At 69.7% G+C, this 56523-nt stretch carries 55 protein-coding genes and 1 pseudogene (1 of these 56 only partly in view); 15 read left to right on the top strand and 41 right to left on the bottom strand.

What is annotated here, in order from left to right; all coding sequences use genetic code 11:
• Positions 1 to 279, bottom strand: the start of a protein-coding gene (locus DMB80_RS21375) for a Bug family tripartite tricarboxylate transporter substrate binding protein (RefSeq protein WP_111511698.1). It extends 711 nt beyond the left edge of the window; only the first 279 of its 990 coding nucleotides appear in the window; it begins with the start codon at positions 277 to 279; its stop codon lies off the left edge, out of view.
• Positions 280 to 428: 149 nt separating this feature from the next.
• Between DMB80_RS21375 and DMB80_RS21370 the strand changes: the two genes are divergently transcribed.
• Positions 429 to 1985: a sensor histidine kinase gene (locus DMB80_RS21370; protein WP_240431320.1), complete on the top strand. Its 1557-nt coding sequence runs from the start codon at positions 429 to 431 to the stop codon at positions 1983 to 1985.
• Positions 1978 to 2646: a response regulator gene (locus tag DMB80_RS21365; protein ID WP_111511696.1), complete on the top strand. Its 669-nt coding sequence runs from the start codon at positions 1978 to 1980 to the stop codon at positions 2644 to 2646. The genes DMB80_RS21370 and DMB80_RS21365 overlap by 8 nt, the downstream gene beginning before the upstream one ends.
• Here DMB80_RS21365 and DMB80_RS21360 read toward each other — a convergent pair.
• Positions 2628 to 3299: a GntR family transcriptional regulator gene (locus DMB80_RS21360; protein WP_111511695.1), complete on the bottom strand. Its 672-nt coding sequence runs from the start codon at positions 3297 to 3299 to the stop codon at positions 2628 to 2630. The genes DMB80_RS21365 and DMB80_RS21360 overlap by 19 nt on opposite strands.
• A gap of 15 nt (positions 3300 to 3314) precedes the next feature.
• Positions 3315 to 4850: a GMC family oxidoreductase gene (locus DMB80_RS21355; RefSeq protein ID WP_240431316.1), complete on the bottom strand. Its 1536-nt coding sequence runs from the start codon at positions 4848 to 4850 to the stop codon at positions 3315 to 3317.
• Between the two features lie 153 nt (positions 4851 to 5003).
• Between DMB80_RS21355 and DMB80_RS21350 the strand changes: the two genes are divergently transcribed.
• Positions 5004 to 5735: a type 1 glutamine amidotransferase gene (locus DMB80_RS21350; RefSeq protein WP_111511694.1), complete on the top strand. Its 732-nt coding sequence runs from the start codon at positions 5004 to 5006 to the stop codon at positions 5733 to 5735.
• Here DMB80_RS21350 and DMB80_RS21345 read toward each other — a convergent pair.
• The 22 genes from DMB80_RS21345 to DMB80_RS21240 form a co-directional block, all read right to left on the bottom strand.
• Entirely contained in the window at positions 5705 to 7078 is a 1374-nt protein-coding gene (locus DMB80_RS21345) for a TIGR01777 family oxidoreductase (protein ID WP_111511693.1), read from the bottom strand. The two genes, DMB80_RS21350 and DMB80_RS21345, sit on opposite strands and share 31 nt — an antisense overlap.
• A gap of 111 nt (positions 7079 to 7189) precedes the next feature.
• Positions 7190 to 7510: an ICP22 family protein gene (locus DMB80_RS21340; RefSeq protein WP_111511692.1), complete on the bottom strand. Its 321-nt coding sequence runs from the start codon at positions 7508 to 7510 to the stop codon at positions 7190 to 7192.
• 11 nt (positions 7511 to 7521) lie between these two features.
• Positions 7522 to 8346, bottom strand: a complete 825-nt coding sequence (wag31, locus tag DMB80_RS21335) for a DivIVA-like cell division protein Wag31 (RefSeq protein ID WP_111511691.1) — start codon at positions 8344 to 8346, stop codon at positions 7522 to 7524.
• Positions 8347 to 8522: 176 nt separating this feature from the next.
• Positions 8523 to 8813 (bottom strand): YggT family protein, encoded by a 291-nt coding sequence (locus DMB80_RS21330; protein WP_046363238.1) that lies wholly within the window; start codon positions 8811 to 8813, stop codon positions 8523 to 8525.
• Between the two features lie 93 nt (positions 8814 to 8906).
• A complete protein-coding gene (locus DMB80_RS21325) occupies positions 8907 to 9575 on the bottom strand; it encodes a cell division protein SepF (RefSeq protein ID WP_046363237.1) in 669 nt (222 codons plus the stop codon).
• Entirely contained in the window at positions 9572 to 10396 is an 825-nt protein-coding gene (locus DMB80_RS21320; protein WP_111511690.1) for a YggS family pyridoxal phosphate-dependent enzyme, read from the bottom strand. Before DMB80_RS21320 ends, DMB80_RS21325 begins: the two co-directional genes overlap by 4 nt.
• Entirely contained in the window at positions 10393 to 11106 is a 714-nt protein-coding gene (gene pgeF / locus DMB80_RS21315) for a peptidoglycan editing factor PgeF (protein ID WP_111511689.1), read from the bottom strand. Before pgeF ends, DMB80_RS21320 begins: the two co-directional genes overlap by 4 nt.
• A gap of 19 nt (positions 11107 to 11125) precedes the next feature.
• Positions 11126 to 12292 carry a cell division protein FtsZ gene (gene ftsZ, locus DMB80_RS21310; RefSeq protein ID WP_048422641.1) on the bottom strand — a complete coding sequence of 389 codons (1167 nt, stop codon included), beginning with the start codon at positions 12290 to 12292 and terminating at the stop codon, positions 11126 to 11128.
• Positions 12293 to 12480: 188 nt separating this feature from the next.
• Positions 12481 to 13302, bottom strand: a complete 822-nt coding sequence (locus DMB80_RS21305; protein WP_111511688.1) for an alpha/beta fold hydrolase — start codon at positions 13300 to 13302, stop codon at positions 12481 to 12483.
• 73 nt (positions 13303 to 13375) lie between these two features.
• Complete coding sequence (locus tag DMB80_RS21300) at positions 13376 to 14305, bottom strand: cell division protein FtsQ/DivIB (protein ID WP_111511687.1); 930 nt, start codon at positions 14303 to 14305, stop codon at positions 13376 to 13378.
• Positions 14302 to 15714: a UDP-N-acetylmuramate--L-alanine ligase gene (gene murC, locus DMB80_RS21295; RefSeq protein ID WP_111511686.1), complete on the bottom strand. Its 1413-nt coding sequence runs from the start codon at positions 15712 to 15714 to the stop codon at positions 14302 to 14304. The genes DMB80_RS21300 and murC overlap by 4 nt, the downstream gene beginning before the upstream one ends.
• Positions 15711 to 16835 carry an undecaprenyldiphospho-muramoylpentapeptide beta-N-acetylglucosaminyltransferase gene (gene murG, locus DMB80_RS21290; protein WP_111511685.1) on the bottom strand — a complete coding sequence of 375 codons (1125 nt, stop codon included), beginning with the start codon at positions 16833 to 16835 and terminating at the stop codon, positions 15711 to 15713. The genes murC and murG overlap by 4 nt, the downstream gene beginning before the upstream one ends.
• Positions 16832 to 18367, bottom strand: a complete 1536-nt coding sequence (ftsW, locus tag DMB80_RS21285) for a putative lipid II flippase FtsW (RefSeq protein WP_111511684.1) — start codon at positions 18365 to 18367, stop codon at positions 16832 to 16834. Before ftsW ends, murG begins: the two co-directional genes overlap by 4 nt.
• A gap of 9 nt (positions 18368 to 18376) precedes the next feature.
• Positions 18377 to 19819: a UDP-N-acetylmuramoyl-L-alanine--D-glutamate ligase gene (gene murD, locus DMB80_RS21280; RefSeq protein ID WP_111511683.1), complete on the bottom strand. Its 1443-nt coding sequence runs from the start codon at positions 19817 to 19819 to the stop codon at positions 18377 to 18379.
• Position 19820: 1 nt separating this feature from the next.
• A complete protein-coding gene (mraY, locus tag DMB80_RS21275) occupies positions 19821 to 20900 on the bottom strand; it encodes a phospho-N-acetylmuramoyl-pentapeptide-transferase (RefSeq protein WP_111511682.1) in 1080 nt (359 codons plus the stop codon).
• Positions 20897 to 22375 (bottom strand): UDP-N-acetylmuramoyl-tripeptide--D-alanyl-D-alanine ligase, encoded by a 1479-nt coding sequence (locus tag DMB80_RS21270; RefSeq protein WP_111511681.1) that lies wholly within the window; start codon positions 22373 to 22375, stop codon positions 20897 to 20899. Before DMB80_RS21270 ends, mraY begins: the two co-directional genes overlap by 4 nt.
• The gene (locus DMB80_RS21265) at positions 22372 to 23916 is read right to left on the bottom strand and encodes a UDP-N-acetylmuramoyl-L-alanyl-D-glutamate--2,6-diaminopimelate ligase (RefSeq protein ID WP_111511704.1); all 1545 of its coding nucleotides are present in this window, start codon (positions 23914 to 23916) and stop codon (positions 22372 to 22374) included. The genes DMB80_RS21270 and DMB80_RS21265 overlap by 4 nt, the downstream gene beginning before the upstream one ends.
• A 52-nt stretch (positions 23917 to 23968) precedes the next feature.
• Positions 23969 to 25942: a peptidoglycan D,D-transpeptidase FtsI family protein gene (locus DMB80_RS21260; RefSeq protein ID WP_111511680.1), complete on the bottom strand. Its 1974-nt coding sequence runs from the start codon at positions 25940 to 25942 to the stop codon at positions 23969 to 23971.
• Positions 25939 to 26946: a cell division protein FtsL gene (gene ftsL / locus DMB80_RS21255; protein WP_111511679.1), complete on the bottom strand. Its 1008-nt coding sequence runs from the start codon at positions 26944 to 26946 to the stop codon at positions 25939 to 25941. The genes DMB80_RS21260 and ftsL overlap by 4 nt, the downstream gene beginning before the upstream one ends.
• 5 nt (positions 26947 to 26951) lie before the next feature.
• Positions 26952 to 28052, bottom strand: a complete 1101-nt coding sequence (rsmH, locus tag DMB80_RS21250; protein WP_205538820.1) for a 16S rRNA (cytosine(1402)-N(4))-methyltransferase RsmH — start codon at positions 28050 to 28052, stop codon at positions 26952 to 26954.
• Entirely contained in the window at positions 28027 to 28461 is a 435-nt protein-coding gene (locus DMB80_RS21245) for a division/cell wall cluster transcriptional repressor MraZ (protein WP_046366858.1), read from the bottom strand. Before DMB80_RS21245 ends, rsmH begins: the two co-directional genes overlap by 26 nt.
• A 304-nt stretch (positions 28462 to 28765) precedes the next feature.
• Positions 28766 to 29182 carry a DUF3040 domain-containing protein gene (locus tag DMB80_RS21240; RefSeq protein ID WP_111511677.1) on the bottom strand — a complete coding sequence of 139 codons (417 nt, stop codon included), beginning with the start codon at positions 29180 to 29182 and terminating at the stop codon, positions 28766 to 28768.
• A gap of 229 nt (positions 29183 to 29411) precedes the next feature.
• On the opposite strand from DMB80_RS21240, the gene DMB80_RS21235 reads away from it, so the two are divergent.
• The 4 genes from DMB80_RS21235 to DMB80_RS21220 all read left to right on the top strand — a co-directional run bounded on the left by DMB80_RS21235 (position 29412) and on the right by DMB80_RS21220 (position 33501).
• The gene (locus tag DMB80_RS21235) at positions 29412 to 29996 is read left to right on the top strand and encodes a GNAT family N-acetyltransferase (RefSeq protein ID WP_111511676.1); all 585 of its coding nucleotides are present in this window, start codon (positions 29412 to 29414) and stop codon (positions 29994 to 29996) included.
• A gap of 38 nt (positions 29997 to 30034) precedes the next feature.
• Entirely contained in the window at positions 30035 to 30724 is a 690-nt protein-coding gene (locus DMB80_RS21230; RefSeq protein WP_111511675.1) for an LppM family (lipo)protein, read from the top strand.
• A 78-nt stretch (positions 30725 to 30802) separates the two neighbouring features.
• Complete coding sequence (gene idsA2 / locus DMB80_RS21225) at positions 30803 to 31915, top strand: bifunctional (2E,6E)-farnesyl/geranyl diphosphate synthase (protein ID WP_111511674.1); 1113 nt, start codon at positions 30803 to 30805, stop codon at positions 31913 to 31915.
• Positions 31916 to 31917: 2 nt separating this feature from the next.
• Positions 31918 to 33501 carry an alpha-(1->6)-mannopyranosyltransferase A gene (locus DMB80_RS21220; protein ID WP_111511673.1) on the top strand — a complete coding sequence of 528 codons (1584 nt, stop codon included), beginning with the start codon at positions 31918 to 31920 and terminating at the stop codon, positions 33499 to 33501.
• On the opposite strand, the gene DMB80_RS21215 is transcribed toward DMB80_RS21220, so the two are convergent.
• Positions 33422 to 33826: an Rv2175c family DNA-binding protein gene (locus DMB80_RS21215; RefSeq protein ID WP_111511672.1), complete on the bottom strand. Its 405-nt coding sequence runs from the start codon at positions 33824 to 33826 to the stop codon at positions 33422 to 33424. The two genes, DMB80_RS21220 and DMB80_RS21215, sit on opposite strands and share 80 nt — an antisense overlap.
• Positions 33827 to 33911: 85 nt before the next feature.
• Between DMB80_RS21215 and DMB80_RS21210 the strand changes: the two genes are divergently transcribed.
• Positions 33912 to 35126, top strand: a complete 1215-nt coding sequence (locus DMB80_RS21210; protein ID WP_111511671.1) for a protein kinase domain-containing protein — start codon at positions 33912 to 33914, stop codon at positions 35124 to 35126.
• On the opposite strand, the gene DMB80_RS21205 is transcribed toward DMB80_RS21210, so the two are convergent.
• Genes DMB80_RS21205 through DMB80_RS21195 form a run of 3 tightly spaced genes read right to left on the bottom strand, consistent with a single transcriptional unit; the run spans position 35123 to position 37904 of the window.
• Positions 35123 to 36511 carry a class II 3-deoxy-7-phosphoheptulonate synthase gene (locus DMB80_RS21205; RefSeq protein ID WP_111511670.1) on the bottom strand — a complete coding sequence of 463 codons (1389 nt, stop codon included), beginning with the start codon at positions 36509 to 36511 and terminating at the stop codon, positions 35123 to 35125. The genes DMB80_RS21210 and DMB80_RS21205 overlap by 4 nt on opposite strands.
• A 20-nt stretch (positions 36512 to 36531) precedes the next feature.
• A complete protein-coding gene (locus DMB80_RS21200) occupies positions 36532 to 37020 on the bottom strand; it encodes a polyadenylate-specific 3'-exoribonuclease AS (RefSeq protein ID WP_111511669.1) in 489 nt (162 codons plus the stop codon).
• Complete coding sequence (locus tag DMB80_RS21195) at positions 37020 to 37904, bottom strand: hypothetical protein (RefSeq protein WP_205538817.1); 885 nt, start codon at positions 37902 to 37904, stop codon at positions 37020 to 37022. Before DMB80_RS21195 ends, DMB80_RS21200 begins: the two co-directional genes overlap by 1 nt.
• Before the next feature lie 96 nt (positions 37905 to 38000).
• On the opposite strand from DMB80_RS21195, the gene DMB80_RS21190 reads away from it, so the two are divergent.
• The gene (locus tag DMB80_RS21190) at positions 38001 to 39272 is read left to right on the top strand and encodes a glycosyltransferase 87 family protein (RefSeq protein WP_111511668.1); all 1272 of its coding nucleotides are present in this window, start codon (positions 38001 to 38003) and stop codon (positions 39270 to 39272) included.
• A 52-nt stretch (positions 39273 to 39324) separates the two neighbouring features.
• Here the strand turns inward: DMB80_RS21190 and DMB80_RS21185 are convergent, their stop codons facing one another.
• The 5 genes from DMB80_RS21185 to DMB80_RS21165 all read right to left on the bottom strand — a co-directional run bounded on the left by DMB80_RS21185 (position 39325) and on the right by DMB80_RS21165 (position 42710).
• The gene (locus tag DMB80_RS21185) at positions 39325 to 40050 is read right to left on the bottom strand and encodes a lysophospholipid acyltransferase family protein (protein ID WP_046365840.1); all 726 of its coding nucleotides are present in this window, start codon (positions 40048 to 40050) and stop codon (positions 39325 to 39327) included.
• Positions 40051 to 40127: 77 nt separating this feature from the next.
• Positions 40128 to 40517: a hypothetical protein gene (locus DMB80_RS21180; protein WP_111511702.1), complete on the bottom strand. Its 390-nt coding sequence runs from the start codon at positions 40515 to 40517 to the stop codon at positions 40128 to 40130.
• On the bottom strand, positions 40514 to 41791 hold the full coding sequence (locus DMB80_RS21175; protein ID WP_111511667.1) for an ArsA family ATPase: 1278 nt from the start codon (positions 41789 to 41791) through the stop codon (positions 40514 to 40516). Before DMB80_RS21175 ends, DMB80_RS21180 begins: the two co-directional genes overlap by 4 nt.
• Positions 41784 to 42221 carry an SRPBCC family protein gene (locus tag DMB80_RS21170; protein ID WP_111511701.1) on the bottom strand — a complete coding sequence of 146 codons (438 nt, stop codon included), beginning with the start codon at positions 42219 to 42221 and terminating at the stop codon, positions 41784 to 41786. The genes DMB80_RS21175 and DMB80_RS21170 overlap by 8 nt, the downstream gene beginning before the upstream one ends.
• 99 nt (positions 42222 to 42320) lie before the next feature.
• Positions 42321 to 42710 carry a polyketide cyclase / dehydrase and lipid transport gene (locus tag DMB80_RS21165; protein ID WP_046365843.1) on the bottom strand — a complete coding sequence of 130 codons (390 nt, stop codon included), beginning with the start codon at positions 42708 to 42710 and terminating at the stop codon, positions 42321 to 42323.
• 95 nt (positions 42711 to 42805) lie between these two features.
• On the opposite strand from DMB80_RS21165, the gene DMB80_RS21160 reads away from it, so the two are divergent.
• A complete protein-coding gene (locus DMB80_RS21160) occupies positions 42806 to 44605 on the top strand; it encodes an AMP-dependent synthetase/ligase (protein WP_111511666.1) in 1800 nt (599 codons plus the stop codon).
• Here DMB80_RS21160 and DMB80_RS21155 read toward each other — a convergent pair.
• The 4 genes from DMB80_RS21155 to DMB80_RS21140 form a co-directional block, all read right to left on the bottom strand.
• Positions 44602 to 45747, bottom strand: coding sequence for a glycosyltransferase family 4 protein (locus tag DMB80_RS21155; RefSeq protein ID WP_111511665.1), 1146 nt, complete (start codon positions 45745 to 45747; stop codon positions 44602 to 44604). The two genes, DMB80_RS21160 and DMB80_RS21155, sit on opposite strands and share 4 nt — an antisense overlap.
• Positions 45744 to 46562, bottom strand: coding sequence for a peptidase (locus tag DMB80_RS21150; RefSeq protein WP_111511664.1), 819 nt, complete (start codon positions 46560 to 46562; stop codon positions 45744 to 45746). The genes DMB80_RS21155 and DMB80_RS21150 overlap by 4 nt, the downstream gene beginning before the upstream one ends.
• Positions 46531 to 47673, bottom strand: coding sequence for a peptidoglycan hydrolase RipC (gene ripC, locus DMB80_RS21145; protein ID WP_111511663.1), 1143 nt, complete (start codon positions 47671 to 47673; stop codon positions 46531 to 46533). Before ripC ends, DMB80_RS21150 begins: the two co-directional genes overlap by 32 nt.
• A 152-nt stretch (positions 47674 to 47825) precedes the next feature.
• Positions 47826 to 48107, bottom strand: coding sequence for a hypothetical protein (locus tag DMB80_RS21140; protein ID WP_240431315.1), 282 nt, complete (start codon positions 48105 to 48107; stop codon positions 47826 to 47828).
• Positions 48108 to 48226: 119 nt separating this feature from the next.
• On the opposite strand from DMB80_RS21140, the pseudogene DMB80_RS21135 reads away from it, so the two are divergent.
• A pseudogene (locus DMB80_RS21135) lies at positions 48227 to 50029 on the top strand (DEDD exonuclease domain-containing protein); the annotation flags it as partial.
• Here the strand turns inward: DMB80_RS21135 and trpD are convergent.
• Entirely contained in the window at positions 49967 to 51049 is a 1083-nt protein-coding gene (trpD, locus tag DMB80_RS21130; RefSeq protein WP_236694067.1) for an anthranilate phosphoribosyltransferase, read from the bottom strand. The pseudogene DMB80_RS21135 and the gene trpD overlap by 63 nt on opposite strands.
• A gap of 68 nt (positions 51050 to 51117) precedes the next feature.
• On the opposite strand from trpD, the gene ctaE reads away from it, so the two are divergent.
• From ctaE to qcrB, 4 genes are read left to right on the top strand one after another with little or no spacing between them, the layout of a single operon-like run.
• Positions 51118 to 51729 (top strand): aa3-type cytochrome oxidase subunit III, encoded by a 612-nt coding sequence (gene ctaE, locus DMB80_RS21125; RefSeq protein ID WP_111511661.1) that lies wholly within the window; start codon positions 51118 to 51120, stop codon positions 51727 to 51729.
• A gap of 47 nt (positions 51730 to 51776) precedes the next feature.
• Complete coding sequence (qcrC, locus tag DMB80_RS21120) at positions 51777 to 52589, top strand: cytochrome bc1 complex diheme cytochrome c subunit (RefSeq protein WP_111511660.1); 813 nt, start codon at positions 51777 to 51779, stop codon at positions 52587 to 52589.
• Positions 52586 to 53812 carry a cytochrome bc1 complex Rieske iron-sulfur subunit gene (qcrA, locus tag DMB80_RS21115; RefSeq protein WP_111511659.1) on the top strand — a complete coding sequence of 409 codons (1227 nt, stop codon included), beginning with the start codon at positions 52586 to 52588 and terminating at the stop codon, positions 53810 to 53812. Before qcrC ends, qcrA begins: the two co-directional genes overlap by 4 nt.
• Positions 53809 to 55503: a cytochrome bc1 complex cytochrome b subunit gene (gene qcrB, locus DMB80_RS21110; RefSeq protein ID WP_111511658.1), complete on the top strand. Its 1695-nt coding sequence runs from the start codon at positions 53809 to 53811 to the stop codon at positions 55501 to 55503. The genes qcrA and qcrB overlap by 4 nt, the downstream gene beginning before the upstream one ends.
• Before the next feature lie 76 nt (positions 55504 to 55579).
• Here qcrB and DMB80_RS21105 read toward each other — a convergent pair whose 3' ends face one another.
• Together DMB80_RS21105 and DMB80_RS21100 are read right to left on the bottom strand one after the other, a co-directional pair.
• The gene (locus DMB80_RS21105; protein WP_111511657.1) at positions 55580 to 56185 is read right to left on the bottom strand and encodes a DUF2561 family protein; all 606 of its coding nucleotides are present in this window, start codon (positions 56183 to 56185) and stop codon (positions 55580 to 55582) included.
• A 5-nt stretch (positions 56186 to 56190) separates the two neighbouring features.
• On the bottom strand, positions 56191 to 56523 hold a 333-nt coding region (locus DMB80_RS21100; RefSeq protein WP_240431313.1), incomplete at its 5' end, for an MmpS family transport accessory protein.

The raw sequence follows: 56523 nt of genomic DNA, 5'->3' as shown, positions 1-56523 counted from the left end.
GCCTTTTTCGTTGATCAGCCGGGCCATCGCGACGGTGCCGCCGGCGCCGATCACGTTGAAGACCTCGACGCGGCCGGTGATCTTCTCGTCTTCCATGACCTTGACCGCGGTGCGTGCAGTCAGGTCGTATCCGCCGCCCGGGCTGTTGGGCACCATCATGCGGAGCCGGTGCAGCCCAGAGTCCTCGCCGCGGGTCACACCGCACGCTGAGAGCAGCAGTGCGGCGATCATGGCGAGGACGATGCCGGCGACCGGCGTGCGCCGGCCCGATGCGAACATGTCGTCCCCCATCAATTGATTGTGATGCTCAGCAATACTGGACCCCGGCAGTGACTCAGGTCACGCATAAGAACGCAAAGGAAATTCTGGTCATTAAGAACATCCCGCTAGCCCGCAGCCTCGCCGCGCAATTCCTGGCGTTTCAGCTGATGGTCGTCGCGGTCGTGCTGATCGCGGTCGCCGCGGTCTCGGTGGCCCAGTCGACCAGCGAATTCCGGGAGGCGCGCGGAACCAGGATGATCGCAGTGGCCGAGAACATGGCCTCCACCCCCATCGTGCGGGAACGCATCGAGCGCGCGCCTGCGGATCCGTTCGCCAGCCGCATCCTGGCTCCCGAGGTCGACCGCGCCGTCGCCCTCTCGGGCGCCACACTGGCCGAGATCCTCGCCCCGGACGGCACGGTGTGGGTGTCCTCGGCTCCCTCGCGAGTCGGGGCTCGGGTGGATCTCGGGCCGAGCCGCGCCGACGAAGGCCGGGCCTGGTACGGCGACGCGGACGTCGACGGCAGGCACAGCCTGGTCGGGCAGGTGCCGATCCTGTCCCCCGACGGTGACGTATTGGCCGTCGCCTCGGTCAGCGAAGGCTATCCGTCGGTGTGGGCGCTGCTGTCCGGCGCGGGGGAACGGCTGCTGATCTACCTCGGCCTCGGCGCCGGACTCGGCCTGATCGCCTCCTATCTGCTGTCCCGCCGGATCAAGCGGCACACCCGCGGCCTGGAGGTGACGGAGATCGCGAGCCTCGCCGATCACCGGGAAGCGTTGCTGCACAGCATTCGAGAAGGCGTGATCGCGGTCAACAACGACGGTGAGATCACCGTCCTCAACGACAGCGCGCAGGAGTTGCTCGGGGTGGGCGCCGACGCGGTCGGCAAGCGGGTCGACCGGGTGGGGATCGACCCTGCGGTGGTGGCGCTGCTGATCCCGGGCGGCGCGAGCCGATCCGCAGAAGATCGAGTGATCGCGACCAGGACACGAGTTCTGGCGTTGAGTCGTCGCGCCGCCACCAGCGGCGGCGAGCGGATCGGTACGGTGACCACGATGCGTGACAGCACCGAACTCGCTGCGCTGCAGGGGCAGCTGTCCTCTCACAAGAGCGTCACCGACACGCTGCGGGCGCAGACCCATGAATTCGCCAACCAGCTGCACACGATCTCGGGCCTGGTCCAGCTCGGCGAGTACGACGCCGTGCGTGACCTCGTCGGCACGTTGACTCGCCGCCGGGCGGAGATCAGCGACGCGGTGACGCAACGCATTTCGGACCCCGCGGTGGCGGCACTACTGATCGCGAAAACCTCACTGGCCGCCGAGAGCGGAGTCGCGCTCGCGCTGGCGCCGGAATCACACCTGGCACCGCTGGACCCCGCACTGGCCACCGATGTGATCACGCTGCTGGGCAACCTGATCGACAACGCGGTCGACGTGTCGGTCGGAGCACCAGAGCCCGGTGTGACGGTGGAGATCGACGACAGCGACGGACTGGAGATCATCGTGCGCGACAGCGGACCCGGAGTGCCCGAACACCTTCGGGAAGCGATCTTCGCCCGCGGGGTCACCTCGAAACCCGATGTCCCCGGTGGACGCGGTATCGGCCTGGCTCTGGTGCGCCTGGTCACCGCCGCGCACGGCGGAACCGTCGGCGTCAGCAATGTTCCCGACGGCGGCGCCGAGTTCACCGTGCGCCTGCAGGGGGTCCGCACCGATGCGTGACGTGCTGGTCGTCGACGACGACTTCATGGTCGCCGAGATCCACCGCCGCTTCGTCGAGCGGGTGGACGGCTACCGAGTCGTCGGAGTCGCGCGCACCGGCGGCGAGGCGCTGACCGCCGCGCGTGAACTCGGCCCCGACCTGATCTTGCTCGATGTCTACCTGCCGGACATGACCGGCCTGGAGGTGCTGCAGCGGCTGCGAGCCGACGGCGACAGGGTCGGGGTCATCATGATCACCGCGGCGCGCGAACTCGACACCGTCAGTGGCGCGCTGGACGGCGGTGCCGCCGACTACCTGATCAAGCCCTTCGAGTTCGATCAGCTGCAGACCAAGCTGCTCGCGTTCGCAACACGCGCCGATGCACTGGAATCCGCGGCCGGGGTGGACCAGTCGCTGATCGATTCGCTGTTCGGCGGCCCAGCGGCAACCCCCGCCGCGAAGGTGCTGCCGAAGGGCCTCGGCGCGGAGACCGGCGAGCTGGTCCTGGCCGCGGTGCGCGACGCCGGTGAGGTCTCCGCCGCCGAATGCGCTGATGTGGTGGGCATTTCGCGGGTCAGCGCGCGACGCTACCTCGAGCATTACCTGAACACCGGGACGGTGGAGCTGCGGCTGCAATACGGCGTGGGTCGCCCGGAGCGGCGCTACCGGCTCGCTCGGTGAGCCGCGTCGACCACCTGCGAGAGCGTCAGCCAGTTGCGCTGGGTCGCCGCGGCCGCGCCGTCGGCCTCGCCCTTGCGGCACAGCGCGAGGATCCGCTTGTGTTCGGCGATCGAGTTCCGGCCCGACAGTGACGAGAACCGCAGGTGTTCCAGACGCCGCAGCACCGGGGTCACCTGGTCGAGGACCTGGGCGATCACCGGGTTGGCGCTCGCGCGCACCGCGACCCCGTGGAACTCGTCGTCGGCGCGCATCGCCGCATCGGCATCCCCCGCCGCCAGAGCCGCTGCGAAATCCTCGTTGGCCCTGGCCATCTGGGTGTAGTCGGCCTTGTCCATCAGCGGAACCGCGGTGCGTACCGCGAGTGCATGCATTGCGGCCGCCACGTCCTGGGCGTTGAGCACCGCACGATCTTCGATCGCCGAGACCACCGTTGACCGGCCAGGGACCGTGTGCACCAGTCCCGAGGCTTCCAACCGGGCCAGTGCTTCCCGGATCGGCGTCCGGCTGACCCCCAGCCACTCTTCAAGTTCCGGATCGCGCAACTTCTCTCCGGGTGCCAGAGTGCCGTCGACGATGGCGTCGCGCAGTGACTCGTAGGCCTGCTCACGCAGCAGCGATCGGCGGTGTCTCCCTCGCTCGACCGGTACCGGCATGCGAAGTATCGTATATCAGCCCCTGTCAGCCTCCTTGATCATCGCGGCCGCCTTCTCGGCGATCATCATGGTCGCGGCGTTCGTGTTCACGCCGACGATGCGCGGCATGATCGACGCGTCCGCGATGCGCAGCCCCTCGAGCCCGTGCACGGCGAGCTCGGGATCGACCACCGCCTCGGCGCCGGTGCCCATCGCGCAGCTGCCGACCGGATGGTAGTAGGTACCGGTGGCCCGGAACACGTAGTCGCGCAGCTCTTTCCGATCGACCGCGGGGGCGCCGGGGAGTACTTCGCCCGCATGCCAGTCACGAAACGGTGTCGTGGCAAGGATCTGGCGCGCGACGTCCAGGCCGTACAGCATCCTCTCGACGTCCGATTCTTCGGCGAGGTAGGCGGGGTCGATCAGCGGCGGCGTCTGCGGGTCCGGTCCCGCAAGCCGGATGCTTCCGCGGGAATCCGGCACCATCGTCACGGCCACGGTGAAGCTGTTGGCCGGCGCGGCCAGATGCGGTGGATGGAATGGCACGTGAATGAACATCAACTGCATGTCGGGGCCGTCGAGGGACGGATCGCTGCGGAAGGTCATCGAGGTCTCCGCGAGGTTGGTCCGACCCGCCGGAATCGGTTGCGCGGCTTCGCACACCACGCCGCACAGGGGATGGTCGTGCAGGTTGCGCCCGACGCCGGGAAGATCGTGGTGGACCGGGATTCCGACCTCGGCCAGATCGGCGGCCGGGCCCACCCCCGAGAGCAGAAGCAATCGGGGCGAGTCCACCGCTCCGGCGCTCAGGATCACCTCCGCGCCGGCATGAGCGCGGTGCGTGCGGCCACCCTGCCGGTATTCGACACCGACGCAGCGGTTTCCCCGAAAAAGGAGTCGGTGCGTGCGCGCTCCCGTCGCCACCGTGAGGTTGTTCCGGGTTCGCGCCGGGTGCAGATACGCCAGCGCGGCACTCTGCCGTCGACCATCGGTGATCGACAGGTCATGCCAGCCCGCGCCGTCGGACTGCGCACCGTTGAAATCTGCGGTAACCGGATGGCCGGCAGCGGCGGCGGCGCGGACGAAGACCTCTGACAGCGGGTTGGCCTCCGCCCGGGCGACCGGCGCCGGACGCAGCGGTCCGCCCCGCCCGCGACGATCCGGATTGCCCGCCGGAACGCTTTCCATCCGCATGAAGTACGGCAGCACCGATGCGTGATCCCAGCCCGTACACCCTTGCGCAGCCCAGTAGTCGAAATCGCTCGGATGTCCGCGCAGGTAGACCATTGCGTTGATGCTGCCGCTGCCACCGAGGGTGTGCCCGCGCGGCCATGCGTGACGCAGGCCGCCGCGCTGGGCGACGGTGTCGTAGGCGTAGTCGACGACGCTGCCCCACAGGGTGGGCCACAACGGCGGGGTCGCGATCTGCGGGTGGCTGTCCTCACCACCGGACTCCAGCACCAGCACGCGCACACCCGAATCCTCGGACAGGCGCGCGGCGAGCACGCACCCTGCCGATCCCGCACCGACCACGATGTAGTCGTAGTTCTCCATCACGTGCCCTCGCTTCATCTCGATGTCGTGTGATCGTTGGCGTTCCACCGGAGGGCACAACGCCGGCGAGTAGCAATATATTGCACATTGCGCGTGCGTTTGCCCGCCACCACCGTGATGTCTCCCCCTGGGGAAGGGTCAACACCGCATAGCCGTGAGTCAGGCTGGATAATGACCGGCGTGGCACCAAAGGTTCTGTTTCTGCGCAACGAGCACATGGCCACCGAGGCACTCCTCGGTGAGGCGTTCACCGACAGCGGCTTCGACGTCGAGCACTTCCAGGTGGTGCCCCCTGACCAGGTGGACTCCCCCGCCGTCGAGGTCGCCTTCCCCGATCCGACCGCATACGACGTGATCGTGCCGCTCGGCGCCCGGTGGCCGGTGTACGACCAGGCACTGCGCGAGACCTGGGTCGGTGCCGAGATGGCGCTACTGCGCGATGCCGCCGACGCCGGGGTTGCGCTGCTGGGCGTCTGCTTCGGCGGTCAGCTGCTGGCACAGACCTTCGGGGGCTCGGTGGCGCGCTCCCCACGGCCGGAGATCGGCTGGTACGACGTCCTCAGCGATCGCCCCGACATCGTGCCCAACGGGCCGTGGTTCCAGTGGCATTTCGACCGCTGGACGCTGCCACCCGGCGCCACCGAACTGGCCCGAACGCCGAACGCCTCGCAGGCGTTCGTCCTCGGCCGTGCGCTCGGCCTGCAGTTCCACCCCGAGATCGACACCGATCTGCTGCGGGGATGGCTGGCTGACGACCGCGACGGTGACGTCGCGGCCGCCGGCCTCGATCACGACCAACTACTTGAGCGCACAACCGATCTCGCCGGTGACGTCGCCCCGCGAATCCGGGCGCTGGTGTCCGGGTTCGTCACTCACGTGGTGGGGAGATCGCGCCCCAGCTGATGGGCCAGCGCCTCGGCGACGTGGGTATGCCGGAACGGATGGCCTGCGGCGAGCAGCTTCGTCGGCAGTACCCGCTGGTTCGCCTCAGCGAGTTCGCGGGCACCCTGCGCCCCGAGTAGGACGCGGGGCCCGATACTCGGCACCGGCAGCAACGCGGGCCGATGAAGCACGCGCGCAAGCTCTTTCGTGTACTCGGTGTTGCGCACCGGCTCCGGCGCCACCGCGTTGACGGGCCCGTGGAGCTCGGAGTCGTACAGCGCCCGGTGGTAGACGTCGACGAGGTCGTCCAACCCGATCCACGACAGCCACTGCTTGCCGTCGCCGAGTCGCCCGCCCAGGCCCGCCGCGAACAGCGGCCGCAGCAGCTTCAGCGTCCCGCCCGCCGCGGCCTGCACGATCCCGGTGCGCACGAGCACGACACGCAGCCCGGCATCGGCGGCCGGCACGGTCGCGGCCTCCCAGTCGGTGACCACCTCGGCCAGGAAACCGTCGCCGCGTGACGCGTCCTCGGTCAGCGTGACATCGCCCCGGTCGTAGCCGTAGTAGCCGATGGCCGACGCGCAGATGAACGTCGACGGGCCACCGTCGGTTGTGGCAGCCACTTCGGCGAGCCGGCGAGTCGGCTCGATTCGACTGTTGCGGATGGCTTTTCGGTGCGCGTCGGTGAAGCGACCGGCGATCGATTCACCCGCGAGATGGATGACCGCATCGACGCCCCGCAGCAGATCCGCGGCGGGGGCATCCGGATCCCACTGACGTTCGTCGGCGTTCTCGGTGTCGTTCCCCGTGGGCCGCCGCACCAGCCGGATCACCCGATGCCCGCCGGTCGTGAGGAACGCGCACAGAGCCGCACCGACCAGTCCCGACGCGCCGGTGACGGCGACCGTGAGCGGCTGTACGCCGGCCACCTCGGCGCGCTGGTGCGCCGCGAGGTCGCCGATCAGCTGCCGATGCCGGTAGGCGAACATCGGGCGCAGAAATGCCGCGGGCACCGCCGCCTCGACGCGGTCGTGGATGCGCGTGCCGGAACCATCCTGCTCGAACGTGTGGGTGTGCCGCCACGGCCCGGCCAGACGCGGCGGCCAGGACGTCACGCCGTCGGAGGAGAGCTCGTCGACGAAGCGGTGACCGTCGACGTACGCGTCGGGTTGATGGCGGGCCACCCAGCGCAGACCGCCCGGCAGACCCAGCACCGCCACGCCGTCGGCCAGGGACTGCGCTTCGGAGACCACGGTCATCGGCTGCCAGGGCGGAACGAGGCGACGCATCGCACCCGGTCGCGCATGCCACTGCCAGACGTCACGCAGCGGATGCTCCACCACGCTCTCGTAGTCGATGCCCATGACCCTCCCTGCCTCGTCGTCGATCAGTGATTCGGCGCCGTGGCGGGTCCGGATTGCCCCGCTCGGTCACCCATGATCAGCACGGCGAAGGGTGCTGTAGGACAGGGCGATTCAGCTCTTGGCCGGACCCTCGTCGGGGCGCTCGGCGGCTGGGACGGATTCCTCGTCGGGGAAGTCTTCGGCCCCGGACGCGGCAGGCGGCTCGTCGGGATAGTCCTCGACGTCCTGCTGCGCGGAATCCTCGTCGAGCTGATCGGCCTCCTCCTCGGCGGAGCCCTTCGACCGATCCCGCAGCGCGTCGACGATCAGGAGGATCACCCCGATCAGGCTGGCCGCGATGCAGACCCAGGCGATCAGCGCATTGCTGGTGACCACCGCGAGCACCAGGGCTGCGAGGCCGATGACGGCGAGGACGAGCGCAACGATGAGCATGAGAAGCGAGGTTAGTTGTTACCCCGATTGAACTGGTTGAATCCGCCGTCGCTGTTGGCGCCCGAATCGACCGGTGCTGCCGAACCGCGCTGGCCGAGCTCTTCGAGCTGCGATTCCAGGTACGTCTTCAGGCGGGTCCGGTACTCGCGTTCGAACGTCCGGAGCTGCTCCAACCGGCCTTCAAGCACTGTGCGCTGCTGGTTGATCGTGCCCATGATCTCGGAGTGCTTGCGCTCGGCGTCCGCCTGCAGGGCGTCGGCCTTCTCCTGCGCCTGACGCAGCTGCGCCTCCGAGCGGCTCTGCGCATCGGCAAGCATCGCGTCGGCACGCTGACGCGCCTCGGTGACCGTGGTCTCCGCGGTCTGCCTCGCCTCGGCGACCATCGCGTCCGCCTGCGAGCGCGCATCGGAGAGCATCTTCTCGGACTCGGCCTTCGCACCGTCGGTCAGGCGATCCGCGGTGTCCTGCGCCAGGCTGAGAATCTTCGCCGCCCGCAGGTGCTGATCTTCAGAGGCGGGCGCGGTCTGCTGCGGGGCGGGCGCCTCGTATACGGCCTGCGGAGCCGGCTCGGGCTCGGGTTCGGGTTCCGGCTCATACACCGGCAGCGTCTGAGTCGGCTGGGCGGCGGCCGCAGCCCCACCCGAGCGCGCGGACGACAGCTCGGAGTCGAGCTCGGCGACCCGTTGCCGCAGGTCGGCGTTCTCTTCGATCAGGCGGGACAGCTCGTTCTCGACGAGATCGAGGAACGCGTCGACCTCGTCCTCGTTGTAGCCGCGCTTGCCGATGGGTGGCTTGCTGAAGGCAACATTGTGCACGTCGGCAGGAGTGAGCGGCATCGTCTGCCCCCTTGAGTCTGGATCGTCAGAACGATCTCACAGTGTAAAGCCTGGCTTGAAGGTAACTGGCGTCCATCCTGTCACACCAGACCCTGCGGTTGCAGTCGAGGGCGATAAATACATCGAATCTCCACCTTCACCTGCGGTGAATGCGGTGACCAGGCCCGCGGCGGACCTCAGACCGCCGCGCCGAATGCCAGCTGCATGCCGACGAACGCCACCAGCAGCAGCACCATGATGGACAGGTCGAAGCGCACCGCCCCGATGGTCAGTTGCGGGATGATGCGGCGCAACAACCTCACCGGCGGGTCCGTCAACGTCATGATCACTTCGAGCACCACCACGGTCGCCCCGCGGGGATGCCAGTCCCGGCTGAACGAACGGATGAACTCGACCACGACCCGGGCGATCAGCAGCAGCCAGAACACGAACAGCGCGAAACCCAGGATCTCGAAGAAGAGCCCCAACGGAAGGTGACCTCACTAGGCAGATGTGACGGGGAGAGCCGGTCTGCAGTCGCAGATGACGAGAGCGAACCGGCGCCGCCAGCCTACCCGCGCCTACTGGTAGGCGTAGAACCCCGCCTCGGCGATCCGGCGACGCTGCTCGGCGGTGACATCCACGTCGGCCGGCGACAGCAGGAAGACCTTGGTGGCCACCTTGTCGAAGGAACCGCGCAGGGCGAACGCGAGCCCGGCGGCGAAGTCGACCAGCCGTTTGGCGTCGGCGTTGTCCATCGAGACCAGGTCCATGATCACCGGGGTGCCGTCGCGGAACCGCTCACCGATCGTGCGGGCCTCGCTGTAGTCCTTGGGACGCAGCGTGGTGATCTTCGCCAGCGGGCTTCCCGCTTCGAACAGCTCGGCCATACCGCGCGGGTCCATTGCCAGCGCGCCACGGGTCGAACCCCGCATCGCACCGAAACGCGGTGGCGTGCGGTCGAACTCGCGGGGCGAACGCATCCGGGGCTCGAACCGGCCGTCATCGAAACCGCCGGGCAAACCACCGGGCATGCCACCGCGGTAGGCCGCCGGCTCGTCGTACTCGCGGCGCCGACCCTCGGGCAGGTCGTCGTAGCCGCGCGAGTAGCCCTCGTCCTCGAACCGGTCTTCCCGGGGGCGACGGTAGCTGCGGGCGGGACCGCGCTCGTCGTCCTCGTAGTAGTCGTCCTCGTAATCGTCCATCGGGGCCATACCGAAGTAGGCCTTGACCTTGTGCAGTGTGCTCATTGTGAGGACCCCTCGTGCGGTGATGACCTGTGGCCGGGCTTTGTTGTCTGTGATGAAGGTGTGACTCGTGTGACTTCTGGTGGTGACGTTAGCGGTCGGGCGCCCATGAGCGCGGTACCGACACGCACACACGTAGATCCGTGTCGCACGGCGGCTTCGAGGTCGCCGGACATGCCTGCCGACAGCTCGAGCTGCCGCCCGCACCACTGCTGCACCCGCTCGCGCTCCTGCGCCAGCCGCGCGAAAGCGGCGTCGGCGTCGGCGTCGACCGGCGGAATCGCCATCAGGCCCACCAGCGTCAGCGCCGGCGCTTCCTCGACGGCCGCGCAGAGTGCATCGAGCCGCTCCGACGAGTCGACGTCGACACCGCCCCGACTCTCGTCGCCGTCGAGGCTGACCTGCACGAACACCTTCAACGGTGCGCTACGCGCCGCGTTGTCGAGTGACTCCTCCGCCGAGCGGGCCAGTGCGGCAACCACTTTGGGGCTGTCCACGGAGTGCGCCGCATAAGCCCAGGTGCCGATCGAGCGGGCCTTGTTGCGCTGGATGCGGCCGATCATGTGCCAGCGGATGTCCCCCGCGAGCAGGGAGAGCTCCGACAGCTCGGCGACCTTGGCAGTGGCCTCCTGATCGCGTGACTCGCCGAAGGATCGGCAGGCCAGCCCATAGAGCGTGGCGATGTCGGAGGCCGGAAAGAACTTGGTCACCGGCAGCAGCTCGATCTCGTCGGATCGACGGCCCGCCGCCTCCGCGGCCCGGGTGAGCCTGTCGCGCAGCTGCGCGAGGTTGTCATGCAGCTGCTGCTCGCGATCGGCGGTCACGGCGCCGGCTCCAGCCAGATCAACGACACCAACCGACCCGTCGGCGCGCCGCGGCGATGGCTGAACAGATTCGGATCGGCATACGTGCAGCGCGGGTCGACGTCGATCGCGGTGATTCCGACCGAGCGCAGTTGTCGGGCGATGCCCGCCCGCAGGTCCAGGCCCGGCGTACCGCGGGGGGTTCGGGTGCGGCTGCCGGGCAGCAGCCGTTCCACCTCGTCGGCCATCTGCTCGGGCACCTCGTAATTCGGCCCGCTGACGGCAGGCCCCAGCAGCACCGAGATGTCCGGAACCTGTGCGCCCGCGTCGACCATGACCTGCACGGCGCGCGGCACGATGCCGCCCGCAGCACCGACCCGCCCCGCGTGCACGGCCCCGATCACCCCGTGCCGGGCATCGGCCATCAGCACCGGGACACAGTCGGCGGTCACCACCGCCAAGCCGAGCGACGGCGTCGTCGTCACCAGCCCGTCGGTGTCGTCGACGATGTCGCCACCGTGCTCCACCACGGCCACCCGAGTGCTGTGCGTCTGGTTCATCCACACCACGCCGTCGGTGCCCAGCCCGGTGGCGGTGGCCAACCGGCGGCGGTTCGCCGCCACCGCAGCGGGATCGTCGCCGACGTGGTCGCCCAGGTTGAACGTGGCGTAGGGCGGTTTGGACACCCCACCGGCTCGCGTGGTGGTGACACGACGCACACGGAACATCACGTGCGAAACGTACGTCGGGTCAGTGACGCATGAACGGCGGCACGTCGACATCGTCGTCGGAGATGCCGTCATCACCGCCGCCGATGCGCACCGTCGCGCCGTTGGTGTGCGCCGCGGGGACACTCGCGGGATCGGCCGTCTCGAACAGCGACGAGCCGACGCGGCCGGCCTTGCCCGGTGCGATCGGCTGGGCCGCTGCCGCGGCGGCCGTCTCACCGGTGACGGGCTTGCGGCCCGGGCCGGCGGCGTCGAAGCCTGCGGCGATGACCGTCACCCGCACCTCGTCGCCCAGCGAGTCGTCGATGACCGTGCCGAAGATGATGTTCGCGTCGGGGTGGGCAGCTTCCTGCACGAGCGAGGCCGCCTCGTTGATCTCGAAGAGGCCCAGATCGCTGCCACCGGCGACCGACAGCAGCACGCCCTGGGCGCCTTCCATCGATGCCTCGAGGAGCGGGGAGTTGATCGCGATCTCCGCGGCCTTGAGCGCGCGGCCGTCACCGCGAGCCGAACCGATGCCCATCAGGGCCGTGCCCGCGGAGCTCATCACACCCTTGACGTCGGCGAAGTCGACGTTGATCAGACCGGGGGTGGTAATCAGGTCGGTGATGCCCTGCACACCGTTGAGCAGCACCTCATCGGCGCTGCGGAACGCATCCATCAGCGAGACCGCAGCGTCGCCCATCTGCAGCAGCCGGTCGTTGGGGATCACGATGAGCGTGTCGCAGCTCTCCCGCAGCGACTGGATGCCGTCGGCAGCCTGGTTGCTGCGCCGCTTGCCCTCGAAGGAGAAGGGCCGGGTCACCACACCGACGGTCAGCGCGCCGAGCTTGCGGGCGATCGAGGCCACCACGGGCGCGCCGCCGGTGCCGGTACCGCCGCCCTCACCCGCGGTGACGAACACCATGTCGGCGCCGCGCAGCAGCTCCTCGATGTCGTCCTTGGCGTCCTCGGCGGCCTTGCGGCCGACCTCGGGGTCCGCCCCCGCGCCGAGTCCGCGCGTCGAATCGCGCCCGACGTCGAGTTTGACGTCGGCATCGCTCATCAACAGCGCCTGCGCGTCGGTGTTGATCGCAATGAACTCGACGCCCTTGAGACCCTGCTCGATCATCCGGTTGACGGCGTTGACGCCGCCACCGCCGATGCCGACCACCTTGATCACAGCGAGGTAGTTATGCGGGGGGGTCATCGCATCGCCCTTTCCTGCCCTTGTCGTCTGTCCTGACACGGATAACCGCTGCGACAAACCCTCAATCTCAACTAGAGGCTTAGAGTTATGTCAAGTTGTTCCGTACATGCAGAACGGTAGGGCCGGGTCACGCACATGCCGAGCAGGCGCGCCGCGTGTCGCGACAAATTGTGTGCAGTCTTCGGAGCTCACCGTGCCGACGACGGATCGGGGCTCACCGCAGCTACGAAACCCGACGGATCCTCGACGTGCGGAAGATGACCGACGCCGGTGAGGACCACCGACCGGAGATCGGGTCGGAGCCGCACGAAGCGCTGATACGTCCGCTCGAGCCACAACGGGCTCTGATCACCCCGAACCCAGGTCATCGGAACGCTCGACGCCGCAACGGCCCGAGCGGAGACGAAATCCACCGAGACGCCGAACCGCGACGGATCGAACTCGGCCAGCACCGGTTCGATGTTGGCCCGCATCCGCTCACGGGCACGATCGTCGAGGTCGGCATAGGCATTGCCGCCCGACCGGCGCGCATAGACCGACCGGAAGAACACCTCACCCGCGCCCACACGGTCGCCGCGCAATTGCTTGAGCTTCAGCCGCGCGGTCGTACCCAACACCGAACAATCCATGAGTCGGGTGCTGTGGAACGGCGGTTCGACGACGCACAGTGATCGCATTCGTGCGGTCTGAGCGGAGGTCCCGGCGGCCAACGCCATCGCCACACACCCCCCGGCACTCCAGCCCACTACGTGGGCGGGCTCCTCACAGACCTGCGTGAGGATGGCCCCGAGATCGTCACGGTGAATCCGGAAGTCGCGCACCGGAGGATGCTGTGACTGGCCGTAGCCACGGCGGTCGTAGACCACAACCTGGTGCCGGGCCGCCAGCAATTCGATCACCGGCTCCCAGGTCGACGAGTCGGTACCGGTGCCGTGCACGAGGACCATCGGCGCGCCGGCACCGAAGCTGTCGTAGTGCAGTCGACACCCTGGAACGTCGATCGTCGCCATGCCCGGCTCCCCACAACCCGTTGGCAGTCAGTTCACCGTCACACGAGGCGTCCGCCCGCGCAATGCCGATCAGTCACTTGACCGTCGGCAGGTCCGGCGACGACACGTCGTAGGTCTTGCCGGGCTGAGTGAGCAGCGCCCCGAGTTTGAGGGCCTTCTCCTCGGTGCGGTCGGTGGTCCCCCACACCACGGTGCGCCCGTCGATCAGCGTCAGCGTGATCGCGGCGACCGACGGTGCCGACACCCGGCCGACCTGGGCGGCCACCTCCGGACGCAACGACGTCACGACCTCGAGCGCGGCCTTGGTGGCCGGATCGTCGGGCCCGGGGTTCTCGACGTCGAGATACGGGATGCCCGGCGGGGGCGGCCCCGCCGCGAAGTCCACGCCGTCCTTGTCGAACAGGTGCACCCCGTCGGGATAGTCACGGACGACCACCGGCACGCGCTCGACCACGGTGATCCGCAGCGTCGACGGATACTCCCGCTGCACCCGCACGCTGGCGACCCGGCGGATCTCGGCGACCTTCTCGGCCACCGCGTCGGTGTCGACCTGCAGCAGCGGCCTGCCCGGCGGCACCCCGGCCGCCGCGACGACCTCGTCCTGGGTCACCGCGCCCAACCCGACGACGACGATGTCGCGCGCCGACATGATCGGCGTGAAGTACAGCAACAGGCCGATGCCGACGACCACCACCGCGACACCAGTGCTCCACAACAGCAGCTTGAGCCCGCGCACGGTGCCGCGGCCCAACGTGGTGGTCTCGGCCGGCGACGCGGTGAGCGTGCGCCGTTTCGCCTCGCGGCGGGCCTCCTCGATGGCCGTGGCCCGCGCCTGCGCCGCGCGACGCTCCTCCCGCTCACGGCGGGCGCGCCGGCGCGGCCCCTCGACGTCTGCGGTCTCGGGCGCCTCCTGGCCGTCGGCGTCCGTGGCCGATTCGGGCGTGGCCGGTTCAGGCGTGGCCGGTTCGGGCGTGGCGGGTTCGTCGTCGGTCGGCTCGGTCATCGCAGTTCGGCCAGGATCTCGTTACCCAGCAGTGTCACGTCACCCGCGCCCATGGTGACGACGACGTCGCCGGGACGGGCGGCCGCCGCCACCGCCGCTGCGACGGTGGAGAAGTCGGGCAGGTAGCGCACCGGCACGGTGACGTGCTCGGCGATAGTCGCGCCGCTGATCCCGGCCAGGGGTTGCTCCCTGGCCGCGTACACGTCGAGCACGAACACCTCGTCGGCGAGGCTCAACGCCTCACCGAACTCGCGCGCGAAAGTGGCTGTACGCGTATACAAGTGGGGCTGGAACACCACCACCGAGCGGCCGCCGGCCTCGTCCACCAGCGCACGCACCGCGGTGAGCGCCGCCGTCACCTTGGTCGGGTGGTGGGCGTAGTCGTCGAAGACGCGCACCCCGGCCGCGGTGCCCACGAGCTCGAAACGCCGCCGCACACCTTCGAATTCGGCGAGTGCATCGAGGACCTGGTCGGGGTCAGCACCCACGTGCGTGGCGGCCAGCAGGGCGGCCAGCGCGTTGAGGGCCATGTGCCTGCCCGGTACGGACAGCCGCATGGTCCGCGGCCCGCTCTCCCCCGCCAGCGCCACCGTGGCCACCGCGCCCGTGCCGCGCTGCTGCCACTCCAGCAGCGCCCCGGCCAGGTCGTCGTGAGTTCCCGAGCCGTAGCGCAGCACCCGAATGCCCAGCGCCGCAGTGCGTTCGGCGAACGCCGCGGCACCGGGATCGTCGGTGCACACCACCACCGCCCCGCCGGGGCGCAACCGTTCGGCGAACGCGTCGAACACCGCGACGTAGGCCTCTTCGGACCCGAAGAAGTCCAGGTGGTCGGCCTCGATGTTGGTGACCACGGCGATGTCGGGCCGATACTGCACCAGCGAGCCGTCGCTCTCGTCGGCCTCGGCGACGAAATAGGCTCCGCTGCCGTGGTGGGCGTTGGTGCCGGGCTCGCCGAGGTCACCGCCGACGGCGAACGACGGGTCGAATCCGCAGTGCTGCAACGCCACGATGAGCATCGACGTCGTCGTCGTCTTGCCGGCGGTACCGGTCACCATCAGCGTCGTGTCCCCGGCCATCAGCTCGGCCAGCACGGCGGGGCGCAGGATGATCGGAATCCCGCGCCTGCGCGCCTCGACCAGCTCCGGGTTGGTCTTCGGAATCGCAGCGTGCGTGGTGACCACCGCGGTCGGCCCGCCCGGCAGCATGTCCAGGGCCGACGCGTCGTGCCCGATGCGCACCTGGGCGCCACGCGCCTTCAGCGCCACCACCGCGCGCGACTCCTTGGCGTCCGACCCGGACACCAGGCCGCCGCGGTCCAGCAGAATCCGTGCGATGCCCGACATTCCGGCCCCGCCGATGCCCACCATGTGCACCCGCGCCAGCTCGGCGGGCAGCTGCTCGGAGCTCATGGCCGTGCCCGCCCGAGCCCTGCCGAGGCCACCTCGAGTGCGACCTCGGCCACCCTCCGCGCTGCGTCCGGGTGACCCGCCAGTTTCGCCGCCGCCGTCATCGCGGCCAGCCGGGTCCGGTCGGTGAGCAGACCGGCCACCGTCGTGGCGACCAGATCAGGGGTGAGCTCGCGGTCCTCGACCAGCAGTCCGCCACCGGCGGTCACCACGGGCAGCGCGTTGAGCCGCTGCTCCCCGTTGCCGATCGGCAGCGGAACGTACACGGCAGGCAGGCCGACCGCGCTGACCTCGGCGACCGTCATCGCCCCGGAGCGGCAGATCGCCAGGTCGGCGGCCGCATAAGCCAGATCCATGCGGTTCAGGTACGGCACCGCGACGTACGGCGGGGCCCCGGGCGCCGGGGCCGGGAGTTCGAGCGTGTTCTTCGGTCCGTGCGCGTGCAGCACCGCAATCCCTTGGCGGGCGAGGGCTTCCGCAGCCCCGGCCACCGCGCGGTTCAACGACTGGGCGCCCTGCGAGCCCCCGAAGACCAGCAGCACCGTGTCGTCGTCGGAGAAGCCGAAGAACGCGCGCGCCTGCGCACGCACGGCCGCGCGGTCCAGCGAGGTGATGGTGTCGCGGACCGGCACACCGACGACCTCGACAGGGCCCAGCCCCGGGTCGGGCACCGCGGCGAGGACACGGGCCGCCGAGCGGACGCCGACCCTGTTGGCCCAGCCCGCGCTCGCGTTGGCCTCGTGCACGACGACCGGAATGCGCCGCCCTGGACGCACGCTGCGCGCCGCGAGATAGGCCGGGACGGCGACGTAGCCGCCGAAGCCGATGACGACATCGGCCGCGACGCCGTCGAAGATCGCCCGGGTCTGCCGGACCGCCTGGCGCACCCGCAACGGCAACCGCGCCAGATCGGCCGACGGCTTGCGGGGCAGCGGCACCGGGGTGATCAGCTCGAGCCGGTAGCCACGCTCAGGGACCAGCCGGGTCTCCAAGCCGCGTGCCGTCCCCAACGCGGTGATCCGGACGTTCGGGTCGAGCGCGGTGAGCGCATCGGCGACGGCCATCGCGGGTTCGACGTGACCGGCCGTGCCTCCACCGGCGAGAACGACCGAGATACCGCTCACCCGTGACGTTGACCTTCCAGTGTGCGGGCCCGTCGGCCCTGATTGCGCTGGCCAGCACCATATCCGACGGGTGGGGTGGCCGAGCGCACCGGGCGCTTGCCCGACCGCGACCGCGCGGGCTTGGCTTTGGTGTCCACCGTGGCGGCCCGGTTCGAGCGGGTCTTCGTCTTCAGCCGGTCGCGCACCGCCTCCGCGCGGGTCGGCACGTACGGGGCGGGCAGCGGGAGGCGCAGCAGCCGGTTCACCCGGTCGTCGCGGCCGGCGCGCAGCGCGGCGACCGCCTGCGGTTCGTGGCGCGCGGCGTTGGCCATGATCCCGATCATCAGCAGCGTGGTGGCCGTCGAGGTACCGCCGGCGGAGATCAACGGCAGCTGCAACCCGGTGACCGGGAGCAGGCCGACGACGTACCCGACGTTGATGAAGACCTGCGAGAGCACCCACAGCGTGGCCGTCGCGGTGAGCAGCCGCAGGAACGGATCGGCGGACCGCCGGGCGATCCGCATACCGGTGTAGGCGAAGAGCCCGAACAGGCACAGCAGCCCGGCGGCGCCGATGAAGCCGAGTTCCTCACCGACGATCGCGAAGATGAAGTCGTTGTGGGCGTTGGGCAGGTAGTTCCACTTCGCGGTGCCCTGGCCCAGGCCGTCACCGAAGACGCCGCCGTTGGCCAGCGCGAACCGGGCCTGCCGGGACTGATAGCCCATGCCCTGCGCGTCGGCGCCCGGGTTGAGCCAGGCCTGCACGCGCGCCGACCGGTAGCCGGCCGACACCGCCAGGATCGCGCCCGACACCACCACCGCGCCCAGCGAGGTGAGGAACACCCGCAGCGGCAGGCCGGCGTACCAGAGCAGGCCGAGCAGGATCACGCCCATCGACACCGTCTGACCGAGGTCGGGCTGCGCCACCACCAGCGCCAGCGCGATCACCGCGGCCGGCACCAGCGGCACCAGCATCTCTTTCAGCGAGGCCTGCTCCATGCGGCGCGCCGCCAGCAGGTGCGCGCCCCACACCGCCATCGCGATCTTCGCCAGTTCCGACGGCTGCATGGAGAACCCGGCGATCACGAACCAGCCGCGCGAACCGTTGGCCTCCTTGCCGATCCCGGGGATGAGGACCAGCACCAACAGCACGATCGTGAACGCGAAGCTGCTGAACGCGAAGCGGCGCATGAGCGCGACCGGCGTGCGCATCGCGATGTAGAACGCGAGCAGGCCGATCGCCGTCCACAGCACCTGCTTGCCGAAGACCGCCCACGGCGAGCCGTCCATGTCGTAGGAGTAGACGCCCGACGCCGACAGCACCATCGTCAGGCCCATCGTCAGGAGCAGCGCGGTGACGGCGATGATCAGGTGGAACGACGTCATCGGTCGGTCGAGCCAGGCCCCGACACGGGTGCGCGGCGCGGTCGCGGCGCCGCTGGAGTCATGCGAGGACGACTTCGACGACGAGGTCAGGGCCGGCAGGGCGGCCCCGGCGTCATCGGCGGCAGGGTTGGCGCGCCGGTGGCGCAGCCGGGCGAGGATCGCGCTCATCGGTGACCGCTACCGGATCGCTGCGCGTACGGCCGCGGCGAACGTGTCGCCCCGGTGCCCGTAGCTGCGGAACTGGTCGAAGGAGGCGCCTGCCGGTGCCAGCAGCACCGTGTCGCCGGGCCCGGCGAGGCCGCGTGCAGCGTCGACGACGGCCGCCATGACGGCGTCGGCCACCGGACCGTCACCCGCCCGAGCGTGAGTCACACCTGTCACAGCTTTCTCAACCACCCCAGAATCCTCCCCCGTCAGCACCTCGACGACGGGGACATCCGGTGCGTGTCGTGCCAGCGCCTCGGCCACGACCGCCCGGTCGCGGCCCAGCAGGACGACGCCGACCAGGCGGTTCGCCACCGCGACCAGCAGATCATCGACGGACGCGCCCTTCAGCAGACCGCCCGCGACCCACACCACCCGGGGGTAGGCGCTGATCGACGCGCGGGCGGCATGCGGGTTGGTGGCCTTCGAGTCGTCGACGTAGGTCACCCCGTCGGCAGCGGCGACCACCTCGGCCCGGTGCCGGCCCACCGCGAACGTCTCGAGCGCACCCGCCACCGCATCGGCGGGCACCCCGACAGCACGCGCCAGCGCCGCGGCTGCCAGCGCATTGAGCACACCCACCGGACCTGCCACCGGAACCCCTGCCGTTTCGGCCAGTACCAGCCCATCGGCGAATGCGTTGTCGATCAGCCGGCCGTCGGCCACGCCCAGCTCGCCGGGGCCCGGCTCGCCGAGCCGGAAGCCGACCCGGGTCGGCGCGGCGCAGTCGGCCAGCAGCGCGGCCGCGATCGGATCGTCCACGCCGCCCACCGCGATCGGGCCCGTCAGCGCACGGGCCTTGTCCGCCGCATACGCATCGAGCGAGCCGTGCCAGTCCAGATGGTCCTCCGCGACGTTGAGCACCGCGCCGGCGTCCGGGTGCACCGACGGCGCCCAGTGCAGCTGGAAGCTCGACAGCTCGACGGCCAGCACGTCGACCGGCTGGTCCAGCACGGCCAGCACCGGTTCGCCGATGTTGCCGCACAGCGCCGCCCGCCGGCCGGCGGCGCACAGCATCGCGTGCAGCATCGACGTCGTCGTGGTCTTTCCGTTGGTCCCGGTCACCACCAGCCACGTCTTCGGCGGCCCGTAGCGCCCGGCCCGGTCCAGCCGCCAGGCCAGCTCCACGTCCCCCCACACCGGCACGCCGGCGGCCGCGGCGGCGGTGGGGACCGCACCATCGGGCGGGATTCCGGGGCTCACGACGACGAGGTCGAACCCGGCGATCGTCGCGGCGGCACCCGCCGGGTCGATCACCGCGCCGCCCTGCTGGGCGTAGGCCGTCAGCGCCGAGGGGCTGTCGTCGGTCAGGGTGGCCCGCGCGCCCAGCGGGGTCAGCGCGGCGAGCACCGCCCGTCCGGTGATCCCGGCCCCGACGACCAGCACGGCGGCACCGGGTGCGAGCACGTCGCTCACGTCACGCACCGACGGTCGTGAGCCACTCGCTGTAGAACAGCGCCACCCCGAGACCGCAGGCGATCGCGGTCAGCAACCAGAACCGGATGATCACCGTGGTCTCCGCCCACCCCACCAGCTCGAAATGGTGGTGGAACGGCGCCATCCGGAACACGCGCCGCCCGGTGGTGCGGAACGCCATGATCTGCACCACCACCGAGGTGACCTCGGCGACGAACAGCGCACCCAGCACCACGGCGAGCATCTCGGTGCGGCTGGTCACCGACAGCCCGGCGATGACGCCGCCCAGCGCGAGCGACCCCGTGTCACCCATGAAGATCTTGGCCGGCGCGGCGTTCCACCACAGGAAACCGATGCAGGCGCCGGCCGTGGCCGCGGCGATGATCGCCAGATCCAGCGGATCGCGCACGTTGTAGCAGCCGAGGCCAGGGCTGGTGGCGCACGCGTTGCGGAACTGCCAGAACGTGATCAGCACATAGGCGGCGCACACCATCGCCATCGCGCCGGCGGCCAGCCCGTCCAGGCCGTCGGTGAAGTTCACCGCGTTGGACCAGGCGCTGACCACCACCACGCAGAACAGCACGAAGATCGCCGGCGCCAGCGTGACGGTCGCGATCTCACGCACGTAGGACAGCTCGGGACTGCCGGGGGTCAGCCCGTCGGCGTTGCGGAATTGCAGCGCCAGCACACCGAACAGCACCGCGGCGACGAGGATGCCGACGGTCTTGGCGGTCTTGTTGAGCCCCAGGTTGCGGGCCCGGCGCAGCTTGATCAGGTCGTCGGTGAACCCGACGACGCCGAGCGCGGTCGCCAGTCCGAGCACGAGCAGCCCGGACGCCGATGGCCCCTTGCCGTCGATCACCACCCCGACCAGATGCGTGCCGAAGTAGCTGGCCCAGATGCCGGCGACGATCGCCACGCCCCCCATCGACGGGGTGCCCCGCTTCTTGGCGTGGCTGGGCGGGCCGTCCTCGCGGATCTCATGGCCGAAACCCTGCCGGGTGAACAGCCGGATCAGCACCGGGGTGAGCAGGATCGACACCGCCAGAGCGATCCCGACCGCGATCAGGATCTGCCTCATGCGCCGTCCTCGGCGATCAGCGCGTCGGCGACCACGCCGAGGCCTGCAGCATTGGACGCCTTGACCAGCACGACGTCGCCGGGCTGCAGTTCCGCGCGCAACAGCTCCAGTGCGGCATCGGCGTCGGCGACCGGGGTGGCCTCCGAACCCCAGGAGCCCTCCATCACGGCCCCGTTCAGCATGGCGCTCATAGGCCTCCCGGTTCCGACGACAACGAGTCGAGAGACATCTAAGCGCACGGCCAACCGACCGATGCGGTCGTGCTCGGTAATCGAGTCCTCGCCGAGTTCGCCCATCTCGCCGAGCACCGCCCAGGTGCGCCCCTCACGGCCCATCCACGCCAGCGCCTTGAGGCCCGCGCTCATCGAGTCGGGGTTGGCGTTGTAGGCGTCGTTGATGATCGTCACGCCATCGCCGCGGGTGGTGACGGCCATCCGCTGCCGCGACACCGGTCCGGCGTTGGCCAAGGCGTCGGCGATCTGCTCGAGGGTGGCGCCGCACTCGAGCGCGACGGCGGCCGCGCACAGCGCGTTGGAGACCTGATGGTCACCGTGCACCGACAGCGACACCCCGATCTGACCCTCGGCGGTGTGCAGCGTGAATTCCGGGCGCGCCAGCTCGTCGAGCCTCACGTCATCGGCCCACACGTCGATGCGATCGGATGCGGAGCGACCGACGCGCACGACCCGCGCCTCTGTCACCTCGGCCATCTTCGCCACCACCGAGTCGTCGGCGTTGAGGATCACCACCCCGGATGCCGGAACCGACTGCGGCAGTTCGGACTTCGTCTCCGCGATCGCCTCGCGGGAGCCGAACTCGCCGAGGTGGGCGGTGCCGACGTTCAGCACGGCAGCGATCGACGGCCGCGCGATCCGCGCGAGCGCGGCGATGTTGCCGCGGTGCCGCGCCGACATCTCCAGGACGAGGAAATCGGTGTCGGCGGTCGCCCGCAGCACCGTCCAGGGGTGGCCGAGCTCGTTGTTGAACGACCCGGGCGGGGCGATCACCTCACCCAGCGGAGCCAGGACCGCGGCGATCAGATCCTTGGTGGAAGTCTTGCCCGAGGAGCCGGTGATCCCGATGATCGTCAGGCCGCCGGCAGTCAACTCGGTGGCCACCGCCGCCGCCAGCTTCGCCAGAGCCGCCAGCACCGCCGCGCCGGAGCCGTCGGTGTCGTGCTCGAGCACGCCGGCCGCACCGTCCTCGGCGGCGACCGGGTCCACCACGACCGCGGGCACCCCGACCGGGCGTGCGGCGAGCACCCCGACCGCGCCCGCGTCGACCGCCGCCGCCGCGAAGTCGTGCCCGTCGGACCGCGCACCCGGCAGCGCGAGGAACAGGCTGCCCGGACCGACTGCGCGCGAATCGAATTCGACCGTCCCGGTGACGCGCAGGGCCGCCGCCTCCTCGGCGCTGACATCGGCGAGCCGGCCACCCACGATCTCGGCGATCTGGGCCAGCGACAGATCGATCATCGGCTCTCCGTCTCCGCGGTCAGCGCGTCGAGCGCGGCGCCGAGCTCGGCGCGGTCGTCGAACGGCCGGGTGACACCCCGGCTGGTCTGGCCCGTCTCATGGCCCTTGCCGGCGATCAGCACCACATCGCCCTCACGCGCCCACGCCACCGCATGGTCGATGGCCGCGCGGCGCTCCCCGATCTCGACGACCTCGGCACGGGCGTCCTGCGCACCCCGCGCACCGGCCACGATCGCGGCCCGGATCTCGGCCGGCTCCTCGTCGCGGGGATTGTCGTCGGTGACCACCACCAGGTCGGCCAGTTCCGCGGCGACCTCCCCCATCGGCCCTCTCTTGCCGGCATCCCGGTTTCCGCCGGCACCGAACACCACGGCGAGCCGGCCGGTGCACTGGCTGCGCAGCGTGTCCAGCACGGCCTTCAGCGCCCCCGGCTTGTGCGCGTAGTCGACGACCGCCAGGAACGGCTGCCCGCGGTCCACCTTCTCCAGCCGGCCCGGCACCGTCGCCGCCCGCAGACCGGGCACCGCCTGCTCGGGCGAGACCCCCACCGCGTCGAGCAAAGCCAGCGCCAACGCCGCGTTGGCGATGTTGTAGCGGCCCGGCAGGCCGATCTCGATGCCGTGGTGCACCCCCGCGGGGTCGATGGCCACGAAATCCTGCACCCCGTCACCTTGTGAGCGGACCTGCTCGACCGTCCAGTCGGCGGTGCCCTCGACCGCGACGGTGACCGCGGTGTCGGCGCGACGCGCCATCGCGCGACCCCATTCGTCGTCGACGCAGATCACTGCCTGCTCGGCATGCGTCGGGGAGGCGGGATCGAACAGCTTGGCCTTGGCCTCGAAGTAGTCCTCCATCGTGGGATGGAAGTCGAGATGGTCCCGCGACAGATTGGTGAAACCACCGACGGCGAACGCCGTGCCGTCCACCCGGCCCAGCGTCAGCGCGTGGCTGGACACCTCCATCACCACGGTGTCGACCCCGCGTTCGAGCATCACCGCGAACAGCGCCTGCAGGTCGGGCGCCTCGGGAGTGGTCAGGCTGCCCGCCTCGGGGCGGCCGTCGATGCGCACCCCGACGGTGCCGATCAACCCGGCCACCCGCTCGGCCGCGCGCAGACCGGCCTCGATCAGATAGGTGGTGGTGGTCTTGCCGGAGGTACCCGTGACGCCGATGACACGCAGCCGACGCGACGGATGGCCGTAGACCGCGGCGGCCGCCTCGCCGAGCACCGTGCGCGGGTGCGCGTGCAGCAGCACCGGCACACCGACCCCACCGGCGGCCGAGAGCTCAGCCAGCCCGTCGTGATCGGTCAGCACCGCCACAGCACCCCGCGCCACCGCGTCGGCGGCGTAGCGGGCCCCGTGAGAGCGCGCACCCGGAAGGGCAGCGAACAGGTCACCCGGCTGGGCGTCCTGGCCCCGAAGCGTCACTCCCGTCAGATGTACCTGCGGGAGCGGCTCGACCTCGGCGTGCACCGCGGAGATCAACCGGGCCACGTCCTCCAGCGGCAGGCCTTCGGGATGATGGGGGCGCAGATTCATGGCCATGCCACAGTACCCAGCCGTGCATCCAGGCCGTGGCCGCCCGCGAGCGTCACCCCGCCTGGAGGGTCAGCGGCGCACCGGGATCCTTGGACAGCGGCACGTTCTCCCGCTGCAGCAACCACGAGGCGATGTTGTGGAACAGCGGCGCGGCCGAGGACCCGGGCGAGCCGTCGGCGGCCCGGTGCGGCGCGTCCATCATCACGCCCACCACGTAGCGCGGATCGTCGGCCGGGGCCATCCCGGCGAACGTGATCCAGTAGACGTTGTCGTAGTAGCAGCCGCAGGCGGGGTTGATCTGCTGGGCGGTGCCGGTCTTGCCGGCGATCTGGTATCCCTCGACCGCCGCCGCGGGACCGGTGCCCTGCTGGATCCCCATCGGATCGCGCTGCACCACCGCGCGGAACATGTTGCGCACGGTGCGTGCCGTCTCCGGGGAGATCACCCGGATGCCTTCGGGACGCGGCTCGTCGGTGCGGGTGCCGTCGGCGGCGATCGTCGCCTTGAGGATGCGCGGCGGGATGCGTACCCCGTCGTTGGCGATGGCCTGGTAGATCGCCGACATCTGCAGCAGGGTCATCGAAAGGCCCTGACCGATAGGAAGATTGGAGAACGTGCTGCCCGACCATTGGTCGATGGGAGGCACCAGACCCGCACTCTCACCGGGCAACCCGACCCCGGTGCGCTGACCGAGCCCGAACTTGCGCAGCATCTCGGCATACTTCTGCGGCCCGACGCGCTGGGCCAGCATGAGCGTGCCCACGTTGGAGGACTTCCCGAACACGCCGGTCGTGGTGTACGGCATCGTGCCGTGGTTCCAGGCGTCGCGGACGGTGACCCCGCCCATGTCGATGGAGCCGGGAACCTGCAACACCTCGTCCGGGGTGGACAGGTGGTTCTCGATCACCGACGCAGCGGTGATGATCTTGTTGACCGAGCCCGGTTCGAACGGCGAGGACACCGACAGATTGCCCAGCTCGCGAGTGGACTGCTTGCTGACGTCCTGCGCGGGGTTGAACGTGTTGTCGTTCGACATCGCCAGCACCTCACCGGTTTTGGCGTCGAGCACGACAGCGGAGACGTTCTTGGCGCCCGAGGCCTCCTTGGCCATCTGGACCTGCTGCTGGACGTAGAACTGGATGTCGTCGTCCAGGGTGAGCATCACCGTCGACCCGTTCACCGCGTCATGCCGGTTGCGGTAGCTCCCCGGGATCACGACGCCGTCGGAGCCGCGGTCGTAGGTGACCGAACCGTCGGTGCCGGCGAGCACGGAGTCCAGCGAGTCCTCCAGGCCGAGCAAGCCGTGGCCATCCCAGTCGATGCCGCCGACGATGTTGGCCGCCAGCGACCCGCCCGGATACTGCCGCAGATCCTGACGTTCGGCGCCGACCTCCGGAAAATCGGTGGTGATCGCATCGGCGATCGCGGGATCGACCGCACGGGCCAGGTACACGAACGTCTCGTTGCTGCGCAGCTTCTTGAGCACCGTGGCACTGTCCGGCTTGTTGCCCAGACGCTTCGCCACACCGTCGGCGATCTGCCGCAGGCGCGCATCGGGTGCCAACACGGCATCGCCCGCATCGCCGGTCTCATTGCCTGCGGCCTTTGCGTTCTCGGCGGCGTTCTCGATGGCCTTGTCGTACGCCTCCTGCAGCTGCTTACGCACCCGCACGGGCTGGAACGTCAGCGCGCGGGCCTCGATGGTGAAGGCCAGCTTGTCGCTGTTGCGGTCCACGATCGAGCCACGCAGCGCGGCATCGATGTCGGTGACCTTGAGCTGCCCGGCGGCTTCGGCACGCAGCCCGTCGGCCTTCGGCACCTGCAGTGTGAACAGCTGGGCTGCGGCGAGGACGATCAGCAGGAAGATCACCGCGTTACCCGTGCGGTGCCGGAAGACGAAGGACGCGCTGCGCAGCCCGCTGTTCGCTGAGGATTGTCTGGGCTGACGCACCCGGCGCGACCGGGCCGAGCGTTCGGCACCGGCCGCGCGCGTGGTCCGTCGCGCAGGCTGCGCCTTGCGACTCATGCCGGCGGGCCCGGCACCGGTGCGGCGGGATCGACGGGAGCAGGGGCGGGCTGCACGACGGGGGCGGCCGGATCAGCGGGCGCCGGAATCGGGCCGGGCAGCGCACCGGCGACCGCATGCGGCACCTCTGCCGGCTGGGCAGCGCCGGGCACCTGACCCGCGAGCATGGGTGTCTGACCCGGGAGCAGCGGCGCCTGACCCGGGAGCAGCGGCGCGGTGAGGGGCATGGTCTGCGACGGTAGCCGGACCGGGACCTCCGACGGCGTTACGACGCGCGGGGCGGGCGGTGCGGGCGGAGCCGGCTCGGGCAGCGGCGCGTTGAGCGGGGGCGGCGGTACGCCCTCGGCAGGCTTGGGGGTGCCGACGACGACCCAGTTGCCCGAGGCGTCCTGCACCAGGTGGGCCGTGTCGCGGGACGGGATCATGCCGAGATTGCGGGCGGCCTCGGCCAGCGCGGGCGCCGCCTGCGCCTGCAGCACATCGCGCTCGAGCGCTTCCTTCTGCTGCAGCAGGGCCTGATTGACCTGGCGGGCATGGCCCAGCTGATACGACCGTTCGGCCGCGTCGGTGGAGAGCCACAGCGTGACGCCCAATCCCAGGCCCAGGCAGCCGATGACGAGGACCACGAACGGGACCCGGGCGACGAGCCGGCGCGGGTTGAGATCGATCGACGCGAGGCGAACGAGGAGGCGCTCCCGCAGCGGCGGCCGGACGATCTTGGGCGCCTTGGCCTTCCGGGCCTTCGCGCGGGCTTTGGCCTGGCTCGCGGTCTTCGGCCGGGCCGGGGTGTCGGTGAGCCGCTGGATCGGTGTGGTGCGCGGGGCGGGCCTGCTCCGGTCGGCGGCACGTGCGCGCGGAGAGGCGTCGACGGGCGCACGGCCGGCGTCGCGCACCGGGCGGCGGCCGGCCTTCTTCGGCTTGCCCGCCGCTGCGCGGGACGAGGTGCGAGCCTTCTCGTTCTTGCCCGCCTTCGGGCCGGCCTTGGGTGTCCTCTGGGTCTTCATGAGTGCTACTGCCCCCCAACTTTCTCCAACGCGCGCAACCGAACCGGAGCGCTTCTGGGATTGCGATCGATCTCCTGCGCACTCGCGCGTTCAGCACCCCGGGTCAGGGCGACGAATTCCGGCCCGTGGCCGGGCAATTCGATCGGCAGACCGGCGGGGGTCCGCGACGCAGTCGCCGCGGCGAACTCTCCCTTGACGATGCGGTCTTCCAGCGACTGGTAGGCCATCACGGCGATCCGTCCACCGGATCGCAACGCACGCAACGCCTTCGGGATGGCCAGCCGCAGCGCGTCGAGCTCGGCGTTGACTGCGATGCGCAGCGCTTGAAAGGTCCGCTTGCCGGGGTGCCCGCCCGTCCGCCGCGCCGGCGCCGGGATCGCCTGGTAGAGCAGCTCGACCAACTCGCCCGTCGTCGTGAACGGCGTGACCGCGCGGCGACGCACGATGTGCGCGGCGATGCGTCCGGCGAACTTCTCCTCGCCGTACTCGCGCAGAATCCGCGCGATCTGCTTCTCCTCGTAGGTGTTGAGGATGTCGGCGGCCGTCAGCGGGGCGTCGGAATCCATCCGCATGTCCAGCGGTGCGTCCGTCGAATAGGAGAACCCGCGCTCCGGCTGATCGAGCTGCATCGAGGACACGCCCAGGTCGAACAGGAACGCATCGATGTCGGTCAGCTCGAACCCGTCGTAGCGGGTGCGTATCGCGGTGAACCGGTCGCCGAAGCGCGCGAGCCGCTCGCCGGCGATCCGCAGGGCTTCGGGATCGCGGTCCAACCCGACGACGTGCAGCGCGGGGAAATCGGTCAGGAAGCGTTCGGTGTGCCCGCCGGCACCGAGGGTGGCGTCGACGAGCGTCGCGCCGGCACCGTCGTCGCCGCGCCGGGTCAACGCGGGGGCGAGCAGTTCGACGCAGCGGTCCAGCAGAACCGGAACGTGGGGCTCTTGGGTCATCGCAGCAGCCTCAGCGATCGGGGCGGCCCCTGCGGCGTGGTCCCTGTCCGAGAGCCCGGACCTGACGTCGGGGAAGTACGTCAGGGTCGGTTCGGACAGAGGCCGCGCCGCACGGGCCTGCGGGGCCAGGTCAAATGATGTCGCCGAGTGCTTCATCGCTGGCCGCGGAGAAGTTCTCTTCGTGAAGCTCCTGGTAGTCCTGCCATGCCTGGGCGTCCCAGATCTCGAGGAATTCGATCGAGCCGATGACCACGCACTCCTTGCTGAGGTTCGCGTAGCGGCGGTGCTCGGCAGACAGCGTGATCCGGCCCTGGGCGTCCGGATACTGCTCGTCGGTGCTGGCGGCCAGGTTGCGCAGGTATGCGCGTGCCTGCGGGTTGCCCCGCTTGGCCCGGCCGGAGATCTCGGTGACCATCTCCTCGAACTCCGCCCGCGGATAGACAGCCAGGCTGTGATCTTGACTCTTGGTGACCATCAACCCTCCTGCCAGTGCGTCGCGGAACTTGGCGGGCAGCGTCAGCCGCCCCTTGTCGTCGAGCTTGGGCGTGTAGGTGCCGAAGAACATCTCGCCACCTCGCTCAGACCTCGCCCTTGCGGAACTCCGGTCGCTCCGTTGTCTGCCACTTTACCCCACAATCCCCCACTTTGCGCCGAACCACGGCTGGCATTTCGCGCGCGTCCCCCACGACGTGCAGGTCGTCAACGAGAAGTGGCCGGGAAGAAGACGCGCGGAAGCCGGCGCAGGCCTCACGAGAACCGATGAAACCCCAGCTCAACCGCATGACAACCGTCCTGCGGGAGCACGGTGGGGGGTGGTGGGGCAAAAAAGAGGGGCAGCCCTGGCGGGCTGCCCCTGAAACTGCGGACCGTTACTCGTCGAAGCGGCGGCGGAACCGATCTTCCATTCGGCTCGTGAACGAACCGCCGCCACCCTTGGCGCGCTTCTGCCTGTTCACCGCGCCACCGGGGCCACTGCCGGCCGCCGGGCGCTCCCCGGCCACACCGACCCGCGGACCGGTGATCGCGAAGACGACACCGCCGAACATCACGATGAATCCGATCACCGACAGGATCGGGAAGCTGCCGATCATCGTCGCCTTGAACGCCACACCCGACACCAGCATCGCGAGGCCGACCACGAACAGCGCGCCGCCCTGCAGCCGGCGCCGCGTCGACGGCGCCCTCAGGGTCCCGCCACGAACGCTGGACGCGAACTTGGGGTCCTCGGCATAGAGCGCGCTCTCGATCTGATCGAGCATGCGCTGCTCATGATCGGAGAGTGGCATTCGTCCCTCCCTCTTGCCGTGGGGGCGTCTCAGTCGTTCAAACATCAGGGTGTGCCCGTGTGGACGGGCACGCAACGTCAATGATACGAGCAGAATCTGAGCCGTACCACCTACTTCGGTCCCTGATTCTATGACGAGGGGCTGTCGGCGGATGCCGCGCGTCATGGTTCGCTGCGTTCAGTCCGATAATGGTGGCGGCCACCGGGTCCCCGCAGGGAAAGGCAGATACTTGGCGACGCATCTGATCGAGCTGTCGCCCGTCGATATGCAGCGCCGTCTCAGTGACGCCCTGTCCATCTACGTCGATGCCATGCACTACCCCCGAGGCACCGAGGAGCAGCGCGCCTCGATGTGGGTCGAGCACACCCGCAGACACGGCTGGAAAGCGGTGGCCGCCGTCCAGACCAGCGACGAGCCCGGCGAAGATCCGACCGAGGCGCCCATGGTCGGTATCGCCTACGGATACTGCGGGGCGCCCGATCAGTGGTGGCAGCAGCAGGTGGTCGCCGGACTGCGCCGCAGCGGCGCCGACGCCGCCCGCATCACAGCGCTGATGACCAGCTACTTCGAGCTGACCGAGCTGCACATCCTGCCACCGGCCCAGGGCCGCGGGCTGGGCGAGGCGCTGATCCGCCAGCTGCTGGCCGGCCGCGGCGAAGACCACGTGCTGCTGTCCACGCCGGAGATCAACGGAGAGGCCAACCGGGCCTGGCGGCTCTACCGGCGGCTCGGGTTCAGCGATGTCATCCGCGGCTACCACTTCTCCGGAGATCCGCGGGCCTTCGCGATCCTCGGCCGCGCCCTTCCGCTGTAGAACGCCTGCGCCGATGTGAGGTCTGGCACGATGACCGGGTGCTCAACCGCCACCGGACCTCCCGGCGTGTCCTCACGATACTGCTGCTGCTGTTGGTGCTGGCGCCGTCACTGATCGGCTGCGTCCGGGTGCGCACCTCGCTGACGGTCTCCCCCGACGACCGGGTGTCCGGCCAGATCGTCGCGGCGGCGAAACCGCGCGACGACAGCGACCGAGGTCCGCAACTGCTCAACAACCTGCCGTTCGCGCAGAAGGTCGCGGTGTCGGACTACGACCGAGACGACTACGTCGGCTCCCAGGCCGTCTTCTCCGACCTCACTTTCGCCGAGCTGCCTCAGCTCGCCGGGATGAACCGCGACGCCGCCGGCGTCGACATCTCACTGCGCCGCGCCGGCGATTTGGTCATCCTCGAGGGCCGCGCCGACCTGACCTCCCTCAACGATCCGGAAGCCGACGTCTCTCTGTCGGTGTCGTTCCCCGGAGAGGTCACCTCCACCAACGGCGACCGGGTGTCCTCCGAGGTGGTCGAATGGAAACTGCGGCCCGGCGTGGTCAGCACCATGAACGCCCAGGCGCGCTACACCGATCCCAGCGCGCGCTCGTTCACCGGCGCCGCCATCTGGCTGGGAGTCGCCTCGCTCGTCGTCGCCGGAATCATCGGATGGCTCGCCTACCGCACCCGCGACCAGTCGGCCAAGCCCGGGCAACCCGAAGAACAGCCTCGCTAGGCGCTGCGACGACCATCGACCGGAGGCAGGCTCTACGCTGAGCACCGGACTAACGGAAGAAAGGGGCGCCCGCTGAGCGTGGATGCCAATGCCAGTTCCAGTGCCACCGCCGACGACACTGCGGCACCGTCAGCGGTCGAGCTGGCCGCGGCCGTCACCGAACAGCTTCGCGGCTACCTGCAGGAGCGGCGCCGTGACGCGGCCTACATCGGCGCCGACTACGCGGTACTGACCGAAGCACTCGAAGAATTCGTGCTGCGCGGCGGCAAGCGGCTGCGCCCGGCGTTCGCGTACTGGGGATGGCGCGCGGTGACCGGCACCGAACCCGATGCCACGGTGCTACGCCTGTTCTCGGCGCTGGAACTGCTGCATGCGTGCGCGCTGGTGCACGACGACGTGATCGACGCGTCGGCGACCCGGCGCGGACTGCCCACCGTCCACCGCATCTTCTCCGACCGGCACCGCGAGCAGCGCTGGCACGGCTCCCCCGACCAGTTCGGCCTGTCAGCGGCCATCCTGCTCGGCGATCTGTCCCTGGTGTGGGCCGACGACATCGTCACCACAGCACCCATCGGAGCCGACGCGCAAGCCCGGGTGCAGCGGGTGTGGGCCGCGATCAGGACCGAAGTACTCGGGGGCCAGTACCTCGACATCGTCAACGAGGCCAGCGGCGCCGACACGGTGGCCGCGGCATTGACCGTCAACACCTACAAGACAGCCTCCTACACCATCTCGCGACCGCTGCAGTTCGGCGCCGCGGCCGCCGCGGACCGCCCGGAGATCCAGGACGCCTTCCACGAGGTGGGCACCGGCCTCGGGATCGCATTCCAACTGCGCGACGACGTGCTCGGCGTGTTCGGCGATCCGGCGGTCACCGGAAAACCGTCCGGTGACGATCTGCGCTCCGGCAAGCGCACCGTGCTACTGGCCGAGGCGATCGCGCTGGCCGAACAGCGGGACCCTGCGGGCGCCGCACTGCTGCGCACCTCCATCGGGACCGATCTGTCGGACGACGCCGTCACCGAGCTGCGCGCCCTCATCGAATCCGTCGGAGCACTGGCCGCCGTCGAGAATCGCATCGAGACGCTGACCGCCACCGCGATCGGCACTCTCGACTCCGCACCCATCGACGCGCAGGCCCGTGCGGGGCTCACCGAGCTCGCCAGATTGGCCGCGAACCGCACCGCGTAGGCATGACGACACCCGCGCTCTCCCCCGCACCGCCGCTGCCGCGGTTCCGCGCCTTCGCGGCATCACCGGCGGCCAAACCCGCCTGGGTCGGGGCACTGGGGGCGGTACTCGTCACCGCCGGCGGCCTCGGCGCCGGCAGCACCCGGCTGCACGACCCGGTGCTCGAGTCGATGCACCTGTCGTGGCTGAGGTTCGGGCACGGCCTGGTGCTCTCGTCTCTGCTGCTGTGGAGCGGTGTGGCCCTGATGCTGCTTGCCTGGCTCTGGCTGGGCCGGCACGTGATCGCCCGGACCGCAACGCATTACACGATGGTGGTCACCACCGGCTTCTGGCTGGCGCCGCTGCTGCTCAGCGTTCCGCTGTTCAGCCGCGACACCTACTCCTACCTCGCTCAGGGCGCGCTGCTGCGGGACGGGTTCGACCCCTACCTGGTCGGGCCGATCGACAATCCGAACTCGTTGCTGGACAACGTGAGTCCCATCTGGACCACGACGACGGCCCCGTACGGGCCCGCCTTCATCCTGGTCGCCAAGTTCGTCACGATGCTCGTCGGCAACGACGTCGTCGCCGGCACCATGCTGCTGCGGCTGTGCATGCTGCCCGGCCTGGCCCTGCTGATCTGGGCGGTTCCGCGGGTGGCCCGCCATGTCGGCGCTAACACAGCTGCCGCCCTGTGGATCTGCGTGCTGAATCCGCTGGTGATCATCCAGCTGATGGGCGGCGTGCACAACGAGATGCTGATGGTGGGGCTGATGATGGCCGGCATCGCGCTGTGTTTCGGTGGCCGCTGCGTGTCAGGGGTGACCCTGATCGGGGTCGCCGTCGCGGTGAAAGCCACCGCGGGCCTGGCCCTTCCGTTCATGGTGTGGGTGTGGGCGCGCGGCCTGCAGCAGCGGCGCGGCTTCTCCCCGGGCAAGGCGTTCCTGGTCGCCACCGCCTCGTGTGTGGTCGTGTTCGCGGCGGTGTTCGCAGTGCTGTCCCTGGCCGCCGGTGTGGGGCTGGGCTGGCTGACGGCGCTGGCCGGGTCGGTCAAGATCATCAACTGGCTGACGATCCCCACGGCCATCGCGAACTTCACCAACGCGGTGATCGGGCTCGTCATCCCCGTGAACTTCTATGCGGTGCTGGACATCCTGCGCATCATCGGGATCGGCATCATCGCCGTGTCGGCGCCGGTGCTGTGGTGGAGATACCGGCGCACCGATCGCGACGCGCTGATGGGCATCGCCACGCTGATGGTGATCGTGGTGCTGTTCGTGCCTGCGGCGCTGCCGTGGTACTACACCTGGCCGCTCGCGGTGATGGCCGCGCTCGCCCAGTCGCCGCGGGCCATCGCGCTGATCGCCGCGTTCTCGACGTGGATCACGGTGATCTGGCGACCCGACGGTGCCCACGGCATGTACTCGTGGTTCCACGTCGCGCTCGCCACGGCGTGTGCCGTCGGCGCGTGGTACTGGCTGCACCGCGCACCCGTCAGAGCCCCGGAGGGCGCTGACACGTCCGGGCTCAGTACGCCATCGCCTGCGCCCGGCGAACCACCTCTCGAGCCTGGTGCGAATGCAGCGCGTCCACCGGGCGCGCATTAGCGAGCCCGTCGGTCGCCCCATCACGCCGGATCGTCAGCGACGAATCCGGGGTGAACAGCCACCGCACGATCTCGGTTTCGTGATACCCGCCGTCCCGCAGCACGACGAGTAGACCCGGCAGCGGCTTGACCACGTGGCCCTTCTCGTCGAAGAAGACCTTGGGGACCACCACCTCCCGGCCGCGGCGCACGGCGACCAGCTGTCCTTCCCGCAGGTGCTGATGCACCTTGCTGACCGGAATCTTCAACAGGCGGGCGACTGTGGGCAGGTCGTAGACGTCCTCATCGGGAGACAACACGTCCTCGGCAGTCGGAATGCTGCTCATCGCACAGAGTCTAGGCGCACCGGGCACCTCGCGATGCCCGCTTGGCGGGTCGGCAGCGCACAGGCTCGTACCACTGGCTCGTACCATGAGTCCGATGGAAACCTTCCAGCCGACCGGCGGGCTCACCGGCGCAGTGCTGGACGGCCGCTACCGCGTCGGCGCCCTGATCGCCACCGGCGGCATGTCCGCGGTGTACCGCGGCGTGGACATGCGGCTGGACCGCCCGGTGGCGTTGAAGGTCATGGACAGCCGCTACGCCGGCGACGAACAGTTCCTCACCCGGTTCCAGCGCGAAGCCAGGGCCGTCGCCCGGCTGAAGGACCCCGGCCTGGTCTCGGTGTACGACCAGGGCGGCGGCACCCACGGCGGCGAACCCCCCTATCTGGCCATGGAACTCGTCGACGGCGGCACGCTGCGCGAGCTGCTGCGGGAGCGCGGCCCGATGCCGCCGCACGCGGTGGCCGCGGTGCTGCGGCCCGTGCTGTCCGGGCTGGCCGCCGCTCACCGGGCCGGACTGGTGCACCGCGACGTCAAACCCGAGAACGTACTCATCAGCGATGACGGCGAGGTCAAGATCGCCGACTTCGGCCTGGTGCGAGCCCTGGCCGAGGCCAAGATCACCTCGACCAGTGTGATCCTCGGCACCGCCGCGTATCTGGCGCCCGAGCAGGTGTCGGCCGGCGACACCGACGCCCGCGGCGACGTGTACGCCGCCGGCGTCCTGGTCTTCGAACTGCTCACCGGCAGCACACCGTTCACCGGCGACAATCCGCTCGCCGTCGCCTACCAGCGGCTGGACCACGACGTGCCCCCGCCGAGCAGCAGGATCGCCGGTGTGCCACGGCAATTCGACGAACTCGTGGCGTGCGCAACGGCGCGCGACCCGGCGGGCCGCTTCGCCGACGCGGCCGAGATGGGCGAGGAACTCGACGCGATCGCGGTCCAACTCGGGCTGCCCCGATTCACGGTGCCCTCCCCGCGCAACTCCGCGATGCACCAGTCGGCGTCCGTCGTCGACGCACCGACGACGAACCTCGCCGGCCCGCGGCACACCCGGGTCATGGAACGCGACGAGGCGCCCGCACCCGAGCCGGACAATGCGGACGACGACTCCGATTTCGACGACGAACATTGGCCGTTGACAGGGCGATTCGCCGGAATCGACCTCGAGGAGTTCTACTGGGCCCGCCAGCGCGCCCGGCGCGTGCTGCTGTTCTGGGTCATCGCCGTGATGACGCTGGCGGCGCTGGCCGGCGCCGGCGCGTGGACGCTCGGCACCAACCTGCACAATCTGCTCTAGTCGCGCAGCATCTCCGCGACCAAGAACGCCAGCTCCAGCGACTGCTGCGTGTTCAGTCGCGGATCGCACGCCGTCTCGTAGCGACCGGCCAAATCGGAGTCCGAAATGTCCTGCGCGCCACCGAGACACTCGGTGACGTTCTCGCCGGTGATCTCGACGTGGATGCCGCCCGGGTGGGTGCCCAGCGCATGGTGCACCTCGAAGAAGCCCTGCACCTCGTCGACGATGCGATCGAAGTGCCGCGTCTTGTACCCCGTCGACGACTCGTGGGTGTTGCCGTGCATCGGATCGCACTGCCAGATCACCTGATGGCCCGAGGCCTGCACCTTCTCGATGATCGCCGGCAGCACGTCGCGGACCTTGTGGTTGCCCATCCGGCTGACCAGCGTCAGACGGCCGGCCTCGTTGTTCGGGTCCAGCCGCTCGACGTACTCCACGGCCAGCTCCGGCGACGTCGACGGCCCGATCTTGATACCGATCGGATTGGCGATCACCTCTGCGAGTGCGACGTGAGCGCCGTCGAGCTGGCGCGTGCGCTCGCCGATCCACAGGAAGTGCGCGGACAGGTCGTAGAGCTTCGGCCCGGTGGTCGACTCGGTGTCCATCCGCAGCATCGCGCGCTCGTAGTCGAGCACCAGCGCCTCATGGCTGGCGAAGATCTCGGCGGTGTCGAGGTTGCGGTCGTCGACCCGGCAGGCACTCATGAACCGCATCCCACGATCGATCTCGCCGGCCAGCGCCTCGTAGCGCGCCCCGGCGGGCGAGGTGCGGACGAACTCCCGGTTCCACTCGTGGACGTGATGCAGCGACGCCATCCCCGACGAGGTCAGCGCCCGAACCAGATTCATCGCGGCGCTGGCGTTGGCGTACGCGCGCACCAGTCGCGACGGATCGTGCTCGCGCACCGCAGCATCGGGGGCGAACCCGTTGACCATGTCGCCGCGGTAGGACCTCAAGCCCAGCGCGTCGGTGTCCGACGACCGTGGCTTCGCGTACTGGCCGGCGATACGGGCCACCTTCACCACGGGCATGCTCGCGCCGTAGGTCAGCACCACCGCCATCTGCAGCAGCGTGCGGATGTTGGCGCGGATGTGCGGTTCGGTGTTGTCGACGAACGTCTCGGCGCAATCGCCGCCCTGTAGCAGGAACGCCTTACCGCGCGCCACGTCGGCCAGCTGGGCCTTGAGCTTCTCGACCTCTGAGGGCACGGTCACCGGGGGCACGCTCTCCAACACGGTCCGCATCGCGGCAGCCTGCCCGGCGTCCCAGCTCGGCTGCTGCAGCGCCTCGCGGGCCAGGGCCGCGTCCAGGCGCGTACGCAGATCCTCAGGCAGCGGAGGCAGCGGAGGCAGCTGGTCGATGGGTACGTCGACGGTCCAGTTCACCCACCCATGGTAACGGCGGGTCAAAACCACTTTTCGCCGGTGATGAGCTGGTAGCGGACCAGGTTGTGCTTGGCGTCGACGAGCGCGTCGTGGGCGTCCCGGGGCCGGGGCGGCATCCGCGGGCTGCCGTGGTCCTCCCAGAACTGGCGCAACTCCCGGGTGAACCGCGGCATCGCCGGCGGCAGATCCGTCATCGGACCCCACAGCTGGCAGAGCACCACATGGTCGTAGGCGCCGACCCAGGCCCACAGCTCGATCGGCTCGTCACCGTCGACGCCGAAGAAATCCTCCAGCTCCGAGCGGATCTGGCGCCGGGACCGCCACAGCTTCGACGCCGGCGACGGCAGCTTGGGGAGCACGTTCTTGCGCACCCACCGGCCGGCCCGCTCGGGGTCGAACTCGGTCGAGATCGCGTAGTACTCGCGGCCGTCCTCGGCGGCGACGCCGATCGAGATGAGCTCGATCGTGCGGCCGTTGTCGATGAACTCGGTGTCGTAGAAGTAGCGCACTAGGCAGCGTCCTTGCCGGGGTCCCTGCTGGGCGCGGGCGCGGCGTGGATCTCGCGATCGAGTTCCTGGTCGACGAGCTTGTCGTCCGGGAACTTCGGCATGCCCGAGATCGCGTCCTGCAGCCAGAGTTTGGCCTGGATGACCGGTCGGCGCAGCCAGCGTTCCCGCTCCAGGGCGCGGTGCATCTTGCGCGGCCGGTTCGTGTACCGCCACCGCGCCCACGGCGCATGTGGACGAGACAGCCGGACGGCGCCGACCAGCAGCAGCGGGGTGATGAACATGCCGATCAACCCGGTCCACACCTTGCCTTTCATCAACACGATCACCGCGAGCAGCAGCGTCACCACCGCGGAGCCGATCACGATCGCACGCGCGGCGACCGAGTTGTCGTCCCGCCAGATGGTGACGTCGAAGAACGACAGCGGATTGAAGCCCAGGATCAGCAGGCCCGCCACCGCGACGGCGACGAACACCGCGTCCACCGATGCCCGGCCGTCTTCGGACCAGTAGACGTCGGACAGGTGCAGGATCAGCGCGAACTCGTCGAGCACCAGCGCCGCGCCGATCCCGAAGACGATCGACGCCGCGGTGAACTCGGGTACACCCCCGTCGACAGCCAGCGTGACCATCGCGACCCCGGAGACCATGACCAGGATCACACCGATCACCACGTGATGGATGTGCAGCCCGCCGCCGCCGGAGATGTTGCGCGGCTGCCACCACTTACGAGGGGCATCGCTGTCGGCGTGGCTGCGGATGTACCGCACGATCGTGCGGGTCACGAAGAACGTCAGGATGAACGCGACCAGGCAGCACACCAGCGGTAACCGGGAGTACGGGATGCCGTCGGGTAACCCGAAGTCGATGTCCAGGGTCGGGTGCACGAGGAGAACGTACGCCAAAAGTCCCGTCGACCAGCGCGTGTCGCGGCCCGGGGTCGCGCCTGCGCCGCGGTGCGCACCGATAGTCTGGTCGGCGATATGAGGACGTTGCGGGCAGGTTGGGTGCCGACGCTGGCCTGGCGGCTGTTCTGCCTGCTGGCGGTGATGGCGCTGGTCGGGGTGGCCTGGCGGCTGCTCGGCCACACCCCGTACCGGATCGACATCGACGTGTACCGCATGGGCGGACGGGCCTGGCTGGACGGCCAACCGCTCTACGCCGACGGCGCGACGTTCCACACCCGCGGCGGCATCGACCTGCCCTTCACCTATCCCCCGCTGGCCGCCGTGGTGTTCGCACCGTTCGCGCTGCTGAGCCTGGAAGCAGCCAGCGTGGCGATCACCGTGACCACGCTGATCCTGCTGGTGGTGTCGACGGTGATCCTGCTGACGCGTCTCGACGTGTGGCCGACGACGCAGCTCACCGGTGAGCCGGCCTGGCTGCGCCGCACGTGGCTGGCCGCGGCGATCGTGGCGCCCGCGGTGATCTACCTGGAGCCGATCCGCGCCAACTTCGACTTCGGCCAGATCAACGTCGTGTTGATGACGCTGGTGATCGCCGACTGCGTGCCGCGGCGCACCCCCTGGCCGCGGGGTCTGCTGCTGGGCGTGGCGATCGCGCTCAAGCTCACCCCTGCGGTGTTCCTGCTGTACTTCCTGCTGCGCCGCGACACCCGGGCGCTGCTGGTGACCGTGGCCTCGGCGATCGGGGCGACGCTGCTCGGCGTCGCGTTCGCCTGGCGGGACTCGTGGGAGTACTGGACCGAAACCGTGCGCAACACCGACCGGATCGGCACCGCGACGCTGAACACCAACCAGAACATCGCGGGTGCACTCGCGCGGCTGGGCCTCGGCGAGGACGTGCGCTTCGTGCTGTGGGTGGTGGCGTGCTTCGCGGTGCTGGCGCTGACGGTGTGGGCGGTACGGCGGGCGCTCCGCGCCGACCAGTCGGTGCTGGCGCTGACATGCGTGGCGATGTTCGGCCTGGCCGTGTCGCCGGTGTCGTGGTCGCACCACTGGGTGTGGACCCTGCCGGTGATGGTGACGACGGCGGTGCTGGCGGTGCGGTTGCGCCACGCCGGCCTGGCGGCGGTGTTCGTGGTGGGGTTGGCCTTGATGGTGTGGACGCCGATCACTCTGCTGCCCGAGCACCGAGAGACCACGGCCTCGCTGTGGCGACAGCTGGCCGGAGCGTCCTATCTGTGGTGGGCGCTGGCGACGATCGTCGTCACCGGCACGGTCACGACCGCCGCGACGCGCAGCCGGACGGCTGCCGTGAGCCCACTGACCGCGGAAGCGCATTCCGGGCTGTGATCTGACGCCGATCGCAGCCACGGCTTCTCACCGGGCGCGCGACACGCCGGAGTCAGCCGGCGGCAGATTCCGGGAGCCGGGTCGGCGGCTTCCCGGCCGCCTCACCTTTTCCCTCTTTGATGTCGGCCGCATAGAGGTCGACGTACTCCTGGCCGGACAGACGCATCAGCTCGTACATGACCTCGTCGATCACCGCACGCTCGATGAAACGGTTACCGGCCAGACCCTCGAAGCGGGAGAAGTCCATCGGGGCGCCGAAGCGAACCGTCACCCGGCCGAAGCGCCACATCTTGCTGCCCGGCGGGTTGACGACGTCGGTACCGATCATCGCGACCGGGATCACGGGCACCTGCGTCTCGAGCGCGAGCCGGGCCAGACCCGTCTTGCCCTTGTAGAGCCGGCCGTCCGGCGAGCGCGTGCCCTCCGGATACATGCCGAGCAGTTTGCCCTGGCTCACGATGCGCTCGGCGGTGGTCAGCGCGCTCTGGGCGCTGTCGGCGTCGGTGCGGTCGATCGGCACCTGCCCGGCCACCGTGTAGAACCAGCGGGTGAACCACCCTTTGAGCCCCGTTCCGGTGAAGTACTCGGCCTTGGCGAGGAACGTGATTCGCCGGTTCACCACCAGGGGCAGGTAGAAACTGTCCGCCACTGCCAGGTGGTTACTGGCCAGGATCACCGCACCGTTGGCCGGAACATGCTCCAAGCCTTCCACTTTGGGCCGGCCGAGCAATGTCAACAACGGCCCCATGAAGACGAACTTGAACAGCCAGTACCACATGGACCCTCCAGTTCACCCGACCGCGACGCTCTGCGCCAACCTTACCCACGCCGTGTGCCGCCGACCACAGCTGACGCCTACTCCTCGACTGTGACCGGGATGTGCTGATAGCGGCCCGGGGGCGGCGGCGCGTCCGGCGGAGGCTCGGGATCGGGGGCGGAACCGCCCCCGGCACCGGCCTGATCGGCTGTTTCGGCCTGCTCGGCTTGGTCGTTGACGATCGCGCGCACCACCGTCAGCAGCGCGACGCTGTGCTCGGCGACCACCGAGAGCAGGGGGTGCTGTTCGCCGGACACCAGCGCCGCGAGTGCACACACCGGGCACCACACCTGCTGGCAGCGACCGGGGTTGTCGGAGGCACTGGCCGCACGCGCTGCGGCCAACCGGATGGCAGGCTCCAGCCGGTCGAGGATCGTCTGGGCGAGCGCCCGCAGTTCCGGGCCCGGGTCAGGGTGAGTGCCGCTCATGCTGGCCACACCTCCGGATTGGGTCGGAAACGCACCGTGAGCTCGGTGCCGCGAAGCTGGGCGTCGACGACGATGCACCGGCGGAGCACCGAGGCCAGACGCACCCGGCGCCGCATTCCGCCGACGCCGATGATCAGGTCGTCATCGACCCTACCCAACGACAGCGACGTCGAATCCACCTGAGGCAGGTCCACCCGCAGCCGGTACACCGCATCCACACCGGCACCGGACTCCCTGTCGACGACCGGCCGCAGCGGACCCGGCGGCGGCGAACCGTCCCGACGGCGCGCGTTGTCGAGCAGCTCGCCGAGCGCTTTCGGACCGATCGGCTCACCCGCCAGGTGCGGCACCAGAACCAGCGCGACGTCGCCGATCACCCGGTCCAGTTCGTCGAGCACCGCGCGCTGCTCCCCGATGCGTTCGGCGTACCAGTCGAAGGCAGGATGCTCCGGCAGGTTGCGGTATTCGAACGAATCATCCTGCACCAGAACCTGATTGACGAGCAGCTCGGCGACCTGCACACCCATCAGGGTCAGCGAACCGAGCGTGCGGGCCGCCTCGGCGGCCACCACCCGCTCTGGCGTCATCACCAGGTGCGCGCCGACCCGGGCCGAGTCGGTCAGCATCGTGCCCAGCCGCTCGGTGCTCGCACCGATACGCTCCAGCAGACCCACCACGGCCACCGACCGCGGATCGTCGAAGGTGGACAGCCGGCGGTGCCGGGGCCAGGCCCGCTCGAGGTACAGCCCGAACGTGGCGGGCAGGGTGAGCATGCGCATCGCGTCGGCGGTCGAGGCGCAGTCGACGACGACCAGGTCCCAGCGCCCGGAGTCGGCCAGTTCGGCCACCTCATGCAGGCCGAGCACCTCCTGCACTCCGGGAAGGGCCGAGAGTTCCTCGGGCGCAAGGTCGCTGACATCCGATTCCGGGAAGCGACCCGCGAGGAGACCGGCCGTCTCCCGCCAGTGAGCCGCCAGCAGCGCCAGCGTGTCCAGTGCCAGTGCGTCGAGCACCCCTCCGCCGCCATCGGCGGTGTCGAGGTCGGCGAGCACTCGAGTGGGAGCCCGCTCACCCGTGGGGGTGATCGCCACGCCGAGCACGTCGCCGGTGGAGTGCGCCTGATCGGTCGACACGATCAGCACGCGCAGCCCCGCCCGCGCTGCGCGCACAGCCGTCGCGGTCGCCAGTGTCGACTTCCCCACGCCACCCTTGCCGACGAACAGGCTGATCCGGGTCGCCCCGGACGCCGGGGTGGCGTCCGAGCGCTCAGTCAGCCTCGACTCGTTTCTTCAGATCCTTCAGGGCGGTGTCGGTCAACCTGCGTTCGGCCTTGCGTTTGAGCAGACCGATCATCGGGATCGTCAGATCGACGGACAGTTCATAGGTGACGTCGGTGCCGGATCCCTTCGGCGCCAATCGGTATGCGCCCTCCAGCGATTTGAGCAGCGTGCTCGACACCAGCGACCACGTGACCGACGCATGGTCGGCCGGCCACCGGTAGGCGAGCACCATCGCGTCCTTGAGCACCGCGGCGTCGAGCACCAGCCGCGCCACCAGGGGATACCCTTCGTCGTCGGCCTCGAGGATCTCGGCTTCCTTGTATTCGTTCACCCAGTCGGGGTAGGACCCGATGTCGGCGATGACGTCCATCACCGTCGAGGGATCGGCGTCGATGTAGATCGTCTGAGCCGTCTTGTCCGCCACTGAAGTCTTCTCCAGTCCTTCCCGTGCTGAGCCGAGCCGCACATCCCCCGCTGTTGGCGGCGAATCTACCCTCCTGGCGCCTGGTATAGCCGGTATCGCTCAGGCCAACCGCGACACGCCGACGGGGCGGCCGGACTCCAGCTTCTGTTTCACTTCGAACGCCATCGCCTTGCCCGCCACGCGCCGGCGATGGTTCATCTTCGCCAGGTTCATCTTCTTCAGCTCCCAGGCCGCCACACCGGACGGCTCGGCGTGCATGAAGTAGTGCAGCACCACGCCGTCGAGCACCTTCTCCAGCCAGATCTCCATGGACCCCGCAAGCGCGCCCGTCACCGTCCAGCGCTGCCCCAGCTCGCCGCGATCCTCGACCACGGTGAGTCGCAGATCCGGCCACCAGCGGGCCCAGCTCGCCGGATCGGCGACCGCGGCACCCACTGCCGCCGGATCCGCCGCGACGAACGTCTCGTCCGCGATCTGGATGCTGTTCATGACTGCTTACCTTCACACATGCTCCGATTGCGCCGCAGTCGGGCCGACTACGCTGTACACGGCATAGCGGCGTGTCAAGCGAGAGGGCATTCATCGTGCGCGAGTACACCGAACCGGCATCGTTCACCATCGGCGAACACGACAACGTGGCGGCCCCCGTCTACACGCACGAGAAGAGCGACCCCGACCATGTGATCTTCCAGCGCCTGGTCGGCGGTCGGTGGACGGATGTGACCTGCCGCCAGGCCGCCGATCAAATCCGTTCGACCGCAAGGGGTTTGATCGCCGAGGGCGTGCAGCCCGGCGACCGAGTCGCGGTGCTGTCGGCCACCCGCTACGAATGGGTGATCCTCGACTACGCGATCCTGTCGATCGGCGCGGTGACGGTTCCCATCTACGAGACATCGTCCGCCGATCAGGTGCGCTGGGTGCTCGAGGACTCCGGTGCAGTGCTGGCCTTCGTGGAGACCGACGCGCACGCGCAGATGGTCAAGGAACTGCACGCCGGCCTCCCCGACCTACGGTCGGTCTTCACGATCGACGCAGCCCCGTCGGCGCTCGACGCACTGGCCGAGGCCGGCGCGGCCACCGACGCCGCGGAGGTCGATCGCCGGCGCGACGCCATCTCCTCCAGCGATCCCGCGACGCTGATCTACACGTCGGGCACGACGGGCCGACCCAAGGGTTGCCAACTCACCCACGCCAACCTGCTGTCCGAGACGCGAGGCGCAACCCACTGCTTCCCCAGCCTGCTGCGCAAGGGCGGCCGGCTGCTGGTGTTCCTGCCGCTGGCCCATGTGCTCGCCCGGGCCCTGTCGATGACCGCCTTCGCCAACGGCGTCACCATCGGCTACACCAGCGACATCAAGAACCTGGTACCGATGTTCGGCCAGTTCAAGCCGACGGTCATCGTGTCGGTCCCCCGGGTGTTCGAAAAGGTCTACAACACCGCTGAACTCAACGCCAGCGACAGCGGCAAGGGCGCGATCTTCACCCGTGCCGCCGAAACCGCGATCGAGTGGAGCAAAGCACAGGACACCGGCGGGGCCGGCCTGCTGTTGCGCGCCAAGCACGCACTGTTCGACCGATTGGTCTACGGGAAACTGCGGGCGGCGATGGGCGGGGACTGCACGGCGTCGATCTCCGGTGGGGCACCCCTGGGAGCGCGACTGGGCCACTTCTACCGCGGCATCGGCCTGACGATCTACGAGGGCTACGGCCTGACCGAGACCAGCGCGGCGATCACCGCCAACCGGATCGGTCAGTTGAAGGTCGGCACCGTCGGAAAGCTGTTGCCCGGCAACAGCATGGCGATCGCCGAGGACGGTGAACTGCTGGTGCGCGGCGGCGTGGTGTTCGACGGGTACTGGCGCAACGAGACCGCGACCGCCGAGGCGATCGTCGACGGCTGGTTCCACACCGGGGATCTCGGCAGCGTCGACGGTGACGGGTTCCTCTCGATCGTGGGCCGCAAGAAGGAGATCATCGTCACCGCCGGCGGCAAGAACGTCGCCCCCGCGGTGCTCGAAGATCAACTCCGTGCCCATCCGCTGATCAGCCAGGCGATGGCCGTCGGCGACGCCAAGCCCTTCATCGCAGCGCTGATCGCGATCGACCCCGAGGCGTTCGAGGGGTGGAAGCAGCACCACGGCAAGCCCGCCGGGGCGTCGGTGGGCGACCTGGCCGAGGACCCCGACCTGACCGCCGACATCGACGCCGCGGTGAAGAAGGCGAACGAGGCGGTGTCCAAGGCCGAGGCGATCCGCAAGTTCCGCGTCCTGCCGGTGGACTTCACCGTCGAAACCGGGGAGCTCACCCCGACGCTGAAAGTGAAGCGCAAGGTCGTCGCCGACAAGTTCGCCGCGGAGATCGAGGCGCTCTACTCCAAGGACTAGAGCAGCCGCGCCAGCCGCGCTGCCTGCATCTGCCACTGCCAGTTCTCGACCGCCCACCTGCGCCCGGCGGCACCCATCGCTGCTGCCCGGGTGCGGTCGGCGAGCAGATCGCCGACCGCTGCCGCGATCGCGCCGACGTCCCAGCCGTCGACGACCAGCCCGGTTTCGCCGTCGACCACCGTCTCGGGCGCCCCGCCCGACCGGCCGGCCACCACCGGCACGCCCGTCGCCGACGCTTCCAGGTACACGATGCCCAGACCCTCGACGTCCAGCCCGGCGCCGCGGGTCCGGCACGGCATCGCGAACACGTCGGCCATGGCGTGGTGGTCGGGCAGTTCCTCCCCCGGCACCCCACCGGTGAACACCACGTGCTCGGCCACCCCGAAGCTGTGGGCCAACCGCTGCAGCGAGGTGCGGTAGGGCCCGCCACCGACGATCACCAGCGCAGCGCCGGGAACCCGGTCCCGGATCGTCGGCAGCGCCCGGATCAGCATGTCCTGCCCCTTGCGCGGCACCAGTCGCGAGACGCACACCACCACGGGTCGGTCGCCGAGGCGGTATCGCGCGCGCAGTTCGGCGCGGGCCACCTCGTTCGGGGCGAATCGCTCGACGTCGACACCGGGCGGTACGTGTTCGAGGGCGGCGTCACGGCCGAATGCCGAGGCGAACCTGCGTCGGGTGTAGGCGCTGATGTAGGTCACCACATCGGTGTCGTTTCCGATGCGGCGCAATGCCGTTCGCGCCAGCGGCAGCATCGACCAGCCGACCTCGTGTCCGTGCGTGCTGGCGATGACGCGGCGCGCCCCGGCGGCGCGCGCCAATGGCGCCAGCAGCGCGAGCGGCGCTGCCGCACCGAACCAGACGGTGTCGACGTCGCGCTCGGCGATCAGGCGGCGCATCCGCCACGCCACGCTCGGCTCGGGCAGCATCAGCGTCGTCGGGTGACGCACCACCTGGTAGCCCGACGCCGCGGCCACCGCGTCGTAGTCCTCGGCGCCCTTCCAGGTGGGGGCGTAGACCGTCAACGCGTCCACGGCGGACCCGGGCGTTGCGACGAGATGGTCGACGAGCGCCTCCAGGTAGGACTGGATGCCCCCGCGACGCGGCGGAAAGTCATTGGTGACGAGCAGGACCCGGCTCATGCGGGTAGGTCGATCCCGAGCTCTGTGCGCACCGCGGTGGCGGCGTCGGGGTGGCCGGGCGCGCACGCCGTGACGTAGAGCTCCCGCAGCCGGTGTGGGCCGTAGGTCTGCGCGACGAACGTGGCGAATTCCCATGCCCGGTCATACGCCTGTGACCGCCCGGGGCCCGGCGTGGCGAGCTCCGTGTCCGTGGGTAACCGCGCGGGCATGTCGACCCTTCCGGCCGGGGCGGGCCGCCCGACGTAGTCGGCGACGCCCTCGGTCAGCCACACCGGCGCATCCGCGGCCGTCGTTGCACGCGCCGCGTAGTGAAAGAGTTCGTGGCGCAGCACGATTCGCAGATCAACCGCGTCCATTGCGCCCGCCGCCGGGGAGAACGTGATGCGCTCGGCGGTGGTGGTGGCAGCGGTGTCGGACCCCGCCCCGGCCAGCGCGGCGAACTGTTCCGGCGAGCCGGTCACGACGACCGGGATGTCCCTGGGCCACTGCGGCCCCCAGAACGCCGTCACGGCCTGCTCGGCGGCGGGGAGTTCGGCGGCGATCCGGTCGAGCAGCGATGCGGCGCTGCCGCCGAGGTCGATCAGCTGGGCGCGGCGACCGTCCGGCGTGGTGAGAGTGCGCAGCGCCGGGGCGCCGGCCGTGGGCTCGCTGACGGTCTGCTGGGGCGCAGCCGCCAATGCCGGCGCACCGGGAGCGGTCGGGTAGGCACCGCCGATCAGCAGGACGGCACAGAGAGCTTCGGCGCCCAGCAGCGCGGCGAGGCGATGCCGGGAGCGGGCCCGATCAGTAGCGGCGGACGTTGTAGATCGGCGCATTGTCCACCGGAGCGACTCGCACCGGCGTGCCGTAGGTGGACGCATGCACCATCATGCCGTCACCGATGTAGATGCCGACGTGTGAGGCATCGGAGTAGTAGGTGACGAGATCGCCGGGCTGCATCTGGTCGCGCGACACCGGCTGACCGCCTGCGGCCAGCGCCTGGCTGGAGTGCGGCAGTGAGATCCCCGCCTGCTGGAACGCCCACATCACCAGACCGGAGCAGTCGAAGGCGCTCGGACCGGCAGCCCCCCACGAGTACGGCGAGCCGATGCGGCTCAGTGCCGCCTGGATCACGGTGGTCGCTTCGGGAGATCCCGGCGGGGCGATGTCGCCGGGCGGGATCACTCCTGGCAACGGTGGTGCAGGCGGCGCGGCCAGGACGGCCGGGTCCTGGCCGGGTGCCGGCGGGGCAGGTGCCGCGGGAGCCGGCGGAACGGGCGGGGCAGGCGGCATGGCGGCCAACGCCTCACGTTGAGGCGGAGTCAACGTGTCGTACTGGGACTTGACGACGGCGATCTGCACCTGCAGCTGGCTCTGCTTCGACTGCAGGTCGGCACGCACCGCGGCGGCCTGCTCGGCGGCTGTCTTGGCTTCCGAGGCCGACGCCGCGGAGGCCTGCTCAGCAGCCTCGGCCTGCTTACCGACCTCGAGATACCGCGACATCTGCGCCGACATCTCGTGGGCCATCATGCGCTGGATCGACAGCTGGTCGATCAGGCCCTGCGGCGACGACGCCGTCAGCATGGCCTGGAAACCGGACGGCCGCCCACCCATGTACTGGGCGGCGGCGAGGTCGTTGACCTTCTTCTGGAAGTCGGCGAGTTGCGTCTTCGCGGAGTCCACCGCCGCAACATCGTTGGCGTGCTTGACTTCTGCGGCCTGCTGGATCTCGAGCTTCTTGTTCAGGTCGAGCTGCGCGGAGTGCATGGCCTCCGTCGTCTGCTCGGCTTGGCGCGACAGCTCGTTGAGTTTGGTCAGCGCATCGCTGGCCGGGTCGGCGTACCCGGTACCGGCGGCGAGGGCGCCAACGACGGCCACTGAGGCCAGGGCACTGATTGCGGGTCGCCAGAAACGGCTGATGCTCCGGTGCGCGCGGTCGAGCGTCAAGATTTATGCGTCCTTCAACTGCCGTAACGAGCCGTCTCGAACTCTCTTAGGTCTCAGACAGGTTACGAAACGGCATCGGCCTTGTCCAACAGGAGACGCAAATTTAACAGTTGCTCCTGTGAAAGATGGGACAGCGGTGACGCCGGGTGTCCTCAGGCAACGCCCGGCGTCCCGTGCCGATGCAGCGGTACCAGCCTCAACCGCGGCGCCAGGCCCACGTCGGCCAGTACTTCCAAGGCCCGTTGCTCGTCTACCAGCAAAGTTTCGGGAATTCCGAGGAGCACGCTGACGACGCAGTCCTGACAGCCCGGTCCGCGCACTGCGCAGTCGTCGCAGTCGATGGTCAGCGTTTCGGAATGGGCGCCAGAATCGGCGCCGGGATCTCCGGAGTCCTCGTCCTGTCGTGCCTGGTCGTGTGGCTCGTGATAGCGCATGCCCTGTCCTCTCGGTCGCAGTCGAGGGCACGGTATCGACAGCGACCGACAAGTCCTGACCGCGCGACTCCCGCGTGGGCTGCCGAGGACTTGTCGGCCCGTCGTCCTACGGTCGGCGCATGGGTCAGCTGAGCTTCGCCGATGTCGATCCGGCGGCCGACCTGACGCTGCGCGAGACCACCTTCGTCGTCGTCGACCTGGAGACCACGGGAGGACGGGCCAGCGGCGAACGGCACGACCAGATCACCGAGATCGGCGCGGTGAAAGTGCGTGGGGGCGAGATCCTCGGCGAGTTCGCCACCCTCGTCGACCCGGGGCGGGCCATCCCACCGCAGATCGTCGCGCTGACGGGCATCACGACCGCGATGGTGTACGACGCGCCGCGCATCGACGCGGTTCTGCCGGCGTTCCTGGAATTCGCCCGCGGCGCGGTGCTGGTCGCCCACAACGCCGGCTTCGACATCGGGTTCCTGCGTGCCGCCGCCGAGCGCAACCACATCCCCTGGCCCAAACCAGCCGTGCTGTGCACGGTGCGGTTGGCGCGCCGGGTCCTGACCCGTGACGAGGCGCCCAGCGTGCGTCTCTCGGCGCTCGCGCAGCTGTTCGGCGCTGCCACCACACCGAACCACCGGGCGCTGGCCGATGCTCGCGCCACCGTCGACGTGCTGCACGGCCTCATCGAGCGGGTGGGCAACCAGGGCGTGCAGACCTACACCGAACTGCGGTCCTACCTGCCCGACGTGACCCCTGCGCAACGCCGCAACCGCCACCTGGCCACATCTGTGCCGCACGCACCCGGGGTGTACCTGTTCCGCGGACCATCGCAGGAGGTGCTCTACGTGGGCACCGCGAAGGATCTGAGACGCCGGGTCAGCCAGTACTTCAACGGGGCGGACCCCCGCACCCGGATGAAGGAGATGGCGTCGCTGGCGACGGGCGTCGACCACGTCGAGTGCGCCCACGATCTGGAAGCCGGCGTCCGCGAACTGCGCCTGCTCGCCGCCCACGCACCCCCGTACAACCGCCGCTCGAAGTTCCCGCACCGCTGGTGGTGGGTGGCCTTGACCGACGAGGCCTTCCCCCGCTTCTCGGCCGTCCGCAGCCCGCGCACCGAGCACGCCATCGGACCGTTCCGCGCCCGCGCCGACGCCCTCGACGCGGCCGCCCTGATCGCCCGGTTCACCGGCATCCGGACCTGCACCAAACGGATCTCGCGCAGCGCCGTGCACGGCTCTGCATGCCCCGACGTCGAGGTGTCCCCCTGCCCCGCCGAGCGAGGACTGGGCGCCGCCGACTACGCCGCCGCTGTCGCCGCCGTTCACGCACTGATCGACGGGCACAGCGGCCAGGCACTCAGCGCGATGCTGGCCCACATCGACGATCTGGCGCAGCGGCACCGCTACGAGACGGCGGCCCGGATGCGGGACCGGGCGTCGGCGACCATCGACGTGCTCTGGCGCGGTCAGCGGCTGCGGGCACTCTCGGTGATCGGCGAGCTGATCGCCGCCCGCCCCGACGGTGAGCGCGGCTGGCATCTGGCCGTGATCCGGCACGGCCAACTCGCCGCCGCCGGGGTGGCACCCCGCGGCGTCCCACCGATGCCGGTGGTCGATGCACTGTGCGCCGCCGCGCAGACGGTGCTGCCCAGCGCCGCGCCCCACGGTGGCGCGCTGATCGAGGAGATCGCGCTCATCGCGCGATGGCTGACCCACCCGGGCGTGCGGATCGTGCGCACCAGCTCCGAATCCGAGGACGGCTACTGCTCACCGATCGGCGCCGCGGGGCGCTGGGCGGCGTGGGCGGCGTCGGCCCGCTCGGCCCGCGTCGCAGCCGTTCAGCTCGACGAGCAGCTGGCCGCCTCAGAGCTCCTGGGTGAACCGGGCCCAACGCGAGAGCAGCTGTTCGGCCGCCCCGGAGTCGATCGCCTCCTTGGCCCGCGCGAGCCCGGACTCCCACGCGGGAACCCACTTGGCGTCGCTGGATAGGCCGGCATGAGCGACCAGCGCACCGGCGGCGTTGAGCAGCACTGCGTCGCGCACCGGGCCCGTCGCCCCGCCCAGCACCGCACGCGCTTCGGCCGCGTTGGACTCGGCGTCCCCGCCGACCAGCTCGGAGATGTGCGCGCGGGCGAAGCCGAATGCCGCCGGGTCGAACCGCAGCCGGTCCACGGTGCCCGCCTGCACCCGCCAGATCGTGCTCGTCGTCGTGGTGGTCAGCTCGTCGAGGCCGTCGTCGCCGTGCACCACCAGCACGCTGGAGCCGCGGGTGGCGAACACCTCGGCCATCACCTCGGCCAGCTCGGCCCACGCACAGCCGATCAATCCGGCCCGCGGTCCGGCCGGGTTGGTGAGCGGGCCGAGCAGGTTGAACACCGTGGGGACGCCGATCTCGCGGCGCGCCACCCCGGCGTGTCGATACGAGGGATGGAACTGGGGAGCGAAGGCGAACCCGATGCCGACCTCGGCGACGCAGCGCGCGACGTCCTCGGGCCCCAGATCGATGCGCACCCCGAGTGCCTCGAGCGTGTCCGCGCCCCCCGACAGCGACGTCGCCGCCCGGTTGCCGTGCTTGACCACCTTTACTCCGGCGGCGGCCACCACGATCGACGCCATCGTCGACAGGTTCACGGTGTTCGCGCCGTCCCCACCCGTGCCCACCACATCGACGGTGTCGGTGCCGAACGTCTCCGTCGGCACCCGATGGGCGTGCTTGAGCATGATGTCGGCGAGCTCACCCACCTCGGCCGAGGTGGGCTTCTTCATCTTCATCGACACGCCGAAACCGGCGATCTGCGCCGGCGTGGCGGCGCCGGTCATGATCTCGTCCATCGCCCACGCCGCCTGCCCCGGCAGGAGGGACTGATTGGTGGTCAGTCGGCCGAGGACCACCGACCACGTCGGAGCGGCCACAGACGGGTCGTGCGCAGCGGAAGCAGGAGTCACGACGCGATTATGACGAATTGCTCGACCCGGGTGGAGTTAGACAACTACAAAGCGTCATACTTGCACCTGTGACGAGCGCTGTAGGGACTTCGGGAACCGCCATCACATCGCGAGTGCATTCGCTGAACCGTCCGAACATGGTCAGTGTCGGCACGATCGTGTGGCTTTCCAGCGAGTTGATGTTCTTTGCTGGCCTGTTCGCGATGTACTTCACGGCCCGCGCCCAGGCTCAGGGTGACTGGCCCCCGCATCCCACCGAGCTCAACCTCTATCTCGCAGTCCCGGTGACGCTGGTGCTCATCGCCTCGTCGTTCACCTGCCAGATGGGCGTGTTCGCGGCCGAGCGCGGCGATGTCTTCGGTCTGCGCCGCTGGTACCTGCTGACCTTCGCGATGGGCGCCTTCTTCGTCGGCGGCCAGGGCTACGAGTACTACCACCTGGTGCACGAGGGCACGACCATCCCGGGCAGCGCCTACGGCACCGTCTTCTACCTCGCCACGGGCTTCCACGGCCTGCACGTCATCGGCGGTCTGGTGGCGTTCATCCTGCTGCTGTTGCGCACCCGGATGAGCAAGTTCACGCCCGCACAGGCCACCGCCGCGATCGTGGTCTCGTACTACTGGCACTTCGTCGACATCGTCTGGATCGCCCTGTTCGCCGTCATCTACTTCGTCCGATGACGGAATCGACGACCACGCCGGGCAGCCCGAAGAAAAGAAGGGGTTCGATGACAAGCAAGTCCAAGCGCCGGTTGCGCCGGCGCGTCTCGGCGGCACTGTTGCTGCTGATCGGACTGGCAGTGGCCGGCGGCCTGGCGGCCACGTTCACGCCGACGCCGCAGGTGGCTGTCGCCGACGAATCGGCCTCGGCGATGCTGCGCACCGGCCAACAGCTCTACGAGACGTCGTGCGTGTCGTGCCACGGCGCCAACCTGCAGGGTGTGGCCGATCGCGGCCCGAGCCTCATCGGTGTCGGCGAGGCCGCCGTGTACTTCCAGGTGTCGACGGGCCGCATGCCCGCGATGCGCGGTGAGGCCCAGGCGCAGCGCAAAGACCCCGCCTTCGACGAGGCCCAGGTCGACGCGCTCGGCGCGTACATCCAGGCCAACGGCGGCGGCCCCGTCGTCCCGCGCGACGAGAACGGCGCGATCGCCTCGCAGTCGCTGATCGGCAACGACGTCGCCCGCGGCGGCGACCTGTTCCGGCTCAACTGCGCGTCCTGCCACAACTTCACCGGCAAGGGCGGCGCCCTGTCGTCGGGCAAGTACGCGCCCGATCTCGGCGAGGCTGCAGCGGTGCCCGCGCAGGTCTACACCGCGATGCTGACCGGCCCGCAGAACATGCCGAAGTTCTCCGACCGGCAGCTCTCCCCCGAGGAGAAGCGCGACATCGTCGCCTACGTCAAGGAAGCGGCCGAGACGCCGACGCCGGGTGGTCTGGGACTGGGCGGCTTCGGCCCCACCTCTGAGGGCATGGTCGCGTGGATCGTCGGCATGGTGGCCATCATCGCGGCCGCCCTCTGGATCGGAGCACGAGCATGAGCGAAGCCACGGGAACGGGGACCGGCACCGGCACGGAGAAGGGCACCGACTCCCCGGGTCAGACGGGTGAGTCCGGGCAGCCGACCGACGCCCAGCTCCGCGAGATGTCGCAGGAGGAACTGCTCGAACTCGGCGGCAAGCTCGACGGTGTCGAGATCGTCTTCAAGGAGCCTCGCTGGCCCGTCCCGGGCACCAAGGCCGAGAAGCGCGCCGAGCGCACCGTCGCGTATTGGCTTCTGCTGGCCGGTGTTTCAGGCCTGGCGCTGCTGCTGATCTTCTTGTTCTGGCCGTGGGAGTACAAGCCGTTCGGCTCCGAGGGCGAATGGCTCTACGCACTGGCGACGCCGCTGTACGGCCTGACGTTCGGCCTGTCGGTTCTCTCGATCGGCATCGGCGCGGTGCTGTTCCAGAAGAAGTTCATCCCCGAAGAGATCTCGATCCAGGACCGCCACGACGGCGCCTCCCCGGAACTGCACCGCCGGACCGTGGCAGCCAACCTCGGCGATGCGCTGGACGGCTCGACGCTCAAGCGGCGCAAGCTGATCGGGCTCTCGCTGGGCATCGGGTTCGGCGCCTTCGGGCTCGGCACGCTGGTCGCGTTCCTCGGCGGTCTGATCAAGAACCCGTGGAAGCCCGTCGTGCCGACGGCCGAGGGTATGAAGGCCGTGCTGTGGACCTCGGGCTGGACGCCGCGCTTCACGGGCGAGACCATCTACCTGGCGCGGGCGACCGGTCAGCCCGGTGAGTCTCCGTTCGTCAAGATGCGCCCTGAGGACATCGACGCGGGCGGCATGGAGACCGTGTTCCCGTGGCGCGAATCCGACGGCGACGGCACCACCGTCGAGTCCGAGCACAAGCTCACCGAGATCGCGATGGGTGTGCGCAACCCGGTCATGCTCATCCGCATCCGGCCCGGCGACATGTCGCGCGTGGTGAAGCGGCAGGGCCAGGAGAGCTTCAACTTCGGCGAGTTGTTCGCTTACACGAAGGTGTGCTCGCACCTGGGCTGCCCGTCCTCGCTGTACGAGCAGCAGACCTACCGCATTCTGTGCCCGTGCCACCAGTCGCAGTTCGACGCGCTGCACTTCGCCCGGCCCATCTTCGGTCCGGCGGCCCGCGCGTTGGCGCAGCTACCGATCACCATCGATCAAGAGGGCTACCTTGTAGCTAACGGTGATTTCATCGAACCCGTCGGACCGGCATTCTGGGAGCGCAAGTCATGAGCCCACGACCCAACATGGCCGAGATCGCCGCCAAGCAGGGCGAGGCCATCGACTCGCGGTACCACCCCTCGGCTGCGGTGCGCCGCCAGCTGAACAAGGTGTTCCCCACCCACTGGTCCTTCCTGCTCGGTGAGATCGCGATGTACAGCTTCATCGTGCTGCTGCTCACCGGCGTGTGGCTGACCCTGTTCTTCGATCCGTCGATGTCGCACGTCACCTACGACGGCGTTTACCAGCCGCTGCGTGGCGTCGGTATGTCGCGGGCGTACGAGACGGCGCTCGACATCAGCTTCGAGATCCGCGGCGGTCTGTTCGTCCGGCAGGTGCACCACTGGGCGGCGCTGCTGTTCGCGGCATCGATCATGGTCCACCTGGCCCGCATCTTCTTCACCGGCGCGTTCCGCCGCCCCCGCGAGGCCAACTGGGTGATCGGCTCGCTGCTGCTGATCCTCGCGATGTTCGAGGGCTTCTTCGGCTACTCGCTGCCCGACGACCTGCTCTCGGGCACCGGCATCCGTGCCGCGCTGTCGGGCATCACGATGGGCATTCCCGTCGTCGGCACCTGGATGCACTGGGCGCTGTTCGGCGGTGACTTCCCGGGCGAGATCCTGATCCCGCGCCTGTACGCGCTGCACATCCTGCTGATCCCGGGCATCATCCTGGCCCTGATCGGCGTGCACCTCGCGCTGGTGTGGTTCCAGAAGCACACCCAGTTCCCCGGCCCCGGACGCACCGAGACCAACGTCGTCGGCGTGCGCGTCATGCCGGTGTTCGCGGTCAAGTCCGGCGCGTTCTTCGCCGTCACCGTCGGCATCCTCGGCCTGATGGGCGGTCTGCTGCAGATCAACCCGATCTGGGTGCTGGGGCCCTACAAGCCATCTCAGGTGTCGGCGGGTAGCCAGCCCGACTTCTACATGATGTGGACCGACGGCCTGATCCGGCTGTGGCCGGCCTGGGAGTTCTACCCGTTCGGCCACACCATCCCGCAGGGCGTGTGGGTGGCCGTCGGCATGGGCGTGATCTTCATGCTGTTGATCGCCTACCCGTTCCTGGAGAAGAAGTTCTCCGGTGACGACGCCCACCACAACCTGCTGCAGCGCCCGCGTGACGCACCGACGCGTACCGCGATCGGGTCGGCGGCCATCTCGCTGTACATCCTGCTGACCTTCGCGTGCATGAACGACATCATCGCGCTGAAGTTCCACATCTCGCTGAACGCGACGACGTGGATCGGCCGCATCGGCATGGTGGTGTTGCCCGCGATCGTGTACTACATCGCCTACCGCTGGGCGGTGTCGCTGCAGCGCAGCGACCGTGAGGTGCTCGAGCACGGGATCGAGACCGGCATCATCAAGCGGCTGCCGCACGGTGCCTACATCGAGCTGCACCAGCCGTTGGGTCCGGTCGACGAGCACGGCCACGCGATCCCGCTCGAATACCAGGGCGCGGCTCTGCCCAAGCGCATGAACAAGCTGGGCTCGGCCGGCGCTCCCGGTTCGGGCAGCTTCCTCAGCGCTGACCCCGCGTCCGAGCGCGATGCGCTCGCCGAGGCGGCGCATGCGGCCGAGCACCGGGCCATCACCGCGCTGCGGGAGCGGGTCGGCCAGAACGGCTCGAACGGTCACGGCTCCAACGGTCACGGTTCGTCGAACGGCCACTCCAACGGCTCATCCGACAACGGTCACCACTGACCGATCACGTACGAAGTAGACAACCGCCCCGGCTTCGGCCGGGGCGGTTGTTTTTTAGGGTGCTCGCAGACCGGTGTCAGGCGTCGTCGGAATGGCTGCGCAGCTCGCGCACGAAGTACACCGGGAGGCCGATCATGGCGGCGGTGACGACACCGGCGGCGCCGTAGAAGACCCAGGACGCTACATCGCTGTCGACGGCCATCAGGTAGGTCGCCGTGCCGATCAGCACGTACGCGACGCCCATCGCGCAACCGATCGAGGCGGCGCAGCGCAGCGTGAGCTGTTCGACGACGGGCGAGACGGACCGGCTCGGGGCGGCGACCGCCGAGGCCGGCGCAACGGCGCGGATCTTCTCGGTGGGCGCCTCGGTCACCCGCGGCGCCGCGCTCCCCTGCCCACCGGACGGGGCCGCCGGGCGCGGAGCGCGCGCGGCATCACCGCGCGCGTCGCGGCGGGCCCGCAGCAGCAGCGGTACAGCGGCGATGATCACCGCCGCCGACACCCCGATCACGACATAGAGGAACCAGGGCGTGCCGGAGTCCTCAGAGGAGGCAGTGTGGCCGCTGCCGAGGTCGACGAGTGCCACCGTCGCGGCGACACCGGCCCCCAACGCGGCGAGCCAGGCGGCTGCGCAGCCGCCGAGCAGGATGCGATCCGTCCGGTCCGGAATGTAGGTCGTCATACCGGCTAGCAGTTGGTCTGGGCGGTGTTGTTGGTGTTCGAGGACAACACCGTGCCGTCGCTGGTGGTGATCGAGCAGTTCAGCCGGCTGACCAGGAACAGGCTGGACGCCTGCACGGAGCCGACCTCGGACTGCGAGATGGGCGTGACGGTCAGCGACCACGGGATGTAGACGTTGCGCTGGGTGCGGCTGCGGCCGGAGGCATCGGTGTAGGTCACCGTGATGATGTCGCCGGGCGCCTTGGTGCCGGTCACGGAATAGGTGACCTGACGTGGGCCCGACCGCGTGGTGGTGGTGGGCGGTGGGGGCGGCGCCTCGGTCGTGGTCGGCGGAGGCGG

The organism is Mycobacterium kyogaense (assembly GCF_003254575.1).
In the GTDB taxonomy this organism is placed as follows: Bacteria; Actinomycetota; Actinomycetes; order Mycobacteriales; family Mycobacteriaceae; genus Mycobacterium; species Mycobacterium kyogaense.
The sequence above is the reverse complement of the archived record's forward strand: the minus strand, read 5'-3'. Positions and strand labels throughout refer to the sequence as shown.

What these genes read in the sequence shown, in the direction of transcription:
- DMB80_RS21300 (WP_111511687.1), bottom strand. Translation starts at nt 14,305, where the DNA reads ATGACCGAGCCGACCGACGACGAACCCGCCACGCCCGAACCGGCCACG.
- qcrA (WP_111511659.1), top strand. Translation starts at nt 52,586, where the DNA reads ATGAGCGAAGCCACGGGAACGGGGACCGGCACCGGCACGGAGAAGGGC.
- DMB80_RS21150 (WP_111511664.1), bottom strand. Translation starts at nt 46,562, where the DNA reads ATGCGCCGATCTACAACGTCCGCCGCTACTGATCGGGCCCGCTCCCGG.
- DMB80_RS21185 (WP_046365840.1), bottom strand. Translation starts at nt 40,050, where the DNA reads ATGTGGTACTGGCTGTTCAAGTTCGTCTTCATGGGGCCGTTGTTGACA.
- qcrB (WP_111511658.1), top strand. Translation starts at nt 53,809, where the DNA reads ATGAGCCCACGACCCAACATGGCCGAGATCGCCGCCAAGCAGGGCGAG.
- DMB80_RS21105 (WP_111511657.1), bottom strand. Translation starts at nt 56,185, where the DNA reads ATGACGACCTACATTCCGGACCGGACGGATCGCATCCTGCTCGGCGGC.
- DMB80_RS21140 (WP_240431315.1), bottom strand. Translation starts at nt 48,107, where the DNA reads ATGCGCTATCACGAGCCACACGACCAGGCACGACAGGACGAGGACTCC.
- DMB80_RS21355 (WP_240431316.1), bottom strand. Translation starts at nt 4,850, where the DNA reads ATGAAGCGAGGGCACGTGATGGAGAACTACGACTACATCGTGGTCGGT.
- qcrC (WP_111511660.1), top strand. Translation starts at nt 51,777, where the DNA reads ATGACAAGCAAGTCCAAGCGCCGGTTGCGCCGGCGCGTCTCGGCGGCA.
- DMB80_RS21260 (WP_111511680.1), bottom strand. Translation starts at nt 25,942, where the DNA reads ATGAGTCGCAAGGCGCAGCCTGCGCGACGGACCACGCGCGCGGCCGGT.
- DMB80_RS21305 (WP_111511688.1), bottom strand. Translation starts at nt 13,302, where the DNA reads ATGGCGACGATCGACGTTCCAGGGTGTCGACTGCACTACGACAGCTTC.
- DMB80_RS21220 (WP_111511673.1), top strand. Translation starts at nt 31,918, where the DNA reads ATGACGACACCCGCGCTCTCCCCCGCACCGCCGCTGCCGCGGTTCCGC.
- DMB80_RS21325 (WP_046363237.1), bottom strand. Translation starts at nt 9,575, where the DNA reads ATGAGCACACTGCACAAGGTCAAGGCCTACTTCGGTATGGCCCCGATG.
- DMB80_RS21155 (WP_111511665.1), bottom strand. Translation starts at nt 45,747, where the DNA reads ATGAGCCGGGTCCTGCTCGTCACCAATGACTTTCCGCCGCGTCGCGGG.
- DMB80_RS21340 (WP_111511692.1), bottom strand. Translation starts at nt 7,510, where the DNA reads ATGCTCATCGTTGCGCTCGTCCTCGCCGTCATCGGCCTCGCAGCCCTG.
- DMB80_RS21365 (WP_111511696.1), top strand. Translation starts at nt 1,978, where the DNA reads ATGCGTGACGTGCTGGTCGTCGACGACGACTTCATGGTCGCCGAGATC.
- DMB80_RS21350 (WP_111511694.1), top strand. Translation starts at nt 5,004, where the DNA reads ATGACCGGCGTGGCACCAAAGGTTCTGTTTCTGCGCAACGAGCACATG.
- rsmH (WP_205538820.1), bottom strand. Translation starts at nt 28,052, where the DNA reads ATGAAGCACTCGGCGACATCATTTGACCTGGCCCCGCAGGCCCGTGCG.
- ftsL (WP_111511679.1), bottom strand. Translation starts at nt 26,946, where the DNA reads ATGAAGACCCAGAGGACACCCAAGGCCGGCCCGAAGGCGGGCAAGAAC.
- ftsZ (WP_048422641.1), bottom strand. Translation starts at nt 12,292, where the DNA reads ATGACCCCCCCGCATAACTACCTCGCTGTGATCAAGGTGGTCGGCATC.
- DMB80_RS21215 (WP_111511672.1), bottom strand. Translation starts at nt 33,826, where the DNA reads ATGAGCAGCATTCCGACTGCCGAGGACGTGTTGTCTCCCGATGAGGAC.
- DMB80_RS21210 (WP_111511671.1), top strand. Translation starts at nt 33,912, where the DNA reads ATGAGTCCGATGGAAACCTTCCAGCCGACCGGCGGGCTCACCGGCGCA.
- DMB80_RS21360 (WP_111511695.1), bottom strand. Translation starts at nt 3,299, where the DNA reads ATGCCGGTACCGGTCGAGCGAGGGAGACACCGCCGATCGCTGCTGCGT.
- DMB80_RS21190 (WP_111511668.1), top strand. Translation starts at nt 38,001, where the DNA reads ATGAGGACGTTGCGGGCAGGTTGGGTGCCGACGCTGGCCTGGCGGCTG.
- DMB80_RS21240 (WP_111511677.1), bottom strand. Translation starts at nt 29,182, where the DNA reads ATGCCACTCTCCGATCATGAGCAGCGCATGCTCGATCAGATCGAGAGC.
- DMB80_RS21265 (WP_111511704.1), bottom strand. Translation starts at nt 23,916, where the DNA reads ATGAATCTGCGCCCCCATCATCCCGAAGGCCTGCCGCTGGAGGACGTG.
- DMB80_RS21270 (WP_111511681.1), bottom strand. Translation starts at nt 22,375, where the DNA reads ATGATCGATCTGTCGCTGGCCCAGATCGCCGAGATCGTGGGTGGCCGG.
- ftsW (WP_111511684.1), bottom strand. Translation starts at nt 18,367, where the DNA reads ATGAGCGCGATCCTCGCCCGGCTGCGCCACCGGCGCGCCAACCCTGCC.
- DMB80_RS21345 (WP_111511693.1), bottom strand. Translation starts at nt 7,078, where the DNA reads ATGGGCATCGACTACGAGAGCGTGGTGGAGCATCCGCTGCGTGACGTC.
- DMB80_RS21180 (WP_111511702.1), bottom strand. Translation starts at nt 40,517, where the DNA reads ATGAGCGGCACTCACCCTGACCCGGGCCCGGAACTGCGGGCGCTCGCC.
- DMB80_RS21245 (WP_046366858.1), bottom strand. Translation starts at nt 28,461, where the DNA reads ATGTTCTTCGGCACCTACACGCCCAAGCTCGACGACAAGGGGCGGCTG.
- wag31 (WP_111511691.1), bottom strand. Translation starts at nt 8,346, where the DNA reads ATGCCGCTCACTCCTGCCGACGTGCACAATGTTGCCTTCAGCAAGCCA.
- DMB80_RS21370 (WP_240431320.1), top strand. Translation starts at nt 429, where the DNA reads ATGGTCGTCGCGGTCGTGCTGATCGCGGTCGCCGCGGTCTCGGTGGCC.
- murC (WP_111511686.1), bottom strand. Translation starts at nt 15,714, where the DNA reads ATGAGCTCCGAGCAGCTGCCCGCCGAGCTGGCGCGGGTGCACATGGTG.
- DMB80_RS21165 (WP_046365843.1), bottom strand. Translation starts at nt 42,710, where the DNA reads ATGAACAGCATCCAGATCGCGGACGAGACGTTCGTCGCGGCGGATCCG.
- mraY (WP_111511682.1), bottom strand. Translation starts at nt 20,900, where the DNA reads ATGAGGCAGATCCTGATCGCGGTCGGGATCGCTCTGGCGGTGTCGATC.